A 56,021-nucleotide genomic window follows, 5' to 3' on the forward strand; every position below is an offset into this window, starting at 1 on the left:
GGCAGCCGCCGCGCGATCGCCATCAGCAGGGCGGCGATGCCGCGCAGCAGGGCGAACACGACGACCGAGGAGGCCACGAATACCGCGGCGATGCGCTTGTCGAAGGAGAGCCCGATCACCACGGTGATCAGCAGCGCGATCACCACGCCCATGAACACGACGTAGCCTGCGCGCGGCCGGTGCCATTCCGAGCTGATGGTGTCGCGGAACAGCGCCGCCACCGGCACGTCGTGGACGCGTCCGAGCGGCCACAGGCCGAAGGCCAGCGCGGTCAGGAGGCCGTAGACGAACGACAGCGCGAGCTCGTCGGCATGCACGGCCGGCACCACCGGCAGCGGCAGCAGCTTGCCGAACAGGCCAACGATGGCGAACGGCATGGCGGCGCCGAGCGCAAGGCCGATCGCCGAGCCCACGCCCGCGAGCACGAGAACCTGCGCCAGGTAGATGCCGAACACGTCGCGACCGGTGGCGCCGACGGCCTTGAGGGTCGCGATCACCTCGAGCCGGCGGTCGATATGGCTCTTCACGGCATTGGCGACGCCGACACCGCCGACCAGCAGCGCCGCGAGCCCGACCAGCGTCAGGAACTGGGTGAAGCGGTTGATGTTGCGTTCGAGCTGCGGCGAAGCGTTGGAGCGGCTGCGGATCTCCCAGCCGGCCTGCGGCGCGGCGCTGCGCGCATCCGCGATGAAGGCTTCGGTGGCGCGCTCGTTGTTGGCGGTGTCAGGCAGCTTCACCCGGTAGACCCAGCGCACCAGGCTGCCGGGCTGGATCAGGCCGGTGGCGCGCAGGCCCGATTCGCTGATCAGGAAGCGCGGGCCGAAACCGATGCCGCCGGCGAGCTTGTCGGGCTCGGCTTCGACCGTCGAGCGGATCTGGAAGGTCGCCGAGCCGATCGTGACACGGTCGCCGGTCTTCAGCGACAGCCGCGCCAGCAGCGTCGGGTCGGCGGCCGCGCCGAACGCGCCGTCGCGCTCCGCGAGCAGGTCGGACATGGGCAATTGTGGCGCCAGCGTCAGCTGGCCCAGCATCGGATAGGTGTCGTCGACCGCCTTCATCTCGACCAGTGCGAGCTGGCCGTCGGCCGCGCGCGCCATGCCGCGCAAGGTGGTGGCGGTCGACACCGTGCCGCGCGAGCGCAGGAAGGCGACCTCCTCGGGTTTCGCTTCGCGCTGGAACAGCACGAAGGAGACGTCGCCGCCGAGCAGCGTCCGGCCCTCGCGGGCAAGGCCGTCGGAGAGGCTCGCCGACACCGAGCCGACGCCGGCGATCGCCATGACGCCGAGCGCGATACAGGCGATGAAGACGTAGAAGCCGCGCAGGCCGCCGCGCAATTCGCGCAGCGCGTAGCGCAGCGACAGCGCGACGCCGCCCGGCTTGGCGAAGGGTTCGGCCGCCGCGCTCATGCCGGCGCAGACTGCGTGTCGATGTGGCCCGAACGCAGGCGGATCACGCGATCGCAGCGATGCGCCAGCGAGGAATCGTGCGTCACCAGCACCAAGGTCATGCCGCGCTCGGCGTGCTTGCTGAACAGGAGATCGACGATCTGTTGTCCGGTGGCCTCGTCGAGATTTCCGGTCGGCTCGTCGGCGACGAGGATGGCGGGATCGGGCGCCAGTGCGCGGGCCAGCGCGACGCGCTGCTGCTCGCCGCCGGAGAGCTGCGTCGGATAATGATGCAGGCGGTCGCCGAGCCCGACGGATTGCAGCTCCTCTGCCGCGCGCCTCGCGGCATCGGGATTGCCGGCAAGCTCGAGCGGCACCGCGACGTTCTCCAGCGCCGTCATGGTCGGGATCAAGTGAAAGGACTGGAAGACGATGCCGACCTGGCGGCCGCGGAAGCGCGCCAGCGCGTCCTCGTCGAGGGCATTGAAAGGCGTGCCTGAGACCACCACCTCTCCGCTATCAGGACGCTCCAGCCCCGCCATCACCATCAGCAGCGTGGATTTGCCCGAGCCTGACGGGCCGATCAGGCCGACCGTCTCGCTCCGGCCGACTCGCAAGCTGATATCCTTGAGGATGTGAACGCGTGCCGCGCCTGTGCCCAATGAGAGATTGACGTTGGAGATGGCGATGGTGTCCGCCGAAGCGACGGCGAGCGAAGAGGTATCGATGCGAGTGTCCATGGTCCGGTCATATGGCAACTCCGCTAGCGCGGTCGAGAGGCGTTACGGATTGTTCATGCACATAGCCGTGTTGATGCTCGCCTTCATGACAATGGCGAACCCGGCTTGGGCGGACGCGACAAGACCGATCAAGCTCGTCGTTCTCGGCGATTCCCTGAGCGCCGGTCTCGGCCTGCCGGCTCAGGACGCGTTCCCGGCCAAGCTGAAAAAATCCTTGCAAGACAAAGGCATAGATGTCGACATGACCAATGCCGGGGTGTCCGGCGACACCACCTCGGGCGGCCGCGACCGGCTCGACTGGTCGGTCCCCGAGGGAACCGACGGGGTCATCGTCGAGCTCGGCGCCAACGACGCCTTGCGCGGCCTCGATCCCGATCTGGCGCGCGCCGCGCTCACCGACATCGTCCAGCGGCTCAAGGCGCGCAAGATCGCGGTGATGCTGTGCGGCATGCTGGCGCCGCCGAATTACGGCGCCGATTATGCCGCGCGATTCAATTCGATTTATCCGGATCTGGCGAAAAAATTCGACGTGCCGCTCTACCCTTTCTTTCTCGAGGGTGTTGCGGCCGACGCCAAGCTCAACCAGGCCGACGGCATTCATCCGACCGCGGCCGGCGTCGACATCATCGTCGGCAACATCATGCCCGCGGTGCAGGCATTCCTTGGCACGATCGCTGAGCAACGGCGTTGAAAGCAGGCAGTGCTCGCCGTAATTCCCAGGGTTTTACCGGGGTGAGGCGCGGCGTGCTTCGCAGAGTCACACAACTGCGATAGGAATCAAGGTACCGGTGATTCGTCGCCGGCTCTAATTTGGATATGATCCTGCTCAGGGATCGTACCCAAGCATCGGGAGTGCGAAACGATGCCGCGTTTGTTCACGGGTCTGGAAATTCCGGCCGAGATCGGCCAGGCGCTTTCCAACTTGAGAGGAGGCCTTCCCGGCGCCCGCTGGATCGATCCCGAAAATTATCACGTCACCTTGCGCTTCATCGGCGATATCGACGGCGTCTCCGCCAACGAGATCGCCTCGATGCTGTTTCGCGTCGATCGCAAGCCGTTCGAGGTCAAGGTGCAGGGCCTCACCAGTTTCGGCGGCCGCAAGCCGCGCGCCGTCGTTGCGACCATCGCACCGAGCAAGCCGCTGATGGAATTGCAGGCCGAGCTCGAACGCATGATGCAGCGGATCGGCCTCAATCCCGAAGGCCGCAAATACATCCCGCATGTGACGCTGGCCCGGCTGCACGATGCCACCGACCGCGACGTCGCCGACTATCTCTCGCTGCGCGGCTATTTCCCGAGCAAGGCGTTCATGGCCGAGCGCTTTGTGCTGTTCTCCTCGCGCGCCTCGACCGGCGGCGGCCCGTATGTCGTGGAGGACGCCTACGAGCTGTGTGCGTGATTTCTTTCTTCACCTCTCCCCGCTTGCGGGGAGAGGTCGGATCGCTTTTGCGATCCGGGTGAGGGGGTACAGGTCTCACTGCGATCTCAAGCGCGGAGAGAGGCCCCTCACCCCAGCCCTCTCCCCGTAAGAACGGGGCGAGGGAGAGGAAACCGCATACCCCGTCCACCAATTCACGGGTTGCAATTTCCGCCGGTCTCTGGCGGTAAAGGGCCATGCTCTCGACCCCCAGTTCCCCCTTCAGTGACGCCTATCAGGCCCAGATCGCCTCAGGTGCGATCGAGCCCGATGCCGCGCAGGCCGAGGTCGCCGGGGCCTATGCGGCGCTCGACATGCGGCTTTCGACCTACAAGCCGCAGCGCAAGCAGGGCCTGCTCAGCCGGCTGTTCAGCAGCGACAAGGACGAGGCGCCGCGCGGGCTCTACGTCCATGGCGAGGTCGGCCGCGGCAAGACCATGCTGATGGATCTGTTCTTCCAGCACGCCACGGTGGAGCACAAGCGGCGCGCGCATTTCCACGAATTCATGGCCGACGTGCATGAGCGCATTTACGACTATCGCCAGAGCATCGCGCGCGGCGAGATCGCCGACGGCGACGTCATCGCGCTGACGGCGAATGCGATCTTCGAGGAGAGCTGGCTGCTCTGCTTCGACGAATTCCACGTCACCGACATCGCGGACGCGATGATCCTGGGACGCCTGTTCGCCAAATTGTTCGAGCTCGGCACCGTCGTGGTCGCGACCTCCAACGTGGCGCCTGACGATCTCTACAAAGGCGGCCTGAACCGCTCGCTGTTCCTGCCCTTCATCAAGCAGATCACCGACCACATGGACGTCGCGCGGCTCGATGCGCGCACCGACTTCCGGCTGGAGAAGCTGCAGGGCGTGCCGATGTGGCTGACGCCGGCGGATGGCGATGCGGACGCGGCGCTCGACCGCGCCTGGTTGCGGATGTCCGGCGGCGCCAAATGCCGGTCGCGCGACATCTCGATCAAGGGCCGCATCCTGCACGTGCCGTGCTCTGCTCACGGCGTGGCGCGGTTTTCGTTCGCCGACCTCTGCGAGAAGCCGCTCGGCGCATCGGATTACCTCAGGCTGGCGCACGACTATCACACCATCCTGGTCGACCATATTCCAGTGATGGACTTCTCCCAGCGCAACGCCGCCAAGCGCTTCATCACGCTGATCGACACGCTCTATGACAATGCGGTGAAGCTGATGGCCTCGGCCGACGCCAACCCGATTTCGCTGTATCTCGCCCATGAGGGCGTTGAGGCCATGGAGTTCAAGCGGACCGCCTCGCGCCTGATCGAGATGAGCTCGGAATCCTATCTGGCGCTGGCTCACGGCCGCAAGGATTCCACCGCCAGCGGCTCCACCAAGGGCCTGGTGGAGACTTAAAGGGCCTGGTGGAGACTTAAGTCCTATTTGTGCCAGCGCTGTCATTCCGGGGCGTCGCGAAGCGGCGAGCCCGGAATCCATCCATCGGCGCGCTCTGTCGCCCGATGGATTCCGGGTTCGTGCTTCGCACGCCCCGGAATGACGAGGATGTGGCTGGCGGCTATCGCGGCAAGCCCGACAATTGGGCATTGGGCGACTTGAACGGGGGAGGCGAAAGGGATAACCACCCGTCTCAGTTTCCCCTCCTTACGTGTCTAAAGGACAGGCTCACATGGCGCGCGACAAGATTGCTTTGATTGGCTCCGGTCAGATCGGCGGAACGCTGGCTCACCTCATCGGCCTGAAAGAACTGGGCGACGTCGTGATGTTCGACATCGCCGAGGGCGTGCCGCAGGGCAAGGCGCTCGACATCGCGCAGTCCTCGCCGGTCGACGGTTTTGATGCGCATTACACCGGCGCCAATTCCTACGAGGCGCTCGACAATGCCAAGGTCTGCATCGTCACCGCCGGCGTGCCGCGCAAGCCCGGCATGAGCCGCGACGACCTGCTCTCCATCAACCTCAAGGTCATGGAGCAGGTCGGTGCCGGCATCAAGAAATACGCGCCCGACGCCTTCGTCATCTGCATCACCAACCCGCTCGACGCCATGGTCTGGGCGCTGCAGAAGGCTTCGGGCCTGCCGCACAAGAAGGTCGTCGGCATGGCCGGCGTGCTGGATTCGGCCCGCTTCCGCTACTTCCTGGCCGACGAGTTCAACGTCTCGGTCGAGGACGTCACCGCCTTCGTGCTCGGCGGCCATGGCGACACCATGGTGCCGCTGGTGAAGTATTCCACCGTCGCCGGCATTCCGCTGCCCGACCTCGTCAAGATGGGCTGGACCTCGCAGGCGCGGCTCGACGAGATCGTCGACCGCACCCGCAACGGCGGCGCCGAGATCGTCAATCTGCTCAAGACCGGCTCGGCCTTCTACGCGCCGGCTGCCTCGGCCATCGCGATGGCCGAGAGCTATCTGCGTGACAAGAAGCGCGTTTTGCCCTGCGCCGCCTACCTGAACGGCGAATACAGCGTGAAGGACATGTATGTCGGCGTGCCCGTCGTGATCGGCGCCAAGGGCGTCGAGCGCGTCGTCGAGATCGAGCTTGCCGGCAAGGACCGCGAGGCCTTCGACAAGTCGGTCGGTGCCGTCCAGGGCCTGGTCGATGCCTGCAAGAAGATCGCCCCCGATCTTCTCGGCCGCTAAGGCGCAAAACACTTCCCGCCGAAGACCGAAAACCCGGTCTTCGGCGGTTTCATTTCCGGGGCCCGTGTCCGGGCGGGCTCCGGTTCGGCAGTCCAGATCGATGTCAGAGAATCCGGGTTGCAGTTCCTGTGGTATATGGTATGCCAGCCACAAGACTGAGGTGGGCCCTAGAGGTCACCGCCCGCGGGTTCAGGGAGCGACCATATGAATATCCATGAATATCAGGCCAAAGCGCTGCTGAGTGAGTTCGGCGTGCCGATCTCCAAGGGCGTCCCGGTCCTCAAGCCCGCGGATGCGGAAGCCGCCGCCAAGGCCCTGCCGGGCCCGGTCTATGTGGTGAAGAGCCAGATCCATGCCGGCGGCCGCGGCAAGGGCAAGTTCAAGGAAGCCAGTGCCGGGGACAAGGGCGGCGTCCGCATCGCCAAGGCGGCCGCAGAGGTCTCCGAATTCGCCAAGCAGATGCTGGGCGCGACGCTGGTGACGATCCAGACCGGCCCCGCCGGCAAGCAGGTCAACCGCCTCTACATCGAGGACGGCTCCGACATCGACAAGGAGTTCTATCTTTCGCTCCTGGTCGACCGCGAGACCTCGCGCGTCTCGTTCGTGGTGTCGACCGAAGGCGGCGTCAACATCGAGGACGTCGCGCACAATACACCTGAGAAGATCGTGACCTTCTCGGTCGATCCCGCCACCGGCATCATGGGTCATCACGGCCGCACCGTCGCGAAGGCGCTGAAGCTCTCCGGCGATCTCGCCAAGCAGGCCGAAAAGCTCACCGCGCAGCTCTATGCGGCCTTCGTCGCCAAGGACATGGCGATGCTGGAGATCAACCCGCTGGTGGTGACCAAGCAGGGCCAGCTCCGCGTGCTCGACGCCAAAGTGTCGTTCGACGACAACGCGCTGTTCCGTCACCCCGAAGTGCTCGCGCTGCGCGACGAGACCGAGGAAGACGCCAAGGAAATCGAGGCGTCGAAGCACGACCTCAACTACGTCACCCTCGACGGCAACATCGGCTGCATGGTCAACGGCGCCGGTCTCGCCATGGCGACGATGGACATCATCAAGCTCTACGGCATGTCGCCCGCCAACTTCCTCGATGTCGGCGGCAGCGCCAGCAAGGAGAAGGTCGCCGCCGCCTTCAAGATCATCACCGCCGATCCCAACGTGAAGGGCATCCTGGTCAACATCTTCGGCGGCATCATGAAGTGCGACGTGATTGCCGAGGGCGTCACGGCGGCGGTTCGCGAGGTCGGCCTCAACGTGCCGCTGGTGGTTCGCCTCGAAGGCACCAATGTCGAGCTCGGCAAGAAGATCATCGATGAATCCGGACTGAACGTCGTCGCGGGCGACAATCTCGACGATTCCGCGCAGAAGATCGTGAAGGCCGTCAAGGGAGGCTAAGGCCATGGCCCAGGACCATCTCGCCGCATCATCTCCGCTTCCCGAGCACGCGCGCCTCGCCGCGTTCGCCGGCGAATGGGATGGCGAAGAGATGGTCTTCCCGTCGCGCTGGACCGCGGGCGGGCCGGCCACATCGCGCACCGTCGCGCGCATGGACCTCAACGGATTCTACCTGATCCAGGACAGTGTCCAGATGCGCGACGGCAAGCAGATCTTCGCCACCCACGGCATCTTCAGCTACGACCGCGACGACCGGACCTACAAATTGTTCTGGTACGATTCGCTCGGTTACACGCCGCCCTCGCCCGCTTCGGGCGGGTGGGTCGGCAAGACCCTGACGCTGGTGCGCGGCTCGCTCCGCGGCAATGCGCGCCACGTCTACGAGATCATCGACGACGATTCCTATTCGTTGAAGATCCAGTTCTCGCCGGACGCGGAAGGCTGGGCCGACGTGCTCACCGGCGTCTACCGCCGCATCCACTGACCTCTCACTCGTTAGTTCGCGAAAGCAGACCTCATGTCCATCCTGATCGACAAGAACACCAAGGTCATCTGCCAGGGCTTTACCGGCAAGAACGGCACCTTCCATTCCGAGGCCGCGATCGCCTATGGCACCAAGATGGTCGGCGGCACCTCGCCGGGCAAAGGCGGCGCGACGCATCTCGGCCTGCCGGTGTTCGACACCGTGCGCGAGGCGCGTGACAAGACCGGCGCCGACGCCTCGGTGATCTACGTGCCGCCGCCGGGCGCGGCGGATGCGATCTGCGAAGCCATCGACGCCGAAATCCCACTGATCGTCTGCATCACCGAGGGCATTCCCGTCCTCGACATGGTGCGGGTGAAGCGCTCGCTGCTCGGCTCCAAGTCGCGCCTGATCGGGCCGAACTGCCCGGGGGTCATGACCGCAGGCGAATGCAAGATCGGCATCATGCCCGCCAACATCTTCAAGACCGGCTCGGTCGGCATCGTCTCCCGGTCCGGCACGCTGACCTATGAGGCCGTGTTCCAGACCTCCCAGGAGGGCCTCGGCCAGACCACCGCGGTCGGCATCGGCGGCGACCCGGTCAAGGGCACCGAGTTCATCGACGTGCTGGAGATGCTGCTGGCCGACCCCAAGACCGAATCGATCATCATGATCGGCGAGATCGGCGGCTCCGCCGAGGAGGACGCCGCCCAGTTCCTCAAGGACGAGGCCAAGCGCGGCCGCAAGAAGCCGATGGTCGGCTTCATCGCCGGCGTCACCGCCCCTCCGGGCCGCCGCATGGGTCATGCCGGCGCGATCATTTCGGGCGGCAAGGGCGACGCCGGTTCCAAGACCGAGGCGATGAAATCGGCAGGGATTACAGTGTCTCCGTCGCCCGCCCGCCTCGGCCACACGCTTGCCGAAAAGTTGAAAGGCTGATTCACTTCTTCGTGCTTTTCCGGGCGAAGTTTCGCAGCAAATAGGGTAAAGGGTGCCTGTCGCGCCGAGCCTCTGCCGGGGAGCTCGGTGCCAGCGCCGTTTGTTATGCGCGAACCGAAATCGCCAGGAACTCCAGTATGTCTCGCCAGGACGCGAACGCAGCCTTTGCCTTGTCTTCCTTTTTGCAGGGCACCAACGCCACCTACATCGACGAAATCTACGCCCGCTACGAGAAGGACCCGTCCTCGGTCGACGCCGAGTGGCAGGAGTTCTTCAAGAGCCTCAACGACCAGCCGGCTGACGTCCGGAAGAACGCGGAAGGCCCGTCCTGGGAGCGCGACAACTGGCCGCTGACGCCGCAGGACGATCTCACCTCCGCGCTCGACGGCAACTGGGCGGAGGTCGAGAAGGCGGTTGGTGCCAAGATCGCTGCCAAGGCGCAGGCCAAGGGCGGTGACAAGGGCGCCGCCCTCTCCTCCGCCGACCTGCTCCAGGCGACACGCGATTCCGTCCGCGCCCTGATGCTGATCCGCTCCTACCGCATGCGCGGCCATTTCCACGCCAAGCTCGATCCGCTCGGCATCGAAGCCCAGCGCAACCGCGAAGAGCTCGATCCGCGCACCTACGGCTTCAGCGAAGCCGATTTCGACCGCAAGATCTTCCTCGATCACGTGCTCGGTCTCGAATACGGCACGCTGCGCGAGATCACCGCGATCTGCGAGCGCACCTATTGCCAGACGCTCGGCGTCGAGTTCATGCACATCAGCAACGCCGCGCAGAAGGCCTGGATTCAGGAGCGCATCGAGGGACCCGACAAGGAGATCTCGTTCACCCGCGAAGGCCGCAGGGCCATCCTGATGAAGCTGGTCGAAGCCGAAGGCTTCGAGAAGTTCTGCGACACCAAGTTCACCGGCACCAAGCGCTTCGGCCTCGACGGCGGTGAAGCGTTGATCCCGGCGCTCGAGCAGATCATCAAGCGCGGCGGCAATCTCGGCGTGAAGGAGATCGTGCTGGGCATGCCGCATCGCGGCCGTCTCAACGTGCTGACGCAGGTGATGGGCAAGGCGCACCGCGCCCTGTTCCACGAGTTCAAGGGCGGCTCGGCCAACCCCGACGCGGTCGAAGGCTCCGGCGACGTCAAGTATCACCTCGGCGCCTCCTCGGACCGCGAGTTCGACGGCAACCGCATCCATCTGTCGCTGACCGCCAACCCCTCGCATCTCGAGATCGTCGATCCCGTGGTGCTCGGCAAGGTGCGCGCGAAGCAGGACCAGCACGGCGATCCGCCGGACATGCGCATCTCCGTGATGCCGCTGCTGATGCACGGCGACGCCGCGTTCGCCGGCCAGGGCGTGGTCGCCGAGTGCTTCGGCCTGTCCGACCTGAAGGGCTACCGCACCGGCGGCTCCGTGCACTTCATCGTCAACAACCAGATCGGCTTCACCACCTATCCGCGCTACTCGCGCTCCTCGCCCTATCCGTCGGACGTGGCGAAGATGATCGATGCGCCGATCTTCCACGTCAACGGCGACGATCCGGAAGCCGTGGTGTTCGCGGCCAAGGTCGCGACCGAGTTCCGGCAGAAATTCCACAAGCCCGTCGTCATCGACATGTGGTGCTATCGCCGCTACGGCCACAATGAGGGCGACGAGCCGGCCTTCACCCAGCCGGTGATGTACAAGCGGATCGCGGCCCATCCCTCGACCCTCACGCTCTACTCCAAGCGCCTGATCGCCGAAGGCGTGGTCACCGAGGGCGAGGTCGACAAGCTGAAGGCCGACTGGCGCGCCCGGCTCGATGCCGAGTTCGAGGCCGGCACCTCCTACAAGCCGAACAAGGCCGACTGGCTCGACGGCAAGTGGTCCGGCTTCAAGATCGCCGACCAGGAAGAGGACGCGCGTCGCGGCGTCACCGGCGTCGACCTTCCGATCCTGAAGGACATCGGCCGCAAGATCACCAAGGTGCCGGACGGTTTTCGCGTTCACCGCACCATCCAGCGCTTCCTCGACAACCGCGCCAAGGCGATCGACACCGGTGCCGGCATCGACTGGGCGACCGGCGAAGCGCTGGCGTTCTGCACGCTGCTCCAGGAAAACCACCATGTCCGTCTGTCCGGACAGGATTCCGAGCGCGGCACCTTCTCGCAGCGCCACTCGGTCCTGATCGACCAGGAGGACGAGAGCCGCTACACGCCGTTCAATCATCTCGGCAGCGAGCAGGGCCATTACGAGGTCATCAACTCGCTGCTGTCGGAAGAGGCCGTGCTCGGCTTCGAATACGGCTATTCGCTCGCCGAGCCGAACACGCTGACGCTGTGGGAAGCCCAGTTCGGCGACTTCGCCAACGGTGCGCAGGTCGTGTTCGACCAGTTCATCTCCTCGGGCGAGCGCAAATGGCTGCGCATGTCCGGCCTCGTCTGCCTCCTGCCGCACGGCTATGAGGGCCAGGGACCGGAGCATTCCTCGGCGCGCCTCGAGCGTTTCCTGCAGATGTGCGCGGAAGACAACATGCAGGTGGTCTACCCGACCACGCCGGCGAACTACTTCCACGCGCTGCGCCGCCAGCTGCACCGCGAGATCCGCAAGCCGCTGATCATGATGACGCCGAAGTCGCTGCTGCGTCACAAGCGGGCGGTGTCGCGTCTCGAGGAGCTGGCCAAGGGGACGACCTTCCACCGCATCCTCTATGATGACGCCCAGATGCTGCCGAACGAGGCGATCAAGCTCGTGCCCGACGACAAGATCCGCCGCATCGTGCTGTGCTCCGGCAAGGTCTATTACGACCTCTACGAGGAGCGCGAGAAGCGCGGCATCGACGACATCTATCTGATGCGCGTCGAGCAGCTCTATCCGGTGCCGCTGAAGGCGCTGGTGGCCGAGCTGTCGCGCTTCAAGAAGGCCGAAGTGGTGTGGTGCCAGGAAGAGCCCCGCAACATGGGTGCCTGGCACTTCATCGAGCCCTATCTGGAATGGGTGCTGAACCAGGTGAACGGCGCGAGCCGGCGTCCGCGTTATGTCGGCCGCGCCGCTTCCGCCGCGACCGCCACGGGTCTGATGTCCAAGCATCAGGCGCAGCTGAAGGCGTTCCTGGACGAAGCACTGAGCTAGGCAATTTCAAACTGAGTCATGCCCCGCGAAGGCGGGGCATCCAGTACTCCCGCGGCATTCGTTCTGCTCATCGACGTCACGGCGTACTGGATCGCCCGCCCCCGTGCGCAAGCGCGCACAAGGCGGGCGATGACACATGAATTCAAGACCGCGATCCCTTAAGGAAAAGACCATGACTGAAATTCGTGTGCCGACGCTCGGCGAATCCGTCACCGAGGCCACCATCGGCCGCTGGTTCAAGAAGGCCGGCGATCCCGTCGCCGTCGACGAGCCCTTGGTGGAGCTCGAGACCGACAAGGTCACCATCGAAGTGCCCGCGCCCTCCGCCGGCACGCTGAGCGAGATCATCGCCGCCGATGGCGCGACCGTTGCCGTCGGCGCGCTGCTCGGCCAGATCACCGATGGAGCCGGCGCTGCCAAGCCCGCCGTGGCACCCGCCAAGCCCGCCGCTGCTCCGGCGCCCGCCGCTGCTTCGCCGGCTCCGGCCGCGAAGGCGGCCCCGGCCGATGCGCCGCTCGCCCCGTCCGTGCGCAAGCTCTCGGCCGAGAGCGGTGTCGACGCGTCCACCGTTCCGGGCTCCGGCAAGGACGGCCGCGTCACCAAGGGCGACATGTTGGCGGCGATCGAGCGCGCGGCCTCGGCGCCGACCCCGGTCAACCAGCCTGCCGCCGCCGTGCAGGTCCGCGCGCCGTCGCCGGCCGATGACGCCGCCCGCGAAGAGCGCGTCAAGATGACCCGGCTGCGCCAGACCATTGCGCGCCGCCTCAAGGACGTGCAGAACACCGCGGCCATGCTGACGACCTTCAACGAGGTCGACATGACCAACGTCATGGCGCTGCGCGCGCACTACAAGGATGCGTTCGAGAAGAAGCACGGCGCCAAGCTCGGCTTCATGGGCTTCTTCACCAAGGCCGTCGTGCAGGCGCTGAAGGACATCCCGGCGGTCAACGCCGAGATCGACGGCACCGACCTGATCTACAAGAACTATTACCACATCGGCGTCGCCGTCGGCACCGACAAGGGCCTCGTCGTCCCCGTGGTGCGCGACTGCGACCACAAGTCGATCTCCGACATCGAGAAGAGCATCGCCGATTACGGCCGCCGCGCCCGCGACGGCCAGCTCAAGATCGACGAGATGCAGGGCGGCACCTTCACCATCACCAATGGCGGCATCTACGGCTCGCTGATGTCGACCCCGATCCTGAACGCGCCGCAGTCGGGCATCCTCGGCATGCACAAGATCCAGGAGCGGCCGATGGTCGTCGGCGGCAAGATCGAGGTCCGCCCGATGATGTATCTGGCGCTGTCCTACGATCACCGCGTCATCGACGGCAAGGAAGCCGTCACCTTCCTGGTTCGCGTCAAGGAGAGCCTGGAAGACCCGGCGCGCCTGGTGCTCGATCTCTGATCCCTGATGCTCTGCGAGCGCCGTCGCCATGCGCGGCGGCGCGTGTCGAACCATGGAGGCGCGTGTGACGGATAAGGTCGTTGTCATTACCGGCGGCAGCCGCGGTATCGGGCGGGCAACCGCGATCGCGGCGGCCGCGCGCGGCTTCCGCGTCGTGGTCGGCTATGCCAGCAACAAGACGGCCGCCGACGAGGTGGTCGCGCAGATCGAGGCCAGCAACGGCAAGGCCATCGCGGTGAAATGCGATGTCGCCGAGGAAAGCGACATCCTCGAATTGTTCAAGGCCGCCGACAAGTTCGGCACGCTCGGGGCGCTCGTCAACAACGGCGGCATCGTCGGCCAGAGCGGCGTTCGCGTCGACGAGATGTCGGCCGAGCGCATCCAGCGCGTGCTGGCGGTCAACGTCACCGGCTCCATCCTCTGCGCGCGCGAGGCGGTGAAGCGGATGTCGACCAGGCACGGCGGCAAGGGCGGCGTCATCGTCAATCTGTCGTCGGTTGCGGCCAGGCTCGGTGCCCCCAACACCTATGTCGACTACGCCGCGTCCAAGGGCGCGGTGGATTCCTTCACCATCGGTCTCGGCTATGAGGTCGCGGCCGAGGGCATCCGCGTCGCCGCGATCCGTCCCGGCCTGATCGATACCGAGATCCACGCCGCCGGCGGCGAGCCCGACCGCGCCCATCGTCTGGCCCACATGGTGCCGATGAAGCGCGTCGGCACCGCGGACGAAATCGCCAATGCCATCGTCTGGCTGATGTCGGACGAGGCGTCTTACGTCACCTCAGCCATTCTCGATGTGTCCGGCGGACGCTGACGCGCCGGCGGACGCTGACACATCCTCATCACGGCAAACCTTACGGGACTTTCTCTCATGGCTACCTACGATCTCGTCGTCATCGGCACCGGACCTGGCGGTTATGTCTGCGCGGTGCGCGCCAGCCAGCTCGGCATGAAGGTCGCCGTGGTCGAAAAGAACGCCACCCTCGGCGGCACCTGCCTCAATGTCGGCTGCATGCCGTCGAAGGCGCTGCTGCACGCCTCCGAGATGTTCGAGGAGGCCGCGCACTCCTTCGCCAAGATGGGCGTGTCGGTCTCGTCGCCGAAGCTCGATCTGCCCGCGATGATGAACTTCAAGCAGCAGGGCATCGACGGCAACGTCAAGGGCGTCGAATTCCTGATGAAGAAGAACAAGATCGACGTGCTCAAGGGCACCGGCAAGATCTTGGGGACCGGCAAGGTCGAGGTCTCCGCCGACGGCAAGTCGCAGGTGATCGAGACCAAGAACATCGTCATCGCCACCGGCTCGGATATCGCACGCCTCAAGGGCATCGAGATCGACGAAAAGCGCATCGTGTCCTCGACCGGCGCGCTGTCGCTGGAGAAGTTGCCGGGCAGAATACTGGTCATCGGCGCCGGTGTGATCGGGCTCGAGCTCGGCTCGGTGTGGCGCCGACTCGGGTCCGAAGTCATGGTCGTCGAATTCCTCGATCGCATCCTGCCCGGCATGGACGGCGAGATCGCCAAGCAATTCCAGCGCATCCTGGAAAAGCAGGGATTTGCATTCAAGCTCGGTTCGAAGGTCACTGGCGTCGAAGTGAACAGCAAGGCACTGCTTGCGAAAATCGAGCCGGCTGCGGGTGGCGCGGCCGAGACCATCGAGGCCGATGTCGTTCTCGTCTGCATCGGCCGCGTGCCGTACACCGACGGGCTGGGTCTGAAGGAAGCCGGCGTCGCGCTCGACAATCGCGGCCGCGTGCAGATCGATCCGCATTTCGCCACCAGCCTCAAGGGCGTCTACGCCATCGGCGACGTCGTCGCAGGCCCGATGCTCGCGCACAAGGCCGAGGACGAAGGCGTTGCGGTGGCCGAGATCATCGCCGGCCAGGCCGGCCATGTGAATTACGATGTCATCCCGGGCGTCGTGTATACCACGCCGGAAGTGTCCTCCGTTGGCAAGACCGAGGAGGAGCTGAAGCAGGCGGGCATCGCCTATACCGTCGGAAAGTTTCCCTTTACCGCCAATGGCCGCTCCAAGGTCAATCAGACGACTGACGGCTTTGTGAAGGTTCTCGCAGATGCGAAGACCGATCGCGTGCTCGGCGTGCACATTATCGGCCGCGAAGCCGGCGAAATGATCCATGAGGCAGCCGTCCTCATGGAGTTTGGCGGCAGTGCGGAAGATCTCGCGCGCACCTGCCACGCGCATCCGACCCGCTCGGAGGCCATCAAGGAGGCCGCGCTTGCGGTCGGCAAGCGGGCCATCCATATGTAGCCACGCGCCCAGCGCCGAATCGGGCGGGAAACACATGCTGCGCCGCGTTCTTCAACCGCTCTGGGTCCTGCTTGCGATCGTCTTCCTGATCGAAGCCTGGCTGTGGGACCATCTCGAGCCGATCGTAGCAAAGGTCGTCGCAGCCATCCCCTTGGCGCGCTTCAAGCAATGGCTGACGGAGCGCGTCGACGCGCTGTCGCCGGCCATGACGCTGATCGTGTTCGCCGTGCCGGTCATCCCGCTGTTTCCGCTCAAGCTGGTCGGCCTGTGGCTGCTCGCGCACGAGTACTGGACCAGCGCGGTCTTCATGATCGTGTTCGCAAAGCTGGTCGGCGTCGGCGTCACCGCCTTCGTGTTCGACGTGACGCGCCACAAGCTCCTGGAGATGCACTGGTTCGAGCGGATCTACGAGCTCGTGCTGAAGATCCGCGCCAAGGCCGCCGAGCTGGTCAACCCGATCAAGCAGCGCATCCGCGAGCTGATCGCCGGCAACGGCGAGGGCTGGTCCTCCCGCACGCTGCGTCTGATCCAGCGTTTCAGGAAGAGCGTGCACGAAGCGCGGTAGCAGCCCGCCGCTCGTACACTGTCATCGCCACATCCTCGGTGTCATTGCCCGCGAAAGCGGGCAATCCAGTATTCCAGAGACGGTATTGATTCAACCGAGGTGCCGCGGCGTACTGGATGCCCCGCATTCGCGGGGCATGACACGTCCGTGTTGCCTACACGTCCTCATCACGCTCAATGCAAGTGCAACAGATGCGGCCACCACAGGCCGAGCGCGGTCATGAACAGGCCGGCGAGCGTCAGGATGCCGCTGACATAGGCCAGCGCGAACATGCCGGTGATGATGGTGGCCGAGGCCAGCACGATGCCGATCTGGAAGGCGGCAGAGGCCAGCTCGAAGTGATGGTATTTCGCGGTCGCCTCGTCGCGATCGTGCTCGGCATGCTTGGCCTTCTCGGCGAGCTGCTCGGTGCCTTCGCCGGTCTCGGGCTCGGAGCGGTAGCGCGCCGCCGTCTTGGTCCAGTCGTCGATTTGCTTCTGCACGGCGGGCTTGTGCGCCTCGTCCGCGGCGGCGAGCGCGAGCTTGCCCTGCTCGGCCGCCGTCACCACCACGGTGCGGCGGATGCTCTTGGCCTGGAAGAACGCCCAGAGGTTGGCGGCCTCGACGTTCTTGCTGATCGATTCGGTCTGGGCGCCCTTGCCGAGCGTCTCGGAGATCGCCAGGAACAGCGCCAGCACCGCGATCAGGAGCGCGATCTTCTTGTTCGAGCCGGACGCGTGTTCGGCGTGCTCGGCATGCTCCATGCTCTCGTGTGCGCTCATAAGTCCCTCCTGCCTCGGTTCCGCAACGATTGACCGAACCGCGCGGCCAGCGCAAGAGGGAGGGAAGTTATGACGCCAGTATGTCAGCGCCGCGGATGCGCGCTGGCATAGACCTCGAGCAGGCGCTCGGAATCGATGCCGGTATAGACCTGGGTGGTCGACAGCGAGGAATGGCCGAGCAATTCCTGGATGGCGCGCAAGTCGCCGCCGCGCGAGAGCAGATGCGTGGCGAAGGAATGGCGCAGCGCGTGCGGGGTGGCGCTGTCGGGCAGGCCGAGCGCGCCGCGCAGCCGCTCCATCGCGAGCTGGATGATGCGCGGGCTCAAGGGCCCGCCGCGCGCGCCGACGAAGATCGGGCCTTCCGCGGGCAGCGGATAGGGACACATCGCAACGTAGTCCTGCACCAGCTCGAGCACGTTCTGGAGCACCGGCACCATGCGGGTCTTGTTGCCCTTGCCGGTCACGATCAGCACGTCGCCTTCGCCGGGGCGCGGCACTTCGCGGCGCTTCAGGCCCAGCGCTTCGGAGATGCGCAGGCCCGAGCCGTACAGCAGCGCCATCACCGCAGCATCGCGCGCCAGAATCCAAGTCTCGCGGTCCTCGCCGGCGCGCTCGTCGGCATCGGCAAGACGCTTTGCGGAGGCCATCGGCAGCGGCTTCGGTAGGCTCTTCGCCACCTTCGGCGCGCGAATGGCGGAGAGTGCGCCGACCTTGCCCTTGCCTTCGCGCTCGAGGAAGCGGCCGAACGAGCGCAGCCCCGCGAGCGCGCGCATCAGGCTGCGGCCGGCGATGTCATCGGCCCTGCGCATTGCCATGAAGGCACGCACGTCGGTGGCTTCCAGCGCGGCGAAACGTTTGAGCGTGACCCGTTCGCCCCAATGGGCACAGAGGAAATCCAGGCATTGCCTGAGATCGCGGCCATAGGCCTCCAGCGTCTTCGGCGACAGCCGCCGCTCGGCGCCGAGATGCGACAGCCAGCGCGTCATCTCCTGCGCGATCGAGGGATCGGCGCTGGCGAGCTCGATTTGTGGGGCGGCTGCTTTGCTCATGCGCTCTGGACGTAATGATTCCGCACAGTATATCGCATCACACTCGTTTATCGTTCGCTAAGGTCGCCCCCGGACGCTAGCCTTCAAGCCCCCGGGTTCCGATTCTCCCTGCAAAGACCGTTGATGGATCATTCGTCGCGCAGCACGACCGCCCCCACCAACGCGACCGGCATGGTCGACGTGCTGGTGCCGGTCGCGCTCGACCAGACCTATTCCTACAAGGTGCCGCGCGGGATGGAGCTGAAGGCGGGCGATCTCGTCGGTGTGCCGCTCGGGCCGCGCGAGGTGCTCGCCGTGGTCTGGGGGGAAAATGCCAATCCGGATCCGCGCCTGCACAACCGCCTCAAGGAGGTCAGCGAGAAGCTCGACATCCCGCCGCTCAAGCCGGAGCTGCGCCAGGTGGTCGACTGGGTCGCCAATTACACGCTGAGCCCGCGCGGCATGGTGCTGCGCATGTGCCTGCGGATGGGCGAGAATCTCGGTCCCGAGCGGGTGCGTCCCGGCGTGCGCCTGACCGGCGATCCGCCGAAGCGGCTGACGCCGGCGCGCCAGCGCGTGATCGAGCTGCTGTCGGACCGGCTGCTGCACGGCAAGTCGGAAGCCGCCAAGGAAGCCGGCGTTTCCTCAGGCGTGATCGACGGCCTCGTCGACGAAGGCACGCTCACGGTCGAGCCGATGCCGCCGCCGGCGCCGCCCCCGGCGCCCGATCCCGATTTCGGCCGGCCGGATTTTTCGCCGCTGCAGCGGGCCGGCGTGGATGCCATGCGCGCGCTCGCCGCCAACGGCACGTTCCACGTCGCATTGCTCGACGGCGTCACCGGCTCGGGCAAGACCGAGGTCTATTTCGAGGCCGTCGCCGAAACCATCCGCCGCGGGAAACAGTCGCTGATCCTGATGCCGGAGATCGCGCTCACCGGCCAGTTCCTCGATCGCTTCGCGCAGCGTTTTGGCGTGCGTCCGATCGAGTGGCATTCTGAATTGACGCCGCGCACCCGCGCGCGCAATTGGGCGGCGATCTCCGCAGGCACCGCGCAGGTCGTGGTCGGGGCACGCTCGGCGCTGTTTCTGCCTTACGCCGATCTCGGCCTGATCGTCGTCGATGAAGAGCACGACCAGGCCTACAAGCAGGACGAGGGCGTGCATTATCACGCCCGCGACATGGCGGTGGTGCGCGCGCATATCGCCAGGATCCCGGTGGTGCTGGCCTCGGCGACGCCGTCGGTCGAGTCCGAGGTCAATGCGCGCAAGAACCGCTATCAGCGCATCGCGCTGCCCTCGCGCTTCGGCGGCCAGCACATGCCGCATATCGAGGCCATCGACATGCGCCGCGAGCCGCCCGCACGCGGCCGCTTCATCTCGCCGCGGCTGGCCGGCGAGATCAGGACCGCAATCGAGAAGCGCGAGCAGGCGCTGCTGTTCCTCAATCGCCGCGGCTATGCGCCGCTGACGCTGTGCCGGGCCTGCGGCCATCGCTTCGCCTGCACCATCTGCGATGCCTGGCTGGTCGATCACCGCTTCCGCCAGCGCCTGGTCTGTCACCATTGCGGCTTCTCGATGCCGCGCCCGCATCTCTGTCCGAACTGTTCGGCCGAGGAATCGCTGGTCGCGGTCGGTCCCGGCGTCGAGCGCCTGCAGGAGGAGGCGGCGGCGCTGTTCCCGCAGGCGCGCACCATGGTGCTGTCGAGCGATCTCGTCACCTCGATCGAGACGATGCGCTCCGAGCTTGCCGAGATCGCGGAGGGCCGCGTCGACATCATCATCGGCACCCAGCTGGTGGCCAAGGGCCACAATTTTCCGCGGCTCAATCTCGTCGGCGTGGTCGATGCCGATCTTGGCCTGTCCAATGGCGATCCGCGTGCGGCGGAGCGCACCTGGCAATTGCTCAACCAGGTGATCGGCCGCGCCGGCCGCGAGCAGGGCCGCGGCATCGGGTATTTGCAGACGCACCAGCCCGACCATCCCGTGATGAAGGCGCTGATCGCCTGCGACCGCGAGGCCTTTTACGACAGCGAGATCGAGCTGCGCGAGAAGACGCTCTATCCGCCGTTCGGCCGGCTCGCCAGCCTGATCATCTCCGCCGGCGACCGTCCGAGCGCCGAAGGTCTCGGCCGCCGTCTCGTCGCGCTCGCGCCGCGCGACGAGCGCGTCGTGGTGCTCGGGCCGGCGGAAGCGCCGCTCGCCGTGATCAAGGGCCGCTACCGCTTCCGCATCCTGGTGAAATCGGCGCGCGGTTTCGATCTGTCGGACTATCTTCGCAACTGGCTCGCGGCCTGCCCGAAGCCGACGGGCAATCAGAAGCTCGAAGTCGACGTCGACCCGCAGAGTTTTTTGTAAGCGCTGCCGCCGCCACATCCTCCGCCGTCATTCCGGGGCGCGACGAAGTCGCGAGCCCGGAATCCGTCGGACGGCATGACGTGCGGTGAAATGGATTCCGGGCTCGCGCTTCGCGCGCCCCGGAATGACAGAGCGTAAAAAAACCCGCGGTCCCCCAAGACCGCGGGCTTGTTTCAGGCGCGCATCAAACTGATGAAAACTGCGCGCGTGACGTGAGGCGCGGCTGGCGCCTTAGGAGACGACTTCCGCGGTGACACGGCCAACGCCGGCACCGGTGAGGCCGATGGCGCGGGCGGCGCCCGTGGAGAGGTCGAGAACCCGGCCGCGAATGAACGGGCCGCGGTCGTTGATGGTGACGATGACGCTCGAGCCGCGGTGGGTGACGCGCAGCTTGGTGCCGAACGGCAGCGAGCGGTGCGCCGCGGTCAGGGCGTTCTGGTTGAAGCGCTGGCCCGAGGCGGTGCGGCTGCCGGACTCGTTGCCGTAATAGGAGGCGATGCCGGAGAAGCTGCGGCCGGTGCCCGAGGTCGGATTCATCGCCGCATTGGCGTTGCGCCAATCGGAGCTCGCGTTGGTGTCGGCCTGGGCGTGGTGGCGGTGATGATGCCTGTGGTGGCGGGATTTGGCGGAAGCCTCGGTGGCAGTTCCACCGATCAGGAGAGTCGCGGCAACGAAAGCGATCGCCGTACGCGGCCGGGTCATAAAGCCCAGCGTCTTCATGGACAGCATTTATTGGTCCCTAAGCTAGTATTGCCACATGTGTGGCTAGTGGAGCCCCCATCAGTTTGTGAGCGGTCTGGCGTTTCGATTCCCAATGCGGCGTGAATTGGGCAGTAAATCCGTTCTGTGTCGTCATGAAACATCTTGTTACTCGAACCAGATATTCAGATCATATTCCTTAATCTTCGTATTTAACGATTTGTTAACCTATGGAATACTTACGAATACTGTAAAACGAAGTCATCTCTTGAACTGTTTAGAATTGGGTAAGTATTCGGCGAGTGGAGCTGTGGACGCCGGAGTCACGCCTCAGCGATCCGTGTTCATGGCCGCTATGCGCTGGGGGCAGGAACCAACGTCGGGGAAGGGGCGGCGAGCCCCGGGTCAATTCCGCGACCCTCAGGTCGCCATCCCAGGTCCTTGATCGAGTCTGGTCCGATCGCGGGACCAGGCAGACATCGATGTCGCAGCGTGCGACGAACTGGCGACAGAACCTCGTGCCTTTAATTTGGCGTCATGTTGCACCTGCGCGCCTGCTATGTTAGCAAAGCCGCGATTTTAACGAGCCCGGCACGTTCCGTGCTGGTCGAAAATCGAAGTCCCGCTTGAATTCCAAGGGCTTGGATCGCTAGGCGCCGCTTTGTGGCGACGGTTTTTCCCTTGCGAGTTTGACAGCAAAAAGAGCGCGTCTGTGGCTGCAGAAGATACGTCCGTTTCCGGTGTGTCCGGCCGTTATGCAACGGCCTTGTTCGAACTGGCCCGTGACCAGAAAGTGGTCGACGAGGTCAAGGCCGATCTCGAGAAATTCGAGGCCCTGCTGAACGAAAGCGCCGATCTGAAGCGCCTCGTCCGTAGCCCGGTGTTCGCCGCCGACGCCCAGTCCAGGGCCCTGTCGGCCGTGCTGGACAAGGCCGGCATCGCCGGCATCTCCGCCAATTTCCTCAAAGTGCTGACCGCCAACCGCCGCCTGTTCGTGGTGGCGGACGTCATTCGCGGCTATCGCGCCCTCGTCGCCAAGTTCAAGGGCGAGACGACGGCCGACGTCACGGTGGCGGAAGCGCTCTCGGACAAGAATCTCGACGCCCTCAAGGTTGCTCTGAAGTCGGTGACCGGCAAGGACGTCGCGCTGAACGTGAAAGTCGATCCCGCGATCATCGGTGGCCTCGTCGTCAAGCTGGGCAGCCGCATGGTCGATGGTTCGCTTCGCACCAAACTCAATTCGATCAAGCACGCGATGAAAGAGGCAGGCTGATGGACATCCGCGCCGCGGAAATTTCCGCGATCCTCAAGGACCAGATCAAGAATTTCGGCCAGGAAGCTGAAGTCTCCGAAGTCGGACAGGTGCTGTCCGTCGGCGACGGTATCGCCCGCGTCTACGGTCTGGACAACGTCCAGGCCGGTGAAATGGTCGAGTTCGAGAACGGCACCCGCGGCATGGCGCTGAACCTCGAAACCGACAACGTCGGCGTCGTTATTTTCGGTGCCGACCGTGAGATCAAGGAAGGCCAGACCGTCAAGCGCACCCGCGCCATCGTGGACGCGCCGGTCGGCAAGGGCCTGCTCGGCCGCGTCGTCGACGCGCTCGGCAACCCGATCGACGGCAAGGGCCCGATCCAGGCCGACAAGCGCATGCGCGTCGACGTCAAGGCGCCCGGCATCATTCCGCGCAAGTCGGTGAGCGAGCCGATGGCGACCGGCCTCAAGGCCATCGACGCCCTGATCCCGATCGGCCGCGGCCAGCGCGAGCTGATCATCGGCGACCGTCAGACCGGCAAGACCGCGATCGCGCTCGACACCATCCTGAACCAGAAGCCGCTCAACGCGCAGCCCGACGAGAACATCAAGCTGTACTGCGTCTACGTCGCGGTCGGCCAGAAGCGTTCGACGGTTGCCCAGTTCGTCAAGGTGCTGGAAGAGCAGGGCGCGCTCGAATACTCGATCATCGTCGCCGCCACCGCCTCGGATCCGGCGCCGATGCAGTACATCGCGCCGTTCACCGGCTGCACCATGGGCGAGTACTTCCGCGACAACGGCATGCACGCCGTCATCATCTATGACGACCTTTCGAAGCAGGCCGTCGCCTATCGCCAGATGTCGCTGCTGCTGCGCCGCCCGCCGGGCCGCGAAGCCTATCCCGGCGACGTGTTCTATCTGCACTCCCGCCTGCTCGAGCGCGCGGCGAAGCTGAACAAGGACCAGGGTTCGGGCTCGCTGACGGCGCTGCCGGTCATCGAAACCCAGGCCAACGACGTGTCGGCCTACATTCCGACCAACGTCATCTCGATCACCGACGGCCAGATCTTCCTGGAAACCGACCTGTTCTTCCAGGGCATTCGTCCCGCGGTGAACGTCGGTCTGTCGGTGTCGCGCGTCGGCTCCTCGGCGCAGACCAAGGCCACCAAGAAGGTCGCCGGCAAGATCAAGGGCGAGCTCGCGCAGTACCGCGAAATGGCGGCGTTCGCGCAGTTCGGCTCCGACCTCGACGCCTCGACCCAGCGCCTGCTCAACCGTGGCTCGCGCCTCACCGAGCTCCTGAAGCAGCCGCAGTTCTCGCCGCTGAAGATGGAAGAGCAGGTCTGCGTGATCTGGGCCGGCACCAACGGCTATCTCGATCCGCTGCCGCTCAACAAGGTGCGCGCGTTCGAGGACGGCCTGCTCTCGCTGTTGCGCGGCAAGCACGTCGACATCCTCAATTCGATCCGCGACAGCCGCGACCTCTCCGACGACACCGCTGCCAAGCTGAAGTCGGTGGTCGAAGGTTTTGCGAAGTCGTTCGCTTAAGCGTGCCGTCATGGCCGGGCAAGAGCGCGAAGCGCGTCTTCGCAATTGAGCTCCCGGCCATCCACGCGCCTCCGCGTGGTGGGAGAAGACGTGGATGCCCGGGACAAGCCCGGGCATGACGAAAAGATAGGGTCGCGGTCGAGCCACAGGCTGATCGCTGGGGACGAAGAATGGCGTCACTTAAAGACATGCGCGTCCGCATCGCCTCCACCAAGGCGACGCAGAAGATCACCAAGGCCATGCAGATGGTCGCAGCCTCCAAGCTGCGCCGGGCGCAGACCGCCGCGGAAGCGGCGCGTCCCTATGCCGACAAGATGAGCGCGGTGATTTCCAACATCGCGAGCGCCGCGGCGGGCTCGCCCGGCGCACCGGCGCTGCTGGCCGGCACCGGCAAGGACCAGGTCCACCTGCTGCTGGTCTGCACCGGCGAGCGCGGCCTGTCCGGCGCCTTCAACTCCTCGATCGTGCGCCTGGCGCGCGAGCGCGCCCTGGCGCTGATGGCGCAGGGCAAGGACGTGAAGTTCTTCTGCGTCGGCCGCAAGGGCTACGAGCAGCTGCGTCGCCAGTTCGACAAGCAGATCGTCGAGCATCTCGACCTGCGCAGCGTGCGCCAGCTCGGCTTCGTCAATGCCGAGGACATCGCCAAGAAGGTGCTGGCGCGTTTCGACAACGGTGAATTCGACGTCTGCACGCTGTTCTATTCGCGCTTCCGCTCGGTGATTGCTCAGATCCCGACCGCCCAGCAGATCATTCCGCTGGTGGTCGAGGAGGGCGGTGCCGCCAACACGACGTCTTACGAATACGAGCCGGAAGAGGACGAGATCCTCACCCGCCTTCTGCCGCGCAACCTCGCGGTCCAGATCTTCCGCGCGCTGCTCGAGAACAACGCCTCGTTCTACGGCGCGCAGATGAGCGCGATGGACAACGCGACGCGCAACGCCGGTGAGATGATCCGCAAGCAGACGCTGGTCTACAACCGCACGCGTCAGGCGCAGATCACTAAGGAACTGATCGAAATCATCTCGGGTGCCGAGGCCGTCTGATCAAGGCGCGTCGGTACCCATCATACGCAACATCCCGGTCAAGCTGACCGTGGTCTAGAAGTTCGGATCGAAGGAGACATTCAATGGCAGCCCAGGTCGGTCGCGTCACCCAGGTCATCGGCGCCGTCGTCGACGTGCAGTTCGAAGGCCACCTCCCGGCCATTCTCAATTCGCTCGAGACCAAGAACGGCGGCAACCGCCTGGTGCTCGAAGTCGCCCAGCATCTCGGCGAGTCCACGGTCCGCACCATCGCGATGGACACCACCGAGGGTCTGGTCCGCGGCCAGGAAGTGACCGACACCGGCGCTCCGATCCGCGTTCCCGTCGGCGAGGGCACGCTCGGCCGCATCATCAACGTCATCGGCGAGCCGATCGACGAAGCCGGTCCGGTCAAGACCGAAGGCCTGCGCGCCATCCACCAGGAAGCGCCGACCTACACCGACCAGTCGACCGAAGCCGAAATTCTCGTCACCGGCATCAAGGTCGTCGATCTCCTGGCTCCCTACGCGAAGGGCGGCAAGATCGGCCTGTTCGGCGGCGCCGGCGTCGGCAAGACCGTGCTGATTCAGGAGCTGATCAACAACGTCGCGAAGGCGCACGGCGGTTACTCCGTGTTCGCCGGGGTCGGCGAGCGCACCCGCGAAGGCAACGACCTCTATCACGAGTTCATCGAGTCCAAGGTCAACGCCGATCCGAAGAATCCCGATCCGAGCGTGAAGTCGAAATGCGCGCTGGTGTTCGGCCAGATGAACGAGCCGCCGGGCGCCCGCGCCCGCGTCGCGCTTACGGGCCTCACCATCGCGGAAGACTTCCGCGACAAGGGCCAGGACGTGCTGTTCTTCGTCGACAACATCTTCCGCTTCACCCAGGCCGGCTCGGAAGTGTCGGCGCTGCTCGGCCGTATTCCCTCTGCGGTGGGTTATCAGCCGACGCTCGCCACCGACATGGGCGCGCTGCAGGAGCGCATCACCACCACGCAGAAGGGCTCGATTACCTCGGTGCAGGCCATCTACGTTCCGGCCGACGACTTGACCGACCCGGCGCCGGCGACCTCGTTCGCGCATCTTGACGCGACCACCACGCTGTCGCGCTCGATCGCCGAAAAGGGCATCTACCCGGCGGTGGACCCGCTCGACTCGACCTCGCGCATGCTGTCTCCGCTGGTCGTCGGCGAGGAGCATTACGCGGTCGCCCGTCAGGTCCAGCAGGTGCTGCAGCGCTACAAGGCGCTGCAGGACATCATCGCCATTCTCGGCATGGACGAGCTTTCGGAAGAGGACAAGCTGACCGTGGCCCGCGCCCGCAAGGTCGAGCGCTTCATGTCGCAGCCGTTCCACGTCGCCGAAATCTTCACGGGCTCGCCGGGCAAGTTCGTCGACCTCGCCGACACCATCAAGGGCTTCAAGGGCCTGGTGGAAGGCAAGTACGACCACCTGCCGGAAGCCGCCTTCTACATGGTCGGCACCATCGAAGAAGCCGTCGAGAAGGGCAAGAAGCTCGCCGCTGAAGCGGCCTAAGAAGCGAATGGCGAATCGGGAGTAGCGAATAGTCGCAGCTCCCATTCGCTACTCGCCATTCGCCACTCGCTATTCGCAGGTTTCCCATGGCCACCTTCCACTTCGATCTCGTCTCCCCGGAAAAGCTCGCCTTCTCGGGTGAGGTCGACCAGGTTGACATCCCCGGCGTCGAGGGTGACTTCGGCGTGCTGGCAGGGCATGCGCCGGTCGTGGCGGCGATCCGCCCCGGCATCCTCACCGTCACTACCGGCGGCAAGCACGAGAAGGTCATCGTGCTCGGCGGTATCGCCGAGGTCTCCGAAAAGGGCCTGACCGTGCTCGCCGACGTCGCGACATCGCTGGCCGAGCTCGATCGTGCCCAGTTCGCCGAGACGATCGCGGAGATGGAAGAGAGCCTGAAGGAGCACGAAGGCAGCGAGCTCGATCACGCCATCGAGCGGCTCGACCACTTCAAGAGCATCCAGCACCAGCTCAACGCGACGGCTATGCACTAAGCCCCGGGGCACTGCTCCGGGGCTCAAGACTGAAATTCCTGAACAGGTTCAGCGCTCGCCACCGACCGTGGCGGGCGCTGAACTTTGTTGTACGAGAGATGGCGGTCTCTCACACGCGCCCGCAATTGGCCGGCCGAAATCCTCAACGATTTCAACCCCCGTTCTACTGTGCATGGGGTTGTTTTCGCGGTTTCAGTTTGCGAAGGGCGCAAACTGCCCGGCCACCGCGCGATAGACCTCGCGCCGGAACGGCACCACGATGTCGGCGACGCGGTCGAGGCGCTCCCAGCGCCAGGCGTCGAACTCCGCGGGCTGGCCGTTGCGCGGCGTCAGCGGGTCGATCTCGTCATCCTTGCCGGTGAAGCGCAGCGCGAACCATTTCTGGCGCTGGCCGCGGAATTTCGCCAGCCGATGCGTCTGCGGGCCGTCGTAGGGCGGGAATTCGTAGGTCAACCAGTCGGTCTCGCCGAGATAGTCCGCGCTGACGACGCTGGTCTCCTCCCAGAGCTCGCGCATCGCCGCGTCGCGCAAGTTTTCGCCCTCGTCGACGCCGCCCTGCGGCATCTGCCAGTCGAGCCCGGGCAGGATGATCTCGGGACCGTCGCCCTTGAAGCGGTGGCCGACCAGCACGCGGCCATCGGCATTGAACAGCGCGATCCCGACGTTGGGACGGTAGGGCTTGTCATTGATCATTTCTGTCATTCCGGGGCGCGCGGAGCGCGAGCTCTGATGCGCCATTGCGCATCTGAGAATCCATAACCACAGGCAGCCATCGGATGAAAGGCCGTGGTTGCCGATCGCGGTCCGACTTCGCCCTGGGGGTATGGATCCCCGCCTTCGCGGGGATGACAGGGTGTGGCGGCTACTCCTCCGCCAGTGCGGAAAATTCCTGCACCACGCGTTCATAGACCGGGCGCTTGAACGGAATGATCAGTCCGGTGAGATTCTTCATCGGCTCCCAGCGCCAGCTGATGAACTCGGCCTTGTGGCCGCCGCCGCCGGGCTTTTCGACGTCGATCTCGCTGTCCTTGCCGGTGAAGCGCACCGCGTACCATTTCTGGCGCTGGCCGCGGTAGCGGCCCTTCCAGGCGCGCCCGGCGACCGTGCGCGGAATGTCGTAAGTGAGCCAGTCCGGGACCTCGCCGAGCCGCTCAACCGAGCGCACGCTGGTCTCCTCATACAGCTCGCGCTTGGCGGCCTCCCAGGTGTCCTCGCCGGGATCGACGCCGCCTTGCGGCATCTGCCAGACATGGGTGTCGTCGACATGCTCGATGCCGCCGGCGCGGCGGCCGATGAACACGCGTCCTTCTTTGTTGAGCAGCATCACACCGACACAGGTGCGGTAGGGCAGATCCTCGTAACGCGCCATTCCGCCAGACCTCTCGCATGCTGCCGGTACGGCCTAACCGGCCCCCCGCCAGGACAAGTGCCGTACCAATTCGTTGATTTAGCTGGATTTTGATTTCAGCATCGCGGTTGTCAATGGCACCAGAAGAATACCCCGGTCGCCCAATGTCCTGGTCCAGGCGGCGATGCGGTCGATCGAGACGGGCAGGGCGGAGGCCGTGCCGACGGCGATGCCGCGCTCGCGCGCCGTCGTTTCGAGCTTGTTCAGCGCGCGGTCGATCTCGGTCGCCGTCGGCACCACGTCGATCGCGATGTCGCCCTTGCCGAACGGCATGGCCTGGCTCACCGCAGCCTGGGCTGCGATGCTGCGGGGCGAGGAGCCGTCGTCGAAGAAGCCGAGGCCGCGCTTGGCTGCCTCGCGGATGATCGGCTGCATCGCCGGCTCGGTCGCGATGAAGCGGGCGCCCATGAAATTGGCGATGCCGGCATAGCCCTGCATCCGGCTCAGATGCCAGTACAGGCGGTCCATGTTCTGGTCGGCGCTGAGCGAGGTCAGCAGCGTCTGCGGTCCCGGGTCGTTGTCGGGAAAATCGTAGGGCTCCATCGGGATCTGCAGGAAGATCTCGTGGCGCTGCGCACGGGCCCGCTCGGCGAGCTTGCCGGGATCGGCGCCATAGGGCGTGAAGGCCAGCGTCACCGCGCCCGGCAGCTTCATGATGGCGTCGGTGGTCTTGGCGGCGCCGACGCCGAGGCCGCCGATCACGATGGCGACCACCGGCATCTTGGCGGCCTTGGCGCGATCGGCATCCGCGGCATAGACGCTGAACGGCTTCAGCCCTTCGGCCGCGACCGGGATCATGCCGTAGCGCGATTTCTCCAGCAGTTTTGGATTGATCCCGGCCATGACGGGCGGCGGGGCTGACGCTACGGCATCGCCCTTGTCGGCGGCATCGCCGGCACCGATGACCACGTCGTGGCGGGCGCCGGTGGAGCCGTCGATCATCGTGACGGTCTTCGGCTCTCCCACCTGCTTCGGGACACCTTTGGTCTCGTGGTTGCCCTCTTGCTTGGTTTCGGGGCCATGGTCTGTGACCGCGGGCTTCTCGTCCGCTGCCTTGTCCGCCGGCTTGATCGCGATCCGCGTCATCGGCTCGCCGCCGAGCGGGTCCTTGTTGAAGATGGCGAAGCCGGCAAAGGTGATCAGGAACAGGCCGAGCAGAACGGCGAGCAGCTGCATGGCCGTGAACGGCAGCCGCAGCCGGCGTTGCCGGCGCGGCTTGTCCTGTCCGAGCGGGGCGCTCAGATCATCGGCCGTTTCAGTCATGCGCGATCCCGAATCACTGCAAATGACGATACCACGCCGAGGTCAAGCGGCGGCAGGCCGGGCGAGGCCGGGGATGCCACGAGTCACAAACGAAAAGGGCGGCTCCTGGAGCCGCCCTCGATGTAGCGCGTGATACGCGCGTTGGTTCGCCGACCTAGTTCGCCGACCTAGTTCGCCGCCTTGGGCTTGTCGGTCGTGGCCTTGGTGTCGCCGCCGGGAGCGGGCGCGGCCGAGGCGCTGTTCTTGATGCCGTGGAGCAGGTCGCCGGCGAGCTTGAGCGCCTTGTCGTCCTTGGCGTCCGGCGGGACGTAGGATTGCGAGCCGGTCTTCTCGTCGCCGTCGTTCTTGAGATGGCCGCGCAGCGAAGCCTCGCCCTTGGTGTCGGTGCGTGCCTTCAGCTCGTCCGGCACGTCCTGCAGCACTTCGATATCGGGCACGATGCCCTTGGCCTGGATCGACTTGCCCGACGGCGTGTAATAGCGCGCCGTGGTCAGGCGCAGCGCGCCGTTGCCGCTTCCGAGCGGAATGATGGTCTGCACCGAGCCCTTGCCGAAGGAGCGCGTGCCGACGATGGTCGCGCGCTTGTGGTCCTGCAGCGCGCCGGCGACGATCTCCGACGCCGAGGCCGAGCCGCCATTGACCAGCACGATGACCGGCTTGCCCTTGGTGAGGTCGCCCGAATGCGCGGTGCGGCGCTGGGTCTCCTCGGCATTGCGGCCGCGGGTCGAGACGATCTCGCCCTTCTCCAGGAACGAGTCGGAGACGGTGACCGCTTCCTCGAGCAGGCCGCCCGGGTTGTTGCGCAGGTCGATGATGAAGCCCTTGAGCTTGTCGCTACCGATCTGGTTCGTGAGGTTACCGACCTCGCGCTTCAGGCCTTCGGTGGTCTGCTCGTTGAAGGTGGTGATGCGGATATAGCCGATGTCGTCCTGCTCGACGCGTGCGCGCACCGAGCGGACGCGGATGTTGTCGCGCACCAGGGTGACGTCGATCGGATTGTCCTGGCCCTTGCGGATGATCTTGAGCTTGATCTTGGTGTTGACCGGGCCGCGCATCTTCTCGACCGCCTGGTTCAGGGTCAGGCCCTGCACCGCCTCGTCGTCGAGATTGGTGATGATGTCGTTGGCCATGACGCCGGCGCGCGAGGCCGGCGTGTCGTCGATCGGCGAGACCACCTTGATGAGGCCGTCTTCCATCGTGACCTCGATGCCGAGGCCGCCGAACTCACCGCGCGTCTGCACCTGCATGTCGCGGAAGCTCTTGGCGTCCATGTAGCTGGAATGCGGATCGAGGCCGGTGAGCATGCCGCTGATGGCCGATTCGATCAGCTTGGTGTCGTCGGGCTTCTCGACATAGTCGGAGCGCACGCGCTCGAAGACGTCGCCGAACAGATTGAGCTGGCGATAGGTGTCCGCGGTGGCGGCTCGCGCGCTGGAGCCCATGAAGACCGCGCGGGGCTGGGTCACGAACAGCGTCAGCGCAGCACCGGTGGCCGCGCTGAGGAGGATTACTGAAGTCTTGCGCATCATCCGCGAACCTTCTCGCCTTCATTTGCGGCCCACCATGGGCCTGGATCGATTGGAGTGCCGTCCTTACGGAACTCGACATACAGCACGGGTTGACTCGCGTTCGTCGCGAGAATGGAGGCGACTTGAGATGTCGACCCCATGGTCGCGACCGGCTCCCCCGTGAGCACGAACTGTCCGATGTTGACCGAAATACGCTCCATCCCGGCGATCAGGACATGATACCCGCCCCCGGCATTGAGGATCAAGAGTTGTCCGTAGCTGCGGAACGGGCCGGAATAGACCACCCAGCCGTCGCACGGCGTTGTGACCTGGGAGCCGGGCTTGGTTGCCAGCGAAATGCCCTTCTGGACCCCGCCGACCCCGTCGGAACCGCCGAAATCCCTGATCTTGTTACCGTTAACCGGAAGAGGCAGCAGCCCCTTGGCTGCGGCGAATGCGATTGCGGGGGCGGTCCGGGACCGGTCCTTGAATGCGCCCGGGCCCGACTTGGCGCTGGCGGCCGCCTTGGCCTCGGCCTGCTTTGCGGCCTCGGCTGCTTTCTCAGCGGCTTTGGCCGCGCTTTGCAGGTCCTGCTCCATCTTGGTGATCAGGCCCTGGAGATCGCCGACCTGCTTCGAAAGCATGATCGCGCGCGAGTTCTCGGCGTCGAGATCCTTTTCGCGCGCCGCCTGCTGGCGCTGCCGCTCCTCGACCAGAGCGGTGAGCCGGGTCTGGTCGCTGCGGACCCGGTCGCGGTCGGAGGCGAGCTGGTCGCGCTCGGTGGCGATGGTCTTGCGCAAGGCCACGAGCTCGCCGAGCTCGCTTGCGATCTTTTCGGCGCGCCCGCGCAATTCCGGCACCACGGCGCCGAGCAGCATCGCCGTGCGCAAGGATTGCAGCGCGTCTTCGGGCCGCACCAGCAGCGCCGGCGGCGTGCGCCGCCCGGCCCGCTGCAACGCCGCCAGCACCTCGACGATGTCGCCGCGGCGCGAATCCAGCGACGCGCGCATCTCCTGCTCGCGGCCGTTCAGGCTGCGCAAACGCGCTTCGGTATCGTCGATCTTGGTCTCGACCGTGCGCACATTGGCCGCGGTGTCGATCAGCTGCTGATTGAGCTGGGTGCGGTCCTTCCCGAGCGAGGTGATCTCGGCCTTGAGCTTGGCCTGTGCCTCTTCCGCGCTCTTCTGCCTGGCGCGGGCGGCCTCCAGCTCCTGCTCGCGCTGCTTGATGGCTTCGGGCGAGACAGCTGCGGTCTGGGGCGCCGGCGTCACGGTCTGAGCCTGCGCGCGGCTTGCGGCCAAGACGCCTGTGTCCAAGACGCTCGCGATCAGCAGCAGGTTGAGGACAGGCGCTCGCATCGCTTCAGGCAAAGATGCTCGTTGTAGCGCGCATCACGCGCGGTGATAGGGATGGCCGGCCAGAATGGTGGCGGCCCGGTAAAGCTGTTCCAGAAGCATGACGCGGACCATTTGGTGCGGCCAGGTCGCAGAGCCGAACGCGATCGCGAGCTTTGCCTTACGGCGCAATTCGGGCGAAAGTCCGTCCGCCCCTCCGATCACGAAGATAGTATGTCCGGCGCCTTCGTCCCGCCAGCGCGCCAGATGCCGTGCGAATACGGTGGAATCGAGATTCTGGCCGCGCTCGTCCAGCGCCACCAGGATGGACCTTTCCGGAATATGGGCCGAGATCGCCGCGGCCTCCTCGCTCATCCGCGTCGCGGTGTCGCGCGCGCGGCTCTCGGGGATTTCGTGGACCATGAGCTCGCGGAATCCGAGCTTGCGGCCGGCCTCCTCGAACCGCTCGAAATAGCGGTCGGCAAGCTCCCGCTCGGGGCCCTGCTTCAGCCGGCCCACCGCAATGACGGCAACACGCATGATCTCTTCAGGGTCGCGTTTTCAGCACCGCGCGCATGATGCGCGCGCACGACGCTAGCATGCGCGTCAGCCGATTCGAAATCGGCCCGATGAGCCTAGATCGCCTTCGCCGCCCCTGGGCCCTGCGTGTACAATCGCTCGAGATTGTAGAACTCGCGGACCTCGGGTCTGAACACGTGCACGATCACGTCGCCGGAATCGATCAGCACCCAGTCGCAATTGGGCAAGCCCTCGACATGGATGTTCTTGATGCCGTTTTCCTTCAGGCTCTTGGTGACGTTTTCCGCGATCGCGCCGACGTGCCGGTTGACCCGGCCGGTGGTGACGATCATGTAGTCGGAGTACGCCGATTTGCCGCGAAGGTCGATGGTGACCGTCTCTTCCGCCTTCATGTCCTCGAGGCGGGAGAGGATCAGGCTCAGCGTCTTGTCGGCGTCGGGTTGCGCCTTCAAGGCCGCAGCTTTGGTCGATGTTTTACGCGCCGGCTTGGCAACCTTGGGTAAAACAGACTTGGACAATACAGATGCGGTCAGGGACCATTCCTTTCACTGTATCGCGAACGCCGAATCCGGCGCCCACCGGTTACACTACATCATGTGGGGTTAAGGGTTTCAATATGCCAGAGAGGCCCGGAGCCCCCGCGCCCCCCATAGTCTGACTCACTTCGTACCTTTCCAGCTCCCGTCCGGGTTCCGCAGGCGCGTCGAGGACAGATTCAGCTTCATTCCGGTCAGGAAGACCCAGGCCGGCGCCGGCTGATCCGCGAGGAGTGCCGCCTTTTTCTCAGGCAGGCGGTAGCGCGCCAGCGCCTTGGCGGCGGGAGAGGCGAGGGCGCGAAAACTCTGCGGCGGACGATCGACCACCGCGATCGGCACCTGGTCGGCGATGCGCCGCCAGTGCTGCCAACGATGGAATTGAGCGAGGTTGTCGGCGCCCATGATCCAGACAAAGCGCAGGCCCGAGAGGCGGCGGCGCAAGGTGTTGATCGTGTCGATAGTATAACGGGTGCGAATGACGGATTCGAGACAGCTCACCTCGATCCTGGGATCGTCGGCGACGTCGCGCGCGGCCTGCATGCGCTCGCCGAGCTCATGCAGCGTGCCGTTCTCCTTCAGCGGATTGCCGGGGGTCACCAGCCACCAGACGCGATCGAGTTGCAATCGCTTCAGCGCGAACTGGCTGATGGCGCGATGCGCCTGATGCGGCGGATTGAACGAGCCGCCGAGCAGGCCGATGCGCATGCCCTCCGTATAGGGCGGGACCGCTTGCGCCAGGAAACGCGGCAAGACGAAATTGTTGGTCAATGCCCGCGCCTCGCGACGTTTACGGCCGTGTCTGCCCGGTGCCGTGGACGCGATATTTGAAGCTCGTCAATTGCTCGGCGCCGACAGGGCCGCGGGCGTGGAAGCGGCCGGTGGCGATGCCGATCTCGGCGCCGAAGCCGAACTCGCCGCCATCGGCGAACTGGGTCGAGGCATTGTGCAACACGATTGCGGAATCGACCTCGCCGAGGAATTTCTTCGCCGCAGCCTCATCGGCGCTCACGATCGCATCGGTGTGATGCGAGCCGTGGGTCTGGATGTGCGCGATCGCGCCGTCGACGCCGTCCACCACCTTCGCCGCGATGATCGCGTCGAGATATTCGGTGTCCCAATCGTCCTCGCTGGCGGGTTTGACGCGCGCGTCCGTTTTCTGCACCGCGTCGTCGCCACGCACTTCGCAGCCCGCATCGAGCAGCATCTCGACCAGCGGCTTCAGATTTTTGCCGGCAGCCGCGCGGTCGACCAGCAGCGTCTCGGCCGCGCCGCAGACGCCGGTGCGGCGCATCTTTGCGTTGAGCACGATCGACTTCGCCATGGCGAGATCGGCGCTGGCATCGACATAGACGTGGTTGACGCCTTCGAGATGCGCGAAGACAGGCACGCGCGCTTCCTGCTCGACGCGGGCGACGAGGCTCTTGCCCCCGCGAGGCACGATCACGTCGATGGCGCCGTTCAGCCCTGACAGCATCATGCCGACCGCGGCGCGGTCGCGCGTCGGCACCAGCGTGATCGCAGCCTCGGGCAGGCCGGCTTCGCGCAGGCCCTGCACCAGGCAGTCATGGATGGCGCGGCACGAGCGAAAACTGTCGGAGCCGCCGCGCAGGATCACGGCATTGCCGGATTTCAGGCAGAGCACGCCGGCGTCCGCCGCCACGTTCGGCCGGCTCTCGAAGATCACGCCGACGACGCCGAGCGGCACGCGCACGCGCTCGATGGTCATGCCGTTCGGCCGCTGCCAGCTTTCGGTGACGGTGCCGACGGGGTCGGCGATGCCGCGCACGATAGCGATGCCCTCGGCCATGCCCTCGACCCGCGCCGGTGTCAGCGTCAGGCGGTCGATGAAAGCGGAGGTGGCATTGCCGGAGGCGCGGGCCTCGGCGACGTCCTCGGCATTGGCGGCAAGAATGGCGGCCGCGTTGGCGCGGATCGCCCGTTCCATGGCTTCCAGCGCCCGGTTCTTCTGCTCCGGCGGCGCCAGCGCCAGAACGCGCGCGGCGGCGCGGGCACGGGTCCCGAGATCGGACATCAGCGCCTGGAGATCGGCATTGCCGTCGACGGCTTTGAGGGGGGCGGCCATTGGAGTTTCAACCTTCTGCTAAGGCGGTGTCCTAGCACGGAAATCCCGCTTTTGCGAAGGGCGGGCAGGGTATGGCAGGGCTTCGCGGCTTGGGACTGGCCCGGACGTCGGGCTTGTCCCGGCCATCCACGATCTTTCGCGCGGCAACAGAACGTGGATGCCCGGGACAAGCCCGGGCATGACGGCAGGGGGCTACCCGCCCACCACCAGATCGTCGCGATGGATCATCTCCGACCTGCCGCTGATGCCGAGGATGCTCATCACGTCCGGGGAGGAGCGGCCCTTGATCCGCTCGGCGACCTCGGCGTCATAGGCGATCAGGCCGCGGCCGATCTCGCTGGTGTCGGGGCCGCGCACGATCACGGCATCGCCGCGGGCGAACTGGCCCTCGACCTTGATCACGCCGGCCGGCAGCAGGCTGGCGCCGGCGCGTAGCGCGGTCACGGCGCCGGCATCGATCGTCAGCGTGCCCTTCGGCTCCAGCGTGCCCGCGATCCAGCGCTTGCGCGAGGTGATGGGGTTGGCGGGCGTCAGGAACCAGGTGCAGCGGCCGCCATCGGCGATGGCCTGCAGGGGATGCTCGATCTTGCCGGAGGCGATCAGCATATGCGTGCCGCCGGTCGTGGCGATCTTGGCCGCTTCGACCTTGGTGCGCATGCCGCCGCGCGACAGCTCGGACTCGGCATCGCCCGCCACCGCCTCGATCTCCGAGGAGATGCTCTCGACCACCGGAATCAGCTTGGCGTTCGGGTTGTTCTTCGGCGGGGCGTCGTAGAGCCCGTCGATGTCGGACAGCAGCACGAGCAGGTCGGCACTCGCCATGGTTGCGACGCGCGCGGCGAGGCGGTCATTGTCGCCGTAGCGGATCTCGTTGGTGGCGACCGTGTCGTTCTCGTTGATCACCGGGATGGCGCGCCATTCCAAGAGCTTGCCGATGGTGGAACGCGCGTTGAGATAGCGGCGGCGCTCCTCGGTGTCCTGCAGCGTCACCAGGATCTGGCCGGCGCCGATGCCGTGCGCCCCGAGCACCTCGGACCAGATCCGCGCCAGCGCGATCTGGCCGACTGCGGCCGCGGCCTGGCTCTCTTCCAGCTTCAGCGGGCCGCGCGGCAGCTTGAGGCGGCTGCGGCCCAGCGCGATCGAGCCCGAGGAGACGACGAGGACGTCGCGCCCTTCCTTGTGCAGCTTGGCCATGTCGTCGGCAAGCGCGGCCAGCCAGGACGCCCGCACCTCGCCCTTGTCCGAATCGACCAGCAACGCTGAGCCGACCTTGACGACGATGCGGCGGAATTGACTGAGTTCGGGGCTGGCCATCATGCGCCTGGACGATCTGCTCTGCGTTGGAAACGGCGGAGCGAGAGAGCGGCGCCGATAGGCCCGCTTTTGCAGCAGGACGATGGCCGGCGCAAGGCGCCCGGCATGGTAAACGGTCAAGGTCGGCCTTGTCCGGGATGCTGCTCTGGCCCTAATTGATACCAACCAAAATGGGGTCAAAGGGGAAACGCATGGATCGCCGCGAATTCATGGCCGGATGTATCGCTCTGCCGCTGCTGGCGCAGGCGGGTGAGGCGCAAGCGCAGGCCGGGCTGACCAAGATCATCTTCCCGTTTGCGGCGGGGGCCGGCGGCGACACGCTGTGCCGCCTGATCGCGCAGGAGATGGCGCCGGTGCTGCAACGGACCATGGTGGTCGAGAACCGCACCGGCGGCGACGGCCTGATCGGCATCAAAGCGGTGAAGGGCGCAAGCCCCGACGGCAGCATGGTGCTGGTGACGACGGGTCCGACTATGTACCTGCTGCCGATGGTGGAGACGACACCGAGCTTCGACACGGCCAAGGATTTCATGCCGGTGTCGCTGCTGGCGCGGTTCGAGTTCGCCGTTGTGATCGGTCCGGGGGTCGACGTCCCGGATTTCAAGAGCTTTGTCGCCTGGCTGAAGGCGCATCCGGACAAAAGCTCGTTCGGCGTGCCGAGCAACGGCACCATTCCGCATTTCACCGGCTCGAAGCTGGAGAAGGATCTCGGCATTCCCCTGACCCGTGTGCCCTATCGCGGCAGCGCGCCGATCCTCAACGACCTCGTCGGCGGTCACATCTCGTTCGGCATCACGACGCTGGCGGATGCGCTGCCGCAGCATCGCGCCAAAGGCGTGAAGATCATCGCCGTGTCGAGCGCCGAGCGTTCGCCGTTCGCGCCTGAAGTCCCGACGCTGAAGGAGAGCGGCATCGATCTCGTCGCGGACGCCTGGTATGGCATGTGGCTCCCCGCCGGCAGCCCGCCGGAGTTTGCGAGCAAGCTCGGCGCCGCCGCGAGCGCCGCGCTGGCCAAGCCCGAGGTGAAGGAGAAGCTGACGGGAATCGGTCTCATTCCGGTCGGTTCGACACCGGAAGGTTTGACGAAGGAGCTCGCCGCCAACACGGCGTTGTGGCAGCCGATCGTGAAGGCGACGGGCTACAAGATCGAGAATTGAATCTGGTGGTCGACAATGACAGAGCGGTTACTCGGCGCGGCGCGCGTGTTTGCGAGCAATTATCAGATCGTCGTGTGCGACGATCCATTCAGGTCCCTTGAGAGCGAGGAGAACTGGGACGCGGAGAAAACCAGGCAAGGTTTTGCCGGCGTGCCGGCGTTTCGAATGATTGGCACCGAAGCCGATCTCAACGACCATTGGGTTGAGCTGGTGTCGAGTGACGGGCCGCCTTCATCGGATGAGTGGCAGCGGATCACGTGCGTGCATTTCAGTTGCGGGAGCGGGCATATTCACGTCATGTCGGTGATCGACACCGATCCTCCAATTTCTGCGGATATCGAGCGGGGTGACTACGCAGTCTACGTGGCTGGGCAAAATCTCGGAGTTGACCAGTCGAGCCTCGGTGAGACGGCCAAACTCTCGGACGCTGAAATCGCCGAGCGAAAGGATATGGAGTGGTACCGGCTCTTCCTGGTGCCAGGTAAGCCGAAATTTGAAGGCCGTTTGGTCGACCGTTAGTCGGCGGCATTTGCGCGGTCGTCGCTGGGCTTGATGCCTAGAGAGAGCGGCGCGCTCTCTCTATCCCCTCATCCTGAGGAGCGCGCTTTTGCGCGCGTCTCGAAGGATGAAAGGCCCCGCTGCTGCAGCTCGGCCTGCATGGTTCGAGACGGCGCTTCGCGCCTCCTCACCATGAGGGTCTTATAGTTTCCCGCGTTGCGCCATGCCGTCCTTGATCGCGGCGAGCTCTTCCTCGTCCCAGATGCCGATCAGGACGCCATTCTTCACCTGGAGCTGATTATCCGCATAGGCCGCGATCTTCTCGCGCGGGGTGGTGATGTGGCCGCTCGGATGCAGGGCCCAGTCGAACAGCTCGGCCTGGAGACGCGCGATGATGCCGGCGCATTCGGGGTCGTCGCCGCGATCCAGATATTCTTCCGGATCGGTCTCGAGGTCGTACAGCATCGGGCGGAAGCCGGAGGCGTGGATGTATTTCCAGCGGCCGTCGAACACCATGAACAGGCGGCAGCGTTCGATCGGCTGGTTCAGCTTCAGCCTGACGTCCTGCATGGCGTAGTCGTATTCGGAGAACGCCACCTTGCGCCAGTCCGGCGGGCTCGGCCCGCGAAGCAGCGGCAGCAGCGAGCGTCCTTCGAGGATGTGGCCCGGCACCTTGCCGCCGAAATAATCGACGAAGGTGGGGGCAAGGTCGATGGCCTCGACCAGCGCGTCGCTGCGTGTGCCGCGCGTGGCGTCGGCTTCTTTCGACGGATCGATGATGATCAGGGGAATTTTCGCGGACTGTTCGTGGAACAGGTCCTTCTCGCCCATCCAGTGATCGCCGAGATAATCGCCGTGATCGGAGGTGAACACGATCATGGTCGTATCCAGCAGATCGCGCTCGCCCAAGAACCTCATCAGCACGCCCATCTGGTCGTCGATCTGGGTTATCAAGCCCATATAGGTCGGGATCACCTTCTCGCGGGCATCGTCGCGCGCCATGTTGCGGGAATAGCGCATGTCCATGTAGGCGCCGAACACGGGATGCGGATTCTGCCGCTCGCGCTCGGAGCGGATCACCGGGATCATGTCGGCGGTCGAATACATGCTGGCGTAAGGCTCGGGCGCGATATAGGGCCAGTGCGGCTTGATGTAGGACAGATGCAGGCACCACGGCTTGCCGTCGGTCTCGGCCTCGGTGATGAAATCCATCGCGCGCCGCGTCATGTAGGGCGTCTCGGAATGCTCCTCCGGCACGCGCGCGGCCTTGTCGGCGTGCACCAGCAGCCAGCCGTTCTGCAAGCTGCCATCTTCCGCCGCGCCGGAATTGGCCCAGTGCTCCCAGGGATTGGTGGCTTCAAAGCCCTGCTTGCGCAGATATTCGTCGTATTTCGGACGCGGCCGCCCCGTCGGATGCAGGCCGTCGTCGCGCTCGTAAGGCTCGAAGCCGCATTCGGCGACATGCACGCCGATGATCGATTCCGGGGGAATGCCGAGCGCCTTCATGCCTTCGAGATCGGGCGCCATGTGGGTCTTGCCGACCAGCACGTTGCGCACGCCGATCTTCTTGAGGTGATCGCCGAGCGTGGGCTCGCCGACGCGCAGCGGCCAGCCGTTCCAATGCGAGCCGTGCGAGCGCATGTAGCGGCCGGTGTAGAACGACATCCGCGACGGCCCGCAGATCGGCGATTGCACATAGGCCTTGCTGAACAGCACGCCGCGCCTGGCCATGGCGTCGATGTTCGGTGTCTTCAGCGTCGGATGGCCGGTGCAGCCGAGATAGTCATAGCGAAGCTGGTCGCACATGATCCAGAGAACGTTCTTCGCGCGCGCCATGCATCATCCCTGCATTTTCTTGATTGTGTGATGCTGCGATATTGGAGCGGCGAAGACAAGTTGTCAGTGATAAGCGCGCCGCGGCCCTACACTCTGCTGTCGTCCCTGCGAACGCAGGGACCCATAACCACAGGGAGAAGTTTGGCGAAGACTAGAAGTTCGGTACTTCAACCGACCGTAATCGATAGATCACGCGGTATGGGTCCCCGCGTTCGCGGGGACGACAGCGTTGGGGAGAGAGATCACGCCGACCACGGCTCGGCTTCCGCCGCGCTCTTGGCCTTGGCCGACACCGGGGCCTCGCCGATCACCTCGGCCAGCGCGCGCAAGGCTTCCTTGACGCCCTGGCCGGTCACGCCGGACAGCAACAGCGGCGTCTTCTTGGCGGCGCGCTTCAGCCGTTCCTTCTGCTTCTTCAATTCGTCCGGCTCGACCGCGTCGATCTTGTTCAGCGCGACGATCTCGATCTTGTCGGTGAGCTGGCCGCCATAGGCGTCGAGCTCCTTGCGCACCGTCTTATAGGCCTTGCCGGCATGCTCGCAGGTTGCGTCGACGAGATGCAAAAGCACGCGGCAGCGCTCGACATGGCCGAGGAAGCGGTCGCCGAGGCCGGCGCCTTCATGCGCGCCCTCGATCAGGCCCGGGATGTCCGCCAGCACGAATTCGCGGCCGTCGGCATTCACGACGCCGAGCTGCGGATGCAGCGTGGTGAAGGGATAATCGGCGATCTTCGGCTTTGCCGCGCTGACCTTGGAGAGGAAGGTCGACTTGCCGGCATTGGGCAGGCCGACGAGGCCGGCATCGGCGATCAGCTTCAGACGCAGCCAGATCCAGCGTTCCTCGCCCGGCTGGCCGGGATTGGCGTTGCGCGGCGCGCGGTTGGTCGACGACTTGAAATGCGCATTGCCGAAGCCGCCATTGCCGCCCTCGGCCAGAACGAACTTCTCGCCGACCTTGGTGAAGTCGTGGATCAGCGTCTCGCGGTCCTCGTCGAAGATCTGGGTGCCCATCGGCACCTTCAGCACGATGTTCTTGCCGTTGGCGCCGTGACGGTCCGAGCCTGAGCCGTTCTCGCCCTTCTGGGCCTTGAAGTGCTGCTGGTAGCGGTAGTCGATCAGCGTGTTGAGGCCGTCGGCGACCTCGATGATGACGTTGCCGCCGCGGCCGCCATTGCCGCCGGAGGGGCCGCCGAATTCGATGAACTTCTCGCGGCGGAACGCCACGCAGCCGTTCCCGCCGTCACCGGAGCGGATATAGACCTTTGCTTCGTCGAGGAATTTCATGGGCCATAGGTAGGCCAGGGGCGGGGCAGCGGCAACCCGAACTTGCCCGTGAAAACCAGGAAATTCGGCGAATTTCGCTGCTTGCTTAACCCACGGGTCGCGCTCTTGCCTCAATTTGGCGATGGCCGGTGCTGGGCGGGCGCATCGCTGGCCGGCAGCAGGGCGCAGCGAAGTGGATGCTGACGGGCCGCCGCAAGGCTCTGGATCTTGTCGCGAAAGGCCAGCGCCTCGCTTCGGGGAAAGATCCCGCAGGAGCCACGCCTCCGCGAATGGGTGGAAAACATGATCGCGGTCGCGCGCTCACGGCTCATTCGGAAGACCTGTTCGAGAACGAAGGTGACGAACTCCGCCGGCGTATAGGGGTCGTTCAACAGCACGAGTTCCAGATAGGGCGGCGCCTCGCCGCTCTCGGTTTCGACATCCGCGCCCTTGGCGATGCCATGGCTCAAATAGACGAGGGCATCGTAGCGGGTCGCGCCGTGGGCCGTAAGGAAGCGGCCGATCGGCTCGGCGAACAGCTCGACCAGCATGTCGGCGCCCGTCACGTCCGTGCGTTCAGACAGCTGCGCCTCGTTGAAGGCAGACTGAAGCAGATGACCGAGGCCGGTCGCTGGCTCCGTCGCGCCTGCGGCCTCGATATCCCGCCGCAAGCGCGTCAGGTCGATGCCGCAGGCCCGCATGACTGGCGATGCGTCATCGTCCTCGATCAAGGCGACCAGCAAATCCTGCGGGTCAGGATGTCCGCGACCGCGCGCCCGCGCGGCCGACGTCGCGCGCTGGAGCGAACGCTTCAAGGTCTCGGAGCAGGGCGGAAGCAGTGCCATTTCGGGCTTTCGTGGACGGGCGGAGCGTGCACGCGGTTTGTCGGCCCTTGCCTCGCCGCGGTTCACGCTCGCCAGACGGCTAAAGCATGATCCGGAAAAGTGCGTAGCGGTTTTCCGAAGAGATCATGCTTAAACAACAACCTAAAGCGCGATGACGATTCATCCTAATCGCATCGCGCTTTAGCCCGGCCGCTTCCGGATCAGGAATTTCTGCATCCCCTCCAGCACCAGCTCCTTGCGCTGGTTGAACACGGTGCTGCGGAGCGTCACGGTGCCGGTCGTGCGGCCCGGCACCAGCTCGGTGACCTCGAGAGCCGGATAGATCGTGTCGTCGGCGAACACCGGTTTGAGAAACCGGCTCGACTGCTCGAGGAAGCCGACCAGGGAGTCCTCGACCATGAACGGAAACAGCCCGGCGCCGGGCGCGGTGTGGATCAGGGTCTGGAAGCCGTGGGCCAGCAGATGCGGCATGCCGCGGCTGCGGCAATATTCCACGTCGTAGTGCACGGGATGGGTGTCGCCGCTCGCGGTCTGGAACGCCGCGAAGATCGCCGGCGTCTGGGTGCGGCTCGGCAGCACGAAGCGTTCGCCGACGACGAAATCCTCAAACCAGCGTTGCGTGGGGATCATGCGATGCTGCGAGGGATCGAAATCGGTCATGCCAGTGCTCTCTGCTCGGGATCGGCTTATCGCTACCGCGGCGCGAAGAGTGCGACAATCCGTTCAATTCGGCGTGGTGGGCTTGTCCGCAGCGGCCACGTCATTAAAACGACCGCAAGCGACCCTAATCGGCCGATTCCTGACGCTCCCTCCCCGTCATTGCGAGGAGCGAAGCGACGAAGCAATCCAGACTGCCGCCGCTGAGACAGTCTGGATTGCTTCGCTGCGCTCGCAATGACGAGTCCCACATTCGAAACTCGTTGCAATGCCCCTCTTCAAGAACCTCTCCGCCTATGACGACCGTTCGGCGCGCCTGGCCGGCATTGCGCTCATGGTGCTGTCGATCTTCATGTTCTCGTTCGGCGACGCCATGGGCAAGTTCTTGGTCGGGACTTATTCGGTGGGGCAGCTCTTGTTCCTGCGCGCCTGCGCGGCGCTGCTGTTGCTGTCGCCGCTGATCTGGAAGCAGCGTCACCAGTTCCTGCAGCTGGAGCGGCCGGGCCTGCAGCTGTTCCGCGTCGTGCTGTCGACGCTGGAGGTCGCCGCCTTCTTCCTTGCGACCGTCTACCTGCCGCTCGCCGACGTCATCACCTATTATCTCGCCGGCCCCATCTTCGTCACCGCGATGTCGGCGATCTTCCTAGGGGAGAAGGTCGGCTGGCGGCGCTGGACCGCGATCCTGATCGGCTTCAGCGGCGTCCTGATCGCGCTGCGGCCGTCGGCCCAGACCGTCAGCCTGCCGGCGCTGATCGCGCTCGGCGGCAGCCTGTCCTTCGCGACCCTGATGCTGATCACGCGCAGCCTGCGCAAGACGCCCGACATCGTGATGGCGTCCTCGCAATTCGTCGGCACGTTCTCGCTGGGCGCGGTGCTGTCGGCCTTCAACTGGGTGCCGCCGACACCTGGCAGCCTCGTGTTCTTCGCGCTGGCCGGCGTCATTTCGGTCACCGCGCTGTTCTGCGTCAACCGCTCGCTCAAGCTGGCGCCGGCCAGCGTCGTGGTGCCGTACCAATATTCGATGATCGTGTGGGCGGTGATCTTCGGCTTCGTCGTGTTCGGCGACGTGCCGTCGGTCGCCACGCTCGTCGGCGCGGCGATCATCATCGGCGCCGGGTTCTACATCTATCTGCGCGAGCGGGATTTGGGGCGCGAGAGCGCCGACGTGAACCCGCCTGCGTAAGCCGAATTATTCAGCTGTCGTCCCGAACAAGCGCAGCGAAGCGGAGCGCAGATCCGGGACCCATACCCACAGGGAGTGGTGTGACGAAGACTCGGAGTGGGAGCGTTACCTCACACTCCAGCCTGGGATTATGGGTCCCGGGCTCGCGACTTCGCCGCGCCCCGGGACGACAATTGTGTATGTGGCGCGCTCTTGCCCTACCTCGCCCGTCTTGCGCTGCTCCAGCTCTTCAGCGAGGCCCACACGCTGCGCGACAGGCGGAAGCAATCGACCGGCGTCGAGGAGCCCAGCGCCAGGAATCGATGCAGCTGCACGCCGCTCCACTGGAAGCCGCACTTCTCCAGCACGTTGCGCGAGGCGGGGTTGGTGACGCGGGCGCCGGCATGGAGATGCTCGTCCTCGAACTCCTCGAAGAAGAAGTCGATCGCGCCGCGCGCCGCCTCGGTGGCAAAGCCCCGGCCCCAATGCTCGACGCCGAGCCAATAGCCGAGCTCGGCATTGCCGGGCGTGGAACAGTCGATGCCGACCATGCCGACCGGCGCGGTATCGTGCTCGATCAGGAACACGGTCTCGCTGCCGAGCGCGGCAGTGGCGCGGATGAATTCGACGGCGTCGTCCTGCGAATAGGGATGCGGCAGGCGGCGGGTGTTTTCCGCGACGCGGCGGTCGTTGGCGAGCCGGGCGATGGTCCTGACGTCGGCCAGCGTCGGCCGCCGCAATGTCAGCCGTTCGGTGGCGACGACGCTGGGTCTCGCCTCAGCCAAGGTCACGCTCGAGAAATCCTGCAACATGTCCGGCTCCGTGAAAGTCACTAAGTCAAAGTGAGCAAGTCAAAAAGAAAAGGGGAGGCCGGTTTCCCGCCTCCCCTGGAGCCTTCGATCGCGATGATCTGGACTCCGCCGGTTCAGTCGGGACCGGCGGACTCCATTTGATCCACCGTCTATTCAGCAGCCTCTGCAATCGGGAGCACCGATACGAAGGTGCGGCCGTTGGCTTTGGCCTGGAACGCAACACGACCCTCGATCTTGGCGAACAGGGTGTGGTCCGTGCCCATGCCGACATTAAGGCCGGGGTGCCAGGTCGTGCCGCGCTGACGCGCAATGATGTTGCCGGGAGTGACAACCTCCCCGCCGAACGCCTTGATACCGAGGCGCTTGCCCTTGGAATCGCGTCCGTTACGCGATGAACCGCCTGCTTTTTTGTGAGCCATGGCTCGTCTCCGAAATCCTGCGTATGTCTAGGTCAATTCCTTGACGGAATCATTTCAAAATCTCTCACGCATCAATTCGTGAACTGGCGTGATCGATTTTATTTATTCGGCGGCTTCCGCTGCCGGCTCCTTCGCGACCTTTTCCTTCTTCGGACGCGGGCCCTTGGTGGGCTTGGCGCCGTCGGTCAGGATCTCGCTGACGCGCAGAACCGTGATCTCGTCGCGATAGCCGCGCTTGCGGCGCGAGTTCTTACGGCGGCGCTTCTTGAACGCGATGACCTTGGGGCCGCGCTTGTGGTCGAGCACCTCGACCGCGACGGACGCGCCTGCGACCGTCGGAGCGCCCAGCACCGGCGTGTCGCCGCCGACCACCAGAACTTCATTCAACTGCACGATCGAGCCGACTTCGCCTTCGATCTTGCCTACTTCGAGAACATCATCCGGCACGACGCGGTATTGCTTGCCGCCGGTTTTGATGACTGCGAACATCGTTCTTTCTCCGTGTTCAATCCCGGCCTCGCGACGGATTGTCCGGGCCGGCTTTTTGTCAGTCGCTACGGGTTTATCTGCGTTTTGTGCGGGTGGGGCTTATCCCCTTGAAAACCCACGCAAAAACAAGCGGCGCGAGAAACGCCCCGCGCCGGCTGTGGGACTTATAGCCGCCAAATGCCAGGAGTCAAGGAAAAGCGGGCGAAAAGCGCCCGGATTTGAAGGATTTGGCCGTGCTGCCGGCCTTCAGCCGAATCTCGGGTCGGCCTTGCAACAAACCGGTTCCCCCGCCGTTGTCCCGGCCGGAACAGGTAAGCGGGCAAGGGCTCCCATGGCAACGGACGAACTGGTCAAGACGACGACGGGCATCGCCCATCACGGCGCCGAGCGGCTGCCGTCGGTGGACATCGACAGCTTCAACATCGAGATGAAAGACGAGGACGGCTTCCTCGGCGACCGCGCCAGCAAGGGCGCGTTCCGCGACATCCTCGACCGCTGGCGCAAGCCGCTGCGCAAGACCGGCGAGGACCCGTTCGGCAAGGAGCCCTCGGACGAGATCAGCAAGAAGACGCTGGACGCCATTCTGGTCGGCGACGACACCGAGGCCTCCGCGCTGGTGCACAGCGCGATCGAGGATTTCGCCCAGGAGCTCGCTTACGTCACCCGCCGCTTCCTCAAGACCAAGGCCTGGGCCAAGACCGAGCGCATCGTGGTCGGCGGCGGCTTCCGCGATTCCCGGCTCGGCGAGCTCGCGATCGCCCGCGCCGAGATCATCCTCAAATCCGAGGACTTCAAGATCGACATGATGCCGATCCGCCATCACCCCGATGAGGCCGGCTTGATTGGCGCGCTGCATCTGGCGCCGTCGTGGATCTTCGAGGCCCATGACAGCATCCTCGCCGTCGACATCGGCGGCACCAACATCCGCTGCGGCCTGGTGGAAACGGCTTGGAAAAAGGCAAAAGACCTGTCGAAGGCGAGGGTCGTGAAATCCGAGCTGTGGCGTCATGCCGACGACGAGCCGACGCGCGAAGGCGCGGTGAAGCGGCTGACCAAGATGCTGAAGGGGCTGATCACCGCAGCCGAGACCGACGGCTTCAAGCTCGCGCCGTTCATCGGCATCGCCTGCCCCGGCGTGATCAACGCCGACGGCTCGATCGAGAAGGGTGCGCAGAATCTTCCCGGCAATTGGGAGAGCAGCAAGTTCAACCTGCCGGCGAGCCTGCTCGAGGGCATCCCGCAGATCGGCGAGCACGACACCGCCATCCTGATGCACAATGACGGCGTGGTGCAGGGCCTCTCCGAGGTGCCGTTCATGCAGGACGTCGAGCGCTGGGGCGTGCTCACAATCGGCACCGGCCTCGGCAATGCCCGTTTCACCAACCGCCGCAAGGACAACGGCAAGGACCGGGATTCCACGGAGAACGGCAAGAAGAAGGACAAGAAGGGCGACTAGCTAAAGCATGATCCGGAAAAGTGCGCAGCGGTTTTCCGAAAAGATCATGCTCAATCAACAACCTAAAGCGCGATGACGATTCATCCTAATCGCATCGCGCTTTAGCGTTTTCGAGCGAAATGGATACCGGTTCGCGTCAAGAAAACGCGCCCAAACAGAATCTGGAGCCCTCTCGGGCGCCAGAGTAACCTTGACCGGTTAGGTTAAGGACCGGATTGCGTTGCGCACCTGCCGCCGCACGCTAGGGTCGAATCGTCGCCTCGCCTGGCCGGCGAAGCCGCCCTTCCTGGCCAGAATTTCAATGAGCGGCACCGGGACCGCCAGTGTTTACCGCGTCTGGCGGTCCCACCCCGTTTTTCGAAGCATGATGATTTGAGCCAAGACTCCCTCCCCCCTTGCGGGGGAGGGCCAGGGAGAGGGGTAGCCCAGCAAACATTGCTGATCGAGTGCCCGCTCGGACAGGCCTCAGCTCCACCCCACCCGCTGAAAGAACCCCGCGATCTCCGCGGCGGCGCGATCCGGATCCTCCCGATGCGGGAAGTGGCCGACGCCGGGAAACATCTTAAGATCGAGCGCGCTGAACGTCTCCCCAAGCCGATCGGTCCACGCATAGGGAAACAGCGGATCGTGCTCGGCCCAGCGCACGCAGGCCGGCACCGTGATCGGCGGCAGCTTGGGCGCTTCGCCCTTCATCATCGCGACCCGTCCGGCATGCGAGGCCCGGTAATGCGCAAAGCCGCCGGCGAGATTGCCGTCTCTAAAGAAATTGTCGGCGAAGGCGTCGAGCACGTCGTCGAAAGCGTCTTTCCGGTGCGCCCAGCCCTTGAGGAAATGGCCGATATAGAGCCGGCAGCTCTCCCGGCTCGCACCGACGAGCGGCACGGCCATCTCCATCTGGTGGAAGGACTGGTACCAGATGTGATTGAGCCGATCGGGCGCCGCCATGCGCGGCCCGATCCCGGGATAGACGAAATCGAACAAGAACAGCCCGGCGAGCCGCTGAGGCGCCTGCCGGGCCAAGGGCTGCATCACGGCGCCGCCGACGTCATGGCCGACCACGCCGAATCGCTCGATGCCGAGGGCGTCCATCAGCGCCAGCATGTCGGCGGCATGGCCGTCCGGCCCGTAAGGTCCGTCAGGCTTGTCGCTGTCGCCGAAGCCGCGCAGGTCCGGCGCGATCAGGCTGAAGCGGTCGGCGAGGCGCGCCATCACCGGCTCCCAGGTCAGCCAGAATTCCGGCCAACCATGCAGCAAAAGCAGCGGTTTGCCCCTTCCAGCGCGAACCACGTGGAAATCGGCGCCATTGGCCGGGATCGTCAGATGCTCCATTGCAGTTCCTCCCGAGGCCGGGCGAGGGGCGAAAAGAGGCAGCGGATTTTCCCCTTTCGCGCCTTGTCTGGCCCGCCATCCTCGCCTATTAACGCCCCCAACCACAGGGGCCCTGCCTCTATATGGCGCCTTCAGGAGAGGTGGCAGAGTGGTTGAATGCACCGCACTCGAAATGCGGCATAGGTGCAAGCCTATCGGGGGTTCGAATCCCTCCCTCTCCGCCATTAATCAAAATGCTCCTCTCAGATCGCTAAGATGCTGAACGGCAAGGTGATTCTTGGGAGTCGGAATCCGTCTTTCGCGCAGTAGCGCACACGGTCTGCGAAAGTCACCTTGGACTAGGTGCAGAAGACTTCGCTCGCCCTGCACCCATCAATGTCATGAATGTCATGCGAGATAAAAATTGGCAGGATTCACGCCCGCCGCTGCAATCAACTCAGGGATATCGGCCTCGGTGATAGATGCATGCTCGACTGCCAGCGCGCCTTGCTTGTCCTAGCGCCGCCGCTTGCAGCTTGATGAGGATATCCGAGATGAAAACTCGTTACTCCCGCAGCCGGGCCGATGATGGGTTGAACCTGTCACCGGCGGGATCCGACCCAGCACTACCCCGCCCCCCGGCGGGACCGAGGTAACCACACCCCAATGTTCGACAAGACCTACCGCGACCGCCTCGAAGCCGATCTGGCGCGATGGGAGGCTGACGGCGTGATTGCGCCGGCGTCGGCCGCTGCCATTCGCAATGCGCTGCCGCCGCTGCCTGCGGGCATCAACATCGCCGTGGTGGTCGGCATCGTCGGCGGTCTGTTGATCGCGGCCGCGTTCCTCGCCTTCGTCGCCGCGCACTGGACCGAGATCGCGCGGCTGCTGCGGTTCGCGATCCTTATCGCCGGCATGGTCGTAACAGGTGCCCTCGGCGCCTGGTTCGCCGCAAAGGGCCGCGACGTTCTTGCCGATCTCTGCGCCAGCGTGGGCGCCATCATCTTCGGCGCGGGCATCGCGCTGGTCGGCCAGATGTATCATCTCGGCGAGGATTTCGCTGGCGGCATGCTGCTGTGGTCGATCGGCGCCTTCGCCGCCGCGCTGCTGACCGGCTCGCGCGGGGCGCTCGCGGTCGGCCTTGTCGCCGCCAGCATCTGGACCTGCATGCGGATCCACGATTCGCCCGACGTCCTGCATCTTTCGTTCGTGCCGGTCTGGCTGCTCGCAGCAAGCCTTGCCTTTGCGTGGAATTCCCGCGTCGCGGCCCATCTCGTCGCGCTCGCGGTGCTGCCGTGGTGGATCGCGACCTCGCTGCGCTTCGAGCTCGACGGCGCCCAGCCGTCCTTCGTGCTCGCCAACGGCGCGGCCCTGCTGTTCGGCGCCGGGCTCGCGATCGCCGCGATGCCGTCGCCGCGGGCGCAGCGGCTTGGCAGCGTGCTGTCGATCTACGGCGCGTTCGCGCTGGCCGCTGTCGCTTTCCTGGAGGTGACGACGGTCGACGACATCATTCACTTGCGGACGACGCGCGCAGCGTCCGGCCAGCCGTTGTGGGCGATCCTGTGCGGAGCGGTGGGGGTGATCCTCGCCCTCGTCTCCGCCACGCTCACCAAGCGCAAAGGTGAAATCCTTGCCGCCTGCGCGATCGGGCTGGTGCTGCTCGCCGCGCCGGTCTGGCCGGTCGCCCCGGCCGGCGAGTCCTGGCTGGCTTATGCCGCGCTGCTTTGCGCCATGCTGTGCCTCGTCGTCTCCGGCGTGCTCGATGACGTCCGTCCGCGCATCGTCGCCGGCTGGCTCGGCATCGCCGGCGTCATCGCTGGCATCACCTGGGCGGTGAAGGGCTCGCTGCTCGCCCGCTCGGCGTTCCTGGCGGCGGCCGGTGTCGTCGCCGTCGCGTTCGCAACGGCGCTCAACCGCGCGCTGCCGAGGAGTGCACGATGAGCCAGCTGGTCACGTCCGTCTCGGCGCTCTGGCAGCGTATCCCGAAAGCCGTGCTGTTCGGTGTCGCCGTCCTGGTGCAATGCCTGCTGCTGATGCTGATGGTCGCCGACCGCGTGCAGATCCTGCGCGAAGGGGTCGAGGTGACCTTGCAGACGCAGCCGGTCGATCCGCGCGATCTCCTGCGCGGCGACTATGTCGTGCTCCGCTACGACATCTCGCAAGTGCCGGCCGGCGCGCTCGCCGGCAAGCCGGCTGGCGCCCGCAACCCGATCGTGTTCGTCAAGCTCGCGCCCAATGCCGAGGGCCTTTACACGGCCGTTTCCGCGCATGCCGAGCCGGTGCCGGTCACCGCGCGCGAGGTGCTGATCCGCGGCCGCGTCAGCTATTCCTGCGGATCGAACCTCCGCGCCTTCTGCGACAAGCTGACGATCAAATACGGTCTCGAAAGCTATTTCGTGCCGGAAGGCGAGGGCGGCAAGCTCGAGCAGGCCCGCAACCAGCAGAAGCTGCGCATCGTCGCCGCCGTGCTGCCCTCAGGCCGCGCCGCCATCAAGCGGCTGCTGCTCGACGGCGCGCCGGTGTACGAGGAGCCGCTGTACTAGAGCGGCGTGGCTTAAGGTTGAACCGATTGCCGCAGCTTCGTTCACCTCTCCCGCTTGCGGGAGAGGTCGGCGTGTCCGGGCGATGCGAAGCATCGTCCCGCGCGCCGGGAGAGGGCTTTCTCCTCTTGGGGATTGTCCCATTGAGGAGACACCCTCTCCCCAGCCCTCTCCCGCTTGCGGGAGAGGGAGTGCACCTCCGTCATCGCGGCAATCAAGCTTCATCCCATCATGTTTAGGCCCCGTCATTTCGCTGCCGCCTTCAGCGCCCGCCGCAGCACGTCCCACACAAGGGGATCGTTCATCTGCGCCACGTTGAAGCGCATGAAGTGCGAGGCGGTCTGCGACACGCTGAACACGTTGCCGGGCGCCAGCACCAAATTGTCCTCGAGTGCCGCGCGCGCGACCTGGGCGGCGTCCTGGCCGCCCGCAAGGCGGCACCACAGGAAGAATCCCCCACGCGGCATCAGCCAGGGTTCGATGCCGATTGCCCCAAGCTTTCGCGCGACATTCCGGCGGGCGCTCGCGAGCTTTTGCCGGAGCTCGTCCATGTGCTTGCGATAGCCGCCGCCGGCCAGCACGTTGGCGATGATCTCGGTCGCGACCGGGCTCGGGCCGCCAAAGCTGGTCGCGACCTGGAGGTCGACGAGATGCTCGATCCAGTCGGCCCGCGCGGCGATGTAGCCGCAGCGTACCGAGGCCGACAACGTCTTGGAGAAGCTGCCGATGCGGATCACGCGATCGAGCCCGTCGAGCGCGGCAAGCCGCGGCGAGCGCTCCGGCTCGAGGTCGCCGAAAATGTCGTCCTCGATGATGGTGAGATCGTGCGCGGCGGCCGCCGTCAGCAGCCGGTGCGCCGTCTGAAGCGACAGCGTCGCACCGGTCGGGTTGTGCAGGGCCGAATTGGTGATGTAGAGCCTGGGACGCTCGGTGCCGAGGATCTCTTCGAAGCGCGCAACGTCGGGGCCCGTCAAGGTATAGGGCACGCCGACGATCCTGGCCTGATGCGCCCGCAGCAGGGCGCGAAAATTGAAGTAGCAGGGATCGTCGACCAGCACGGTGTCGCCGGGACGGAGCAGGAAGCGGCAGACGAGATCGGCGCTTTGCGTGCCCGAGCCCGTCAGCATGAGCTGATCGACGGAGGCGGGAACCGCATCCTCGGCAAGGCGTGCGAGCAGCAGCCGGCGCAGCACGGGTCCGCCGCGCGTGCTGCCATAATCCGTGAGCAGATGCGTTTCGGTCCGCGCCAGCGCACGGACGGCGCGGCGCAAGCCTGCCTCGGGCATCCAGCCGGGCGGCAGCCAGCCGCAGCCGGGCTTTGACACGGCGGCGTCGGCGTCGAGCGATTGCCTGGAGACCCAGAACGGATCGACCTCCCGGTCGCGCCGCGTCCCGGCTTCGGCCAGCGCAAGCGGCGGCATCATCGTCGGCGCGACATAGAAGCCCGAGCCGCGGCGGGCGCGGATCAGGCCCTCGGCGGCGAGGCGGTCATAAGCTTCCACCACCGTGGAGGGCGAGACGTCCATCGCCGCGGCGAGGCTGCGGATCGAGGGCAGGCGGTCGCCGGCACCGAGCGCGCGGCCCGCGACCTTGGCCCGGATCGCGCTCATCACGTCGATGGTCCGCGTGCCGCTGCGGCCTCTGGTTTGCGCCTCGCTGGCCAAAGTGTATGACCTTCCATACCCACACAGTTCTGCGCGATTGTACTGGATTGTCACTGGTCCCGCCACCGCCGAAGGCCGAGAGTCGCGCCTCCAGAGAATGGGACGGACATGCAATCTGCGGGCAGCGGCTGGGGCAACGGACTTCTCGGCGTCGTCATCTTCAGCGGCTCCTTGCCGGCGACGCGCGTCGCGGTCGGCGGCTTCTCTGCGCTGTTCCTGACGTCGGTGCGCGCGGTGATCGCGGCGCTGATCGCTCTCGCCGTGCTCGCCTTGCTCCGTCAGGCCCGGCCGCAGCGCAACGATCTCGCCTCCCTCGCCATCGTCGCCGTCGGCGTCGTGGTCGGCTTTCCGCTGCTGACCGCGTTCGCGCTCCAGCACATCACGTCCGCGCATTCGATCGTCTTCATCGGCCTTCTGCCCTTGTCGACGGCGATCTTCGCCGTGCTGCGCGGCGGCGAGCGGCCGCAGCTGCCGTTCTGGCTGTTCGCCGGTCTCGGCAGCGCGACGGTGGCGGGCTTCGCCTTGTCGGGCGACGGATCGGTCTCGCTGACCGGCGATCTCTTGATGGTTGCCGCAATCGTGCTGTGCGGGCTCGGCTATGCCGAAGGCGCGGCGCTGTCGCGCCGGCTCGGCGGCTGGCAGGTGATCTCCTGGGCGCTCCTGCTCGCGCTGCCGCTGATGGTCCCGGTCGCGCTCCTGACCTGGCCGCCATCCTGGAGCGGCGTCGGCGTGCCCGCCTGGATCGGGCTCGCTTACGTCTCGATCTTCAGCATGTTCGTCGGCTTCATCTTCTGGTATCGCGGCCTCGCCCTCGGCGGCATCGCGCGCGTCGGCCAGCTGCAGCAGCTCCAGCCGTTCTTCGGCCTCGCGCTCGCCGGGCTTCTGCTGCACGAGCCGGTCGCCTGGAGCATGATCGCCGCGACCATGCTCGTGGTCGCCTGCGTCTTCTTCGCGCGGCGATTTGCGTGAGAACAAGGCCGATCAGGCTTTTTCGATCCCTGGGATTCGCGCGATCGTCTCGGCGAGGAAATCGACCAGCAGCCGCACCCGCGCGACACCGGATCGCTCGGGCACGATCAGCATGTTGAGCGGAACGGGAGGCGGCGAATAGTCCGCAAGCACGCGTTCGAGCTTGCCGGTCGCGAGAAGATCGTCGACGAGCCAGAGATGTGTGGGCGCAATGCCGCGACCGGCCGAGAGCGCCTCTCGCGCCGCAAGTCCGTGATCCACGCGCAACCGCCCGGCGAACGGGACCTCATAGCGTCCGCCGCGGCGTCCTTGCAGCACGAGCACATCACTGCCGGCGATGTTGGACATTCTGATTCCCTGGTGATGGGCGAGCTCTTGCGGACGCGCGGGCCTGCCGCGCTCGGCAAGATAGCCGGGTGCGGCGACGAGCACGCGCCGCGACTGGCCCAGGGATCTGCGCTTCATCGAACTCTCGGCGAGCGGCCCCAGACGGAGCGCGACATCGACCCCCTCCCTCACGAGGTCGATCCGTTCGTCCGTCAGGCTGAGATCCACCGACACGTCGGGATAACGATCCTGGAAGGCAAAGACGAGGCGGCTGACGTGGAGCACGCCGAAGGCCGCCGTGCACGATATCCGCACCATGCCGGCGGGCGCGCCGCGCGTGCTGCGTGCCTCATCGCCCGCGCGCTCGACCAGGCGCAGGATCTGAACGCAATCGGCATAGTAGCGGCGCCCCTCCTCGGTCATCGTCACGCTGCGCGTGGTCCGCGTCAGCAGCGGCACGCCCACGGCGTGCTCCAGTTCCCGGATATGCCGCGTCACGCTGGACTGGCCCATGCCAAGCTCGCGTGCGACGGCCGACAGGTTTCCCCGCTCGGCGACCCTCACGAAGCTTCGCATCCGCTCGAGGCTGACCTCCGATCTATCCATTTTTCGGCACAATCCTATTCATTGCCGATATCTACCGGATTGCCTTCCGCCACGCTAGCTGCGTGACATCCTCAACGAATGGGTGTGATCATGAAGGTGTTGGTTGTCTTTGCGCATCCCGAGCAGCGTTCGCTCAACGGCTCGCTGCGGGATGTTGCTGTCAGAGAGCTGGAGGCGCAGGGCCACGACGTGCTTGTGTCGGATCTTTATGCCCAGGGCTGGACGTCGGACGTCGATCGCGCCGACTTCCTCTCGCTGCCGGCGGATGCGCGGCTCGCGCCCGCCGCTGCATCCAAGCAAGCTTTCGAGACCGGAACGCTCACTCCTGACGTCAAGGGCGAGATCGAGAAGCTGCTGTGGGCGGACGTCCTGATTCTGCAATTCCCGCTGTGGTGGTTCAGCATGCCGGCGATCCTGAAGGGATGGGTCGACCGCGTGTTCGCCTACGGCTTCGCCTATGGCGTCGGCGAGCACAGCGAGAAGCGGTGGGGCGACCGTTATGGCGAAGGCAAATTAGCCGGTAAACGTGCGATGCTGATCGTGACGGCTGGCGGCTGGCAGGAGCATTATTCGGCGCGCGGAATCAACGGGCCGATCGACGATCTGCTGTTTCCGATTCATCACGGCATTCTCTACTACCCGGGATATGCGGTCCTTCCGCCCTTCGTCGTCTACAAGGCCGACAAGCTCGACGAAGCCGGATTCGAGGCGACCGCCGACCGTTTGCGGGAGAGGATGAGGACGCTTGCGACGGCCTCGCCCATTCCCTATCGGCGCCAAAACGGCGGCGATTACCTGATTCCGAGCATGCAGCTCCGCGCCGGGCTCGAGCCTCCAGAGGCGCGCGGCTTCGCGATTCACCTCGCGCGTGCCGAGGCGAGCATCTCGGTCGCGGCGTCCGGCACCAAAGCGCGATGCGATTAGGATCGTCATCGCGCTTTAGGTTGTTGCCGGCGGACGCGGGGGGATTGACGGTTCGCGGCTGCGTCGATCGACGTTGGAGCCGCGAA

Annotated in this window: 51 protein-coding genes and 1 tRNA gene (1 of these 52 running past the window's edge); 27 read left to right on the forward strand and 25 right to left on the reverse strand. The window is 65.5% G+C overall.

All coding sequences use genetic code 11. From position 1 onward, the window contains the following. Nucleotides 1–1,406 carry the 5' portion of an ABC transporter permease gene (locus E4K64_RS31795; protein ID WP_135166919.1) on the reverse strand. It extends 1,165 nt beyond the left edge of the window, so the window shows 1,406 of its 2,571 coding nt (coding positions 1–1,406); it begins with the start codon at nucleotides 1,404–1,406; the stop codon falls past the left edge of the window. After that, nucleotides 1,403–2,125, reverse strand: a complete 723-nt coding sequence (locus E4K64_RS31800) for an ABC transporter ATP-binding protein (RefSeq protein ID WP_135166920.1) — start codon at nucleotides 2,123–2,125, stop codon at nucleotides 1,403–1,405. The genes E4K64_RS31795 and E4K64_RS31800 overlap by 4 nt, the downstream gene beginning before the upstream one ends. 55 nt (nucleotides 2,126–2,180) lie before the next feature. Between E4K64_RS31800 and E4K64_RS31805 the strand changes: the two genes are divergently transcribed. The 12 genes from E4K64_RS31805 (at nucleotide 2,181) to E4K64_RS31860 (ending at nucleotide 16,319) form a co-directional block, all read left to right on the forward strand. After that, nucleotides 2,181–2,816 carry an arylesterase gene (locus E4K64_RS31805; RefSeq protein ID WP_167772364.1) on the forward strand — a complete coding sequence of 212 codons (636 nt, stop codon included), beginning with the start codon at nucleotides 2,181–2,183 and terminating at the stop codon, nucleotides 2,814–2,816. Between the two features lie 171 nt (nucleotides 2,817–2,987). Continuing rightward, nucleotides 2,988–3,524: an RNA 2',3'-cyclic phosphodiesterase gene (gene thpR / locus E4K64_RS31810; RefSeq protein ID WP_135166922.1), complete on the forward strand. Its 537-nt coding sequence runs from the start codon at nucleotides 2,988–2,990 to the stop codon at nucleotides 3,522–3,524. A 215-nt stretch (nucleotides 3,525–3,739) separates the two neighbouring features. After that, entirely contained in the window at nucleotides 3,740–4,924 is a 1,185-nt protein-coding gene (gene zapE, locus E4K64_RS31815; RefSeq protein ID WP_135166923.1) for a cell division protein ZapE, read from the forward strand. A 271-nt stretch (nucleotides 4,925–5,195) separates the two neighbouring features. After that, nucleotides 5,196–6,164 (forward strand): malate dehydrogenase, encoded by a 969-nt coding sequence (gene mdh, locus E4K64_RS31820; protein ID WP_028133274.1) that lies wholly within the window; start codon nucleotides 5,196–5,198, stop codon nucleotides 6,162–6,164. Between the two features lie 204 nt (nucleotides 6,165–6,368). Continuing rightward, nucleotides 6,369–7,565 carry an ADP-forming succinate--CoA ligase subunit beta gene (sucC, locus tag E4K64_RS31825; RefSeq protein ID WP_135166924.1) on the forward strand — a complete coding sequence of 399 codons (1,197 nt, stop codon included), beginning with the start codon at nucleotides 6,369–6,371 and terminating at the stop codon, nucleotides 7,563–7,565. A 4-nt stretch (nucleotides 7,566–7,569) separates the two neighbouring features. After that, nucleotides 7,570–8,049, forward strand: coding sequence for a DUF1579 family protein (locus E4K64_RS31830; RefSeq protein ID WP_135166925.1), 480 nt, complete (start codon nucleotides 7,570–7,572; stop codon nucleotides 8,047–8,049). A gap of 33 nt (nucleotides 8,050–8,082) precedes the next feature. Then, nucleotides 8,083–8,967, forward strand: a complete 885-nt coding sequence (gene sucD, locus E4K64_RS31835; protein ID WP_135166926.1) for a succinate--CoA ligase subunit alpha — start codon at nucleotides 8,083–8,085, stop codon at nucleotides 8,965–8,967. Nucleotides 8,968–9,104: 137 nt separating this feature from the next. After that, complete coding sequence (locus E4K64_RS31840; RefSeq protein ID WP_135166927.1) at nucleotides 9,105–12,074, forward strand: 2-oxoglutarate dehydrogenase E1 component; 2,970 nt, start codon at nucleotides 9,105–9,107, stop codon at nucleotides 12,072–12,074. A gap of 172 nt (nucleotides 12,075–12,246) precedes the next feature. Next, a complete protein-coding gene (gene odhB, locus E4K64_RS31845) occupies nucleotides 12,247–13,482 on the forward strand; it encodes a 2-oxoglutarate dehydrogenase complex dihydrolipoyllysine-residue succinyltransferase (protein WP_135166928.1) in 1,236 nt (411 codons plus the stop codon). Between the two features lie 52 nt (nucleotides 13,483–13,534). After that, entirely contained in the window at nucleotides 13,535–14,296 is a 762-nt protein-coding gene (locus E4K64_RS31850) for an SDR family oxidoreductase (protein WP_126261364.1), read from the forward strand. A 57-nt stretch (nucleotides 14,297–14,353) separates the two neighbouring features. Beyond that, nucleotides 14,354–15,754, forward strand: a complete 1,401-nt coding sequence (gene lpdA / locus E4K64_RS31855; RefSeq protein ID WP_135166929.1) for a dihydrolipoyl dehydrogenase — start codon at nucleotides 14,354–14,356, stop codon at nucleotides 15,752–15,754. A gap of 34 nt (nucleotides 15,755–15,788) precedes the next feature. Beyond that, entirely contained in the window at nucleotides 15,789–16,319 is a 531-nt protein-coding gene (locus E4K64_RS31860) for a hypothetical protein (RefSeq protein ID WP_135166930.1), read from the forward strand. Nucleotides 16,320–16,492: 173 nt separating this feature from the next. Here the strand turns inward: E4K64_RS31860 and E4K64_RS31865 are convergent, their stop codons facing one another. Beyond that, entirely contained in the window at nucleotides 16,493–17,080 is a 588-nt protein-coding gene (locus tag E4K64_RS31865) for a DUF4337 domain-containing protein (RefSeq protein ID WP_135166931.1), read from the reverse strand. An 83-nt stretch (nucleotides 17,081–17,163) separates the two neighbouring features. Beyond that, the gene (locus E4K64_RS31870; RefSeq protein ID WP_126261286.1) at nucleotides 17,164–18,129 is read right to left on the reverse strand and encodes a tyrosine recombinase XerC; all 966 of its coding nucleotides are present in this window, start codon (nucleotides 18,127–18,129) and stop codon (nucleotides 17,164–17,166) included. A 123-nt stretch (nucleotides 18,130–18,252) separates the two neighbouring features. Between E4K64_RS31870 and E4K64_RS31875 the strand changes: the two genes are divergently transcribed. Next, nucleotides 18,253–20,463, forward strand: coding sequence for a primosomal protein N' (locus E4K64_RS31875; RefSeq protein WP_135166932.1), 2,211 nt, complete (start codon nucleotides 18,253–18,255; stop codon nucleotides 20,461–20,463). A 231-nt stretch (nucleotides 20,464–20,694) separates the two neighbouring features. On the opposite strand, the gene E4K64_RS31880 is transcribed toward E4K64_RS31875, so the two are convergent. Next, entirely contained in the window at nucleotides 20,695–21,192 is a 498-nt protein-coding gene (locus E4K64_RS31880) for a septal ring lytic transglycosylase RlpA family protein (protein ID WP_135166933.1), read from the reverse strand. Between the two features lie 682 nt (nucleotides 21,193–21,874). On the opposite strand from E4K64_RS31880, the gene E4K64_RS31885 reads away from it, so the two are divergent. The 5 genes from E4K64_RS31885 (at nucleotide 21,875) to E4K64_RS31905 (ending at nucleotide 27,018) form a co-directional block, all read left to right on the forward strand. After that, entirely contained in the window at nucleotides 21,875–22,435 is a 561-nt protein-coding gene (locus tag E4K64_RS31885; RefSeq protein WP_135166934.1) for a F0F1 ATP synthase subunit delta, read from the forward strand. After that, a complete protein-coding gene (atpA, locus tag E4K64_RS31890; protein ID WP_135166935.1) occupies nucleotides 22,435–23,964 on the forward strand; it encodes a F0F1 ATP synthase subunit alpha in 1,530 nt (509 codons plus the stop codon). Before E4K64_RS31885 ends, atpA begins: the two co-directional genes overlap by 1 nt. Nucleotides 23,965–24,134: 170 nt before the next feature. Further along, on the forward strand, nucleotides 24,135–25,007 hold the full coding sequence (locus tag E4K64_RS31895) for a F0F1 ATP synthase subunit gamma (RefSeq protein WP_126261281.1): 873 nt from the start codon (nucleotides 24,135–24,137) through the stop codon (nucleotides 25,005–25,007). 83 nt (nucleotides 25,008–25,090) lie between these two features. Continuing rightward, a complete protein-coding gene (atpD, locus tag E4K64_RS31900; protein ID WP_025032831.1) occupies nucleotides 25,091–26,524 on the forward strand; it encodes a F0F1 ATP synthase subunit beta in 1,434 nt (477 codons plus the stop codon). 86 nt (nucleotides 26,525–26,610) lie between these two features. Next, a complete protein-coding gene (locus tag E4K64_RS31905) occupies nucleotides 26,611–27,018 on the forward strand; it encodes a F0F1 ATP synthase subunit epsilon (protein ID WP_135166936.1) in 408 nt (135 codons plus the stop codon). A gap of 192 nt (nucleotides 27,019–27,210) precedes the next feature. Here E4K64_RS31905 and E4K64_RS31910 read toward each other — a convergent pair whose 3' ends face one another. The 10 genes from E4K64_RS31910 to proB form a co-directional block, all read right to left on the reverse strand. After that, complete coding sequence (locus E4K64_RS31910; protein ID WP_135166937.1) at nucleotides 27,211–27,711, reverse strand: RNA pyrophosphohydrolase; 501 nt, start codon at nucleotides 27,709–27,711, stop codon at nucleotides 27,211–27,213. A gap of 169 nt (nucleotides 27,712–27,880) precedes the next feature. After that, the gene (locus E4K64_RS31915; RefSeq protein ID WP_135166938.1) at nucleotides 27,881–28,387 is read right to left on the reverse strand and encodes an RNA pyrophosphohydrolase; all 507 of its coding nucleotides are present in this window, start codon (nucleotides 28,385–28,387) and stop codon (nucleotides 27,881–27,883) included. 78 nt (nucleotides 28,388–28,465) lie between these two features. Continuing rightward, nucleotides 28,466–29,689, reverse strand: coding sequence for a divergent polysaccharide deacetylase family protein (locus E4K64_RS31920; RefSeq protein WP_135166939.1), 1,224 nt, complete (start codon nucleotides 29,687–29,689; stop codon nucleotides 28,466–28,468). A gap of 167 nt (nucleotides 29,690–29,856) precedes the next feature. Then, the gene (locus tag E4K64_RS31925; RefSeq protein WP_135166940.1) at nucleotides 29,857–31,218 is read right to left on the reverse strand and encodes a S41 family peptidase; all 1,362 of its coding nucleotides are present in this window, start codon (nucleotides 31,216–31,218) and stop codon (nucleotides 29,857–29,859) included. Further along, nucleotides 31,215–32,555 (reverse strand): murein hydrolase activator EnvC family protein, encoded by a 1,341-nt coding sequence (locus E4K64_RS31930; RefSeq protein WP_135166941.1) that lies wholly within the window; start codon nucleotides 32,553–32,555, stop codon nucleotides 31,215–31,217. Before E4K64_RS31930 ends, E4K64_RS31925 begins: the two co-directional genes overlap by 4 nt. A gap of 33 nt (nucleotides 32,556–32,588) precedes the next feature. Beyond that, entirely contained in the window at nucleotides 32,589–33,071 is a 483-nt protein-coding gene (rlmH, locus tag E4K64_RS31935; RefSeq protein ID WP_135166942.1) for a 23S rRNA (pseudouridine(1915)-N(3))-methyltransferase RlmH, read from the reverse strand. Nucleotides 33,072–33,166: 95 nt separating this feature from the next. Further along, nucleotides 33,167–33,523 (reverse strand): ribosome silencing factor, encoded by a 357-nt coding sequence (gene rsfS, locus E4K64_RS31940; RefSeq protein ID WP_024338888.1) that lies wholly within the window; start codon nucleotides 33,521–33,523, stop codon nucleotides 33,167–33,169. Between the two features lie 207 nt (nucleotides 33,524–33,730). Next, nucleotides 33,731–34,375: a nicotinate-nucleotide adenylyltransferase gene (locus E4K64_RS31945; RefSeq protein WP_167772365.1), complete on the reverse strand. Its 645-nt coding sequence runs from the start codon at nucleotides 34,373–34,375 to the stop codon at nucleotides 33,731–33,733. 19 nt (nucleotides 34,376–34,394) lie between these two features. Further along, nucleotides 34,395–35,690 (reverse strand): glutamate-5-semialdehyde dehydrogenase, encoded by a 1,296-nt coding sequence (locus E4K64_RS31950; RefSeq protein WP_135166943.1) that lies wholly within the window; start codon nucleotides 35,688–35,690, stop codon nucleotides 34,395–34,397. A gap of 192 nt (nucleotides 35,691–35,882) precedes the next feature. Continuing rightward, the gene (proB, locus tag E4K64_RS31955) at nucleotides 35,883–37,004 is read right to left on the reverse strand and encodes a glutamate 5-kinase (RefSeq protein WP_135166944.1); all 1,122 of its coding nucleotides are present in this window, start codon (nucleotides 37,002–37,004) and stop codon (nucleotides 35,883–35,885) included. Nucleotides 37,005–37,195: 191 nt separating this feature from the next. On the opposite strand from proB, the gene E4K64_RS31960 reads away from it, so the two are divergent. Both E4K64_RS31960 and comJ read left to right on the forward strand, forming a co-directional pair. Then, nucleotides 37,196–38,161: a Bug family tripartite tricarboxylate transporter substrate binding protein gene (locus tag E4K64_RS31960; protein ID WP_167772366.1), complete on the forward strand. Its 966-nt coding sequence runs from the start codon at nucleotides 37,196–37,198 to the stop codon at nucleotides 38,159–38,161. 15 nt (nucleotides 38,162–38,176) lie between these two features. Continuing rightward, nucleotides 38,177–38,680, forward strand: coding sequence for a competence protein ComJ (gene comJ / locus E4K64_RS31965; RefSeq protein WP_126261270.1), 504 nt, complete (start codon nucleotides 38,177–38,179; stop codon nucleotides 38,678–38,680). Nucleotides 38,681–38,860: 180 nt separating this feature from the next. Here the strand turns inward: comJ and E4K64_RS31970 are convergent, their stop codons facing one another. The 4 genes from E4K64_RS31970 to E4K64_RS31985 form a co-directional block, all read right to left on the reverse strand. Further along, on the reverse strand, nucleotides 38,861–40,495 hold the full coding sequence (locus tag E4K64_RS31970; protein ID WP_135166946.1) for an alkaline phosphatase family protein: 1,635 nt from the start codon (nucleotides 40,493–40,495) through the stop codon (nucleotides 38,861–38,863). Between the two features lie 242 nt (nucleotides 40,496–40,737). After that, complete coding sequence (gene obgE, locus E4K64_RS31975; RefSeq protein ID WP_135166947.1) at nucleotides 40,738–41,778, reverse strand: GTPase ObgE; 1,041 nt, start codon at nucleotides 41,776–41,778, stop codon at nucleotides 40,738–40,740. Between the two features lie 110 nt (nucleotides 41,779–41,888). After that, a complete protein-coding gene (locus E4K64_RS31980; RefSeq protein WP_135166948.1) occupies nucleotides 41,889–42,602 on the reverse strand; it encodes an ATP-dependent Clp protease adaptor ClpS in 714 nt (237 codons plus the stop codon). A 180-nt stretch (nucleotides 42,603–42,782) separates the two neighbouring features. Further along, nucleotides 42,783–43,262, reverse strand: a complete 480-nt coding sequence (locus E4K64_RS31985; protein WP_135166949.1) for a MaoC family dehydratase — start codon at nucleotides 43,260–43,262, stop codon at nucleotides 42,783–42,785. A gap of 265 nt (nucleotides 43,263–43,527) precedes the next feature. On the opposite strand from E4K64_RS31985, the gene E4K64_RS31990 reads away from it, so the two are divergent. After that, nucleotides 43,528–44,442, forward strand: coding sequence for a DMT family transporter (locus tag E4K64_RS31990; protein WP_135166950.1), 915 nt, complete (start codon nucleotides 43,528–43,530; stop codon nucleotides 44,440–44,442). 197 nt (nucleotides 44,443–44,639) lie between these two features. On the opposite strand, the gene E4K64_RS31995 is transcribed toward E4K64_RS31990, so the two are convergent. The 3 genes from E4K64_RS31995 to rplU form a co-directional block, all read right to left on the reverse strand. Continuing rightward, the gene (locus E4K64_RS31995) at nucleotides 44,640–45,233 is read right to left on the reverse strand and encodes a GNAT family N-acetyltransferase (protein ID WP_167772367.1); all 594 of its coding nucleotides are present in this window, start codon (nucleotides 45,231–45,233) and stop codon (nucleotides 44,640–44,642) included. 149 nt (nucleotides 45,234–45,382) lie between these two features. Beyond that, nucleotides 45,383–45,652 (reverse strand): 50S ribosomal protein L27, encoded by a 270-nt coding sequence (gene rpmA / locus E4K64_RS32000; RefSeq protein ID WP_024338898.1) that lies wholly within the window; start codon nucleotides 45,650–45,652, stop codon nucleotides 45,383–45,385. A gap of 102 nt (nucleotides 45,653–45,754) precedes the next feature. After that, nucleotides 45,755–46,141 carry a 50S ribosomal protein L21 gene (gene rplU, locus E4K64_RS32005; protein ID WP_135166952.1) on the reverse strand — a complete coding sequence of 129 codons (387 nt, stop codon included), beginning with the start codon at nucleotides 46,139–46,141 and terminating at the stop codon, nucleotides 45,755–45,757. A 331-nt stretch (nucleotides 46,142–46,472) separates the two neighbouring features. Between rplU and E4K64_RS32010 the strand changes: the two genes are divergently transcribed. Beyond that, complete coding sequence (locus E4K64_RS32010; RefSeq protein ID WP_135166953.1) at nucleotides 46,473–47,597, forward strand: ROK family protein; 1,125 nt, start codon at nucleotides 46,473–46,475, stop codon at nucleotides 47,595–47,597. 465 nt (nucleotides 47,598–48,062) lie between these two features. Here the strand turns inward: E4K64_RS32010 and E4K64_RS32015 are convergent, their stop codons facing one another. Further along, entirely contained in the window at nucleotides 48,063–48,926 is an 864-nt protein-coding gene (locus E4K64_RS32015) for an alpha/beta fold hydrolase (RefSeq protein ID WP_167772368.1), read from the reverse strand. 134 nt (nucleotides 48,927–49,060) lie between these two features. Between E4K64_RS32015 and E4K64_RS32020 the strand changes: the two genes are divergently transcribed. From E4K64_RS32020 to E4K64_RS32030, 3 genes are all read left to right on the forward strand, one after another. Further along, a tRNA-Ser gene (locus E4K64_RS32020) sits at nucleotides 49,061–49,150 on the forward strand. 421 nt (nucleotides 49,151–49,571) lie between these two features. Then, nucleotides 49,572–50,846, forward strand: a complete 1,275-nt coding sequence (locus tag E4K64_RS32025; RefSeq protein ID WP_135166955.1) for a DUF2157 domain-containing protein — start codon at nucleotides 49,572–49,574, stop codon at nucleotides 50,844–50,846. Then, on the forward strand, nucleotides 50,843–51,448 hold the full coding sequence (locus E4K64_RS32030) for a GDYXXLXY domain-containing protein (protein ID WP_135166956.1): 606 nt from the start codon (nucleotides 50,843–50,845) through the stop codon (nucleotides 51,446–51,448). The genes E4K64_RS32025 and E4K64_RS32030 overlap by 4 nt, the downstream gene beginning before the upstream one ends. 242 nt (nucleotides 51,449–51,690) lie before the next feature. Here the strand turns inward: E4K64_RS32030 and E4K64_RS32040 are convergent, their stop codons facing one another. Next, nucleotides 51,691–53,055 (reverse strand): aminotransferase-like domain-containing protein, encoded by a 1,365-nt coding sequence (locus tag E4K64_RS32040; RefSeq protein WP_167772369.1) that lies wholly within the window; start codon nucleotides 53,053–53,055, stop codon nucleotides 51,691–51,693. Between the two features lie 162 nt (nucleotides 53,056–53,217). On the opposite strand from E4K64_RS32040, the gene E4K64_RS32045 reads away from it, so the two are divergent. After that, nucleotides 53,218–54,078, forward strand: coding sequence for a DMT family transporter (locus tag E4K64_RS32045; RefSeq protein ID WP_135166959.1), 861 nt, complete (start codon nucleotides 53,218–53,220; stop codon nucleotides 54,076–54,078). Between the two features lie 12 nt (nucleotides 54,079–54,090). On the opposite strand, the gene E4K64_RS32050 is transcribed toward E4K64_RS32045, so the two are convergent. Then, nucleotides 54,091–55,011, reverse strand: a complete 921-nt coding sequence (locus E4K64_RS32050; protein ID WP_135166960.1) for a LysR family transcriptional regulator — start codon at nucleotides 55,009–55,011, stop codon at nucleotides 54,091–54,093. A gap of 90 nt (nucleotides 55,012–55,101) precedes the next feature. Here E4K64_RS32050 and E4K64_RS32055 point away from each other — a divergent pair, with 90 nt between their 5' ends. Further along, the gene (locus E4K64_RS32055) at nucleotides 55,102–55,935 is read left to right on the forward strand and encodes an NAD(P)H-dependent oxidoreductase (RefSeq protein ID WP_135166961.1); all 834 of its coding nucleotides are present in this window, start codon (nucleotides 55,102–55,104) and stop codon (nucleotides 55,933–55,935) included. The last annotated feature ends 86 nt before the right edge of the window (nucleotides 55,936–56,021 follow it).

It is taken from the genome of Bradyrhizobium frederickii (genome assembly GCF_004570865.1).
GTDB lineage: Bacteria > Pseudomonadota > Alphaproteobacteria > Rhizobiales > Xanthobacteraceae > Bradyrhizobium > Bradyrhizobium frederickii.

Bases quoted from the DNA above. Each gene is read 5' to 3' on its own strand.
- E4K64_RS31800 (WP_135166920.1), bottom strand. From the start codon at position 2,125: ATGGACACTCGCATCGATACCTCTTCGCTCGCCGTCGCTTCGGCGGAC.
- E4K64_RS31805 (WP_167772364.1), top strand. From the start codon at position 2,181: ATGCACATAGCCGTGTTGATGCTCGCCTTCATGACAATGGCGAACCCG.
- thpR (WP_135166922.1), top strand. From the start codon at position 2,988: ATGCCGCGTTTGTTCACGGGTCTGGAAATTCCGGCCGAGATCGGCCAG.
- zapE (WP_135166923.1), top strand. From the start codon at position 3,740: ATGCTCTCGACCCCCAGTTCCCCCTTCAGTGACGCCTATCAGGCCCAG.
- mdh (WP_028133274.1), top strand. From the start codon at position 5,196: ATGGCGCGCGACAAGATTGCTTTGATTGGCTCCGGTCAGATCGGCGGA.
- sucC (WP_135166924.1), top strand. From the start codon at position 6,369: ATGAATATCCATGAATATCAGGCCAAAGCGCTGCTGAGTGAGTTCGGC.
- E4K64_RS31830 (WP_135166925.1), top strand. From the start codon at position 7,570: ATGGCCCAGGACCATCTCGCCGCATCATCTCCGCTTCCCGAGCACGCG.
- sucD (WP_135166926.1), top strand. From the start codon at position 8,083: ATGTCCATCCTGATCGACAAGAACACCAAGGTCATCTGCCAGGGCTTT.
- E4K64_RS31840 (WP_135166927.1), top strand. From the start codon at position 9,105: ATGTCTCGCCAGGACGCGAACGCAGCCTTTGCCTTGTCTTCCTTTTTG.
- odhB (WP_135166928.1), top strand. From the start codon at position 12,247: ATGACTGAAATTCGTGTGCCGACGCTCGGCGAATCCGTCACCGAGGCC.
- E4K64_RS31850 (WP_126261364.1), top strand. From the start codon at position 13,535: ATGGAGGCGCGTGTGACGGATAAGGTCGTTGTCATTACCGGCGGCAGC.
- lpdA (WP_135166929.1), top strand. From the start codon at position 14,354: ATGGCTACCTACGATCTCGTCGTCATCGGCACCGGACCTGGCGGTTAT.
- E4K64_RS31860 (WP_135166930.1), top strand. From the start codon at position 15,789: ATGCTGCGCCGCGTTCTTCAACCGCTCTGGGTCCTGCTTGCGATCGTC.
- E4K64_RS31865 (WP_135166931.1), bottom strand. From the start codon at position 17,080: ATGAGCGCACACGAGAGCATGGAGCATGCCGAGCACGCCGAACACGCG.
- E4K64_RS31870 (WP_126261286.1), bottom strand. From the start codon at position 18,129: ATGAGCAAAGCAGCCGCCCCACAAATCGAGCTCGCCAGCGCCGATCCC.
- E4K64_RS31875 (WP_135166932.1), top strand. From the start codon at position 18,253: ATGGATCATTCGTCGCGCAGCACGACCGCCCCCACCAACGCGACCGGC.
- E4K64_RS31880 (WP_135166933.1), bottom strand. From the start codon at position 21,192: ATGCTGTCCATGAAGACGCTGGGCTTTATGACCCGGCCGCGTACGGCG.
- atpA (WP_135166935.1), top strand. From the start codon at position 22,435: ATGGACATCCGCGCCGCGGAAATTTCCGCGATCCTCAAGGACCAGATC.
- E4K64_RS31895 (WP_126261281.1), top strand. From the start codon at position 24,135: ATGGCGTCACTTAAAGACATGCGCGTCCGCATCGCCTCCACCAAGGCG.
- atpD (WP_025032831.1), top strand. From the start codon at position 25,091: ATGGCAGCCCAGGTCGGTCGCGTCACCCAGGTCATCGGCGCCGTCGTC.
- E4K64_RS31905 (WP_135166936.1), top strand. From the start codon at position 26,611: ATGGCCACCTTCCACTTCGATCTCGTCTCCCCGGAAAAGCTCGCCTTC.
- E4K64_RS31910 (WP_135166937.1), bottom strand. From the start codon at position 27,711: ATGATCAATGACAAGCCCTACCGTCCCAACGTCGGGATCGCGCTGTTC.
- E4K64_RS31915 (WP_135166938.1), bottom strand. From the start codon at position 28,387: ATGGCGCGTTACGAGGATCTGCCCTACCGCACCTGTGTCGGTGTGATG.
- E4K64_RS31920 (WP_135166939.1), bottom strand. From the start codon at position 29,689: ATGACTGAAACGGCCGATGATCTGAGCGCCCCGCTCGGACAGGACAAG.
- E4K64_RS31925 (WP_135166940.1), bottom strand. From the start codon at position 31,218: ATGATGCGCAAGACTTCAGTAATCCTCCTCAGCGCGGCCACCGGTGCT.
- E4K64_RS31930 (WP_135166941.1), bottom strand. From the start codon at position 32,555: ATGCGAGCGCCTGTCCTCAACCTGCTGCTGATCGCGAGCGTCTTGGAC.
- rlmH (WP_135166942.1), bottom strand. From the start codon at position 33,071: ATGCGTGTTGCCGTCATTGCGGTGGGCCGGCTGAAGCAGGGCCCCGAG.
- E4K64_RS31950 (WP_135166943.1), bottom strand. From the start codon at position 35,690: ATGGCCGCCCCCCTCAAAGCCGTCGACGGCAATGCCGATCTCCAGGCG.
- proB (WP_135166944.1), bottom strand. From the start codon at position 37,004: ATGGCCAGCCCCGAACTCAGTCAATTCCGCCGCATCGTCGTCAAGGTC.
- E4K64_RS31960 (WP_167772366.1), top strand. From the start codon at position 37,196: ATGGATCGCCGCGAATTCATGGCCGGATGTATCGCTCTGCCGCTGCTG.
- comJ (WP_126261270.1), top strand. From the start codon at position 38,177: ATGACAGAGCGGTTACTCGGCGCGGCGCGCGTGTTTGCGAGCAATTAT.
- E4K64_RS31970 (WP_135166946.1), bottom strand. From the start codon at position 40,495: ATGGCGCGCGCGAAGAACGTTCTCTGGATCATGTGCGACCAGCTTCGC.
- obgE (WP_135166947.1), bottom strand. From the start codon at position 41,778: ATGAAATTCCTCGACGAAGCAAAGGTCTATATCCGCTCCGGTGACGGC.
- E4K64_RS31980 (WP_135166948.1), bottom strand. From the start codon at position 42,602: ATGGCACTGCTTCCGCCCTGCTCCGAGACCTTGAAGCGTTCGCTCCAG.
- E4K64_RS31985 (WP_135166949.1), bottom strand. From the start codon at position 43,262: ATGACCGATTTCGATCCCTCGCAGCATCGCATGATCCCCACGCAACGC.
- E4K64_RS31990 (WP_135166950.1), top strand. From the start codon at position 43,528: ATGCCCCTCTTCAAGAACCTCTCCGCCTATGACGACCGTTCGGCGCGC.
- E4K64_RS31995 (WP_167772367.1), bottom strand. From the start codon at position 45,233: ATGTTGCAGGATTTCTCGAGCGTGACCTTGGCTGAGGCGAGACCCAGC.
- rpmA (WP_024338898.1), bottom strand. From the start codon at position 45,652: ATGGCTCACAAAAAAGCAGGCGGTTCATCGCGTAACGGACGCGATTCC.
- rplU (WP_135166952.1), bottom strand. From the start codon at position 46,141: ATGTTCGCAGTCATCAAAACCGGCGGCAAGCAATACCGCGTCGTGCCG.
- E4K64_RS32010 (WP_135166953.1), top strand. From the start codon at position 46,473: ATGGCAACGGACGAACTGGTCAAGACGACGACGGGCATCGCCCATCAC.
- E4K64_RS32015 (WP_167772368.1), bottom strand. From the start codon at position 48,926: ATGGAGCATCTGACGATCCCGGCCAATGGCGCCGATTTCCACGTGGTT.
- E4K64_RS32025 (WP_135166955.1), top strand. From the start codon at position 49,572: ATGTTCGACAAGACCTACCGCGACCGCCTCGAAGCCGATCTGGCGCGA.
- E4K64_RS32030 (WP_135166956.1), top strand. From the start codon at position 50,843: ATGAGCCAGCTGGTCACGTCCGTCTCGGCGCTCTGGCAGCGTATCCCG.
- E4K64_RS32040 (WP_167772369.1), bottom strand. From the start codon at position 53,055: ATGAGCGCGATCCGGGCCAAGGTCGCGGGCCGCGCGCTCGGTGCCGGC.
- E4K64_RS32045 (WP_135166959.1), top strand. From the start codon at position 53,218: ATGCAATCTGCGGGCAGCGGCTGGGGCAACGGACTTCTCGGCGTCGTC.
- E4K64_RS32050 (WP_135166960.1), bottom strand. From the start codon at position 55,011: ATGGATAGATCGGAGGTCAGCCTCGAGCGGATGCGAAGCTTCGTGAGG.
- E4K64_RS32055 (WP_135166961.1), top strand. From the start codon at position 55,102: ATGAAGGTGTTGGTTGTCTTTGCGCATCCCGAGCAGCGTTCGCTCAAC.